The organism is Streptomyces sp. NPDC048521 (assembly GCF_043199855.1).
Taxonomy (GTDB): domain Bacteria; phylum Actinomycetota; class Actinomycetes; order Streptomycetales; family Streptomycetaceae; genus Streptomyces.
On record NZ_JBICWR010000032.1, the window covers coordinates 1 to 57,671 of the forward strand.

38 protein-coding genes and 9 pseudogenes (1 of these 47 running past the window's edge) are annotated in these 57,671 nt (G+C 71.3%); 23 read left to right on the plus strand and 24 right to left on the minus strand.

Annotation, left to right across the window (positions count from 1 at the left end; translation table 11 throughout):
- A partial coding sequence (locus tag ACGFRF_RS39725; RefSeq protein ID WP_393748702.1) for an OmpL47-type beta-barrel domain-containing protein occupies positions 1-680 on the minus strand: 680 nt, incomplete at its 3' end.
- Positions 681-1,415: 735 nt separating this feature from the next.
- On the opposite strand from ACGFRF_RS39725, the gene ACGFRF_RS39730 reads away from it, so the two are divergent.
- The 4 genes and pseudogenes from ACGFRF_RS39730 to ACGFRF_RS39745 form a co-directional block, all read left to right on the plus strand.
- Positions 1,416-2,393: a multicopper oxidase domain-containing protein gene (locus ACGFRF_RS39730; protein WP_393748704.1), complete on the plus strand. Its 978-nt coding sequence runs from the start codon at positions 1,416-1,418 to the stop codon at positions 2,391-2,393.
- Positions 2,394-2,434: 41 nt separating this feature from the next.
- Positions 2,435-3,261, plus strand: a pseudogene (locus ACGFRF_RS39735) (IS5 family transposase).
- A 314-nt stretch (positions 3,262-3,575) separates the two neighbouring features.
- Entirely contained in the window at positions 3,576-7,616 is a 4,041-nt protein-coding gene (locus ACGFRF_RS39740; protein ID WP_393748706.1) for a ThuA domain-containing protein, read from the plus strand.
- 223 nt (positions 7,617-7,839) lie between these two features.
- Positions 7,840-8,091: pseudogene (locus ACGFRF_RS39745) on the plus strand (transposase); the annotation flags it as partial.
- A gap of 83 nt (positions 8,092-8,174) precedes the next feature.
- Here the strand turns inward: ACGFRF_RS39745 and ACGFRF_RS39750 are convergent.
- Positions 8,175-8,468 (minus strand): hypothetical protein, encoded by a 294-nt coding sequence (locus tag ACGFRF_RS39750; protein WP_393748708.1) that lies wholly within the window; start codon positions 8,466-8,468, stop codon positions 8,175-8,177.
- 699 nt (positions 8,469-9,167) lie between these two features.
- On the opposite strand from ACGFRF_RS39750, the gene ACGFRF_RS39755 reads away from it, so the two are divergent.
- The 5 genes from ACGFRF_RS39755 (at position 9,168) to ACGFRF_RS39775 (ending at position 15,557) form a co-directional block, all read left to right on the plus strand.
- On the plus strand, positions 9,168-11,096 hold the full coding sequence (locus ACGFRF_RS39755; protein ID WP_393748710.1) for a maleylacetate reductase and hydroxyquinol 1,2-dioxygenase domain-containing protein: 1,929 nt from the start codon (positions 9,168-9,170) through the stop codon (positions 11,094-11,096).
- Positions 11,097-11,113: 17 nt separating this feature from the next.
- A complete protein-coding gene (locus ACGFRF_RS39760; RefSeq protein ID WP_393748712.1) occupies positions 11,114-12,886 on the plus strand; it encodes an FAD-dependent oxidoreductase in 1,773 nt (590 codons plus the stop codon).
- Between the two features lie 11 nt (positions 12,887-12,897).
- The gene (locus tag ACGFRF_RS39765; protein ID WP_393748714.1) at positions 12,898-13,656 is read left to right on the plus strand and encodes a CoA transferase subunit A; all 759 of its coding nucleotides are present in this window, start codon (positions 12,898-12,900) and stop codon (positions 13,654-13,656) included.
- The gene (locus ACGFRF_RS39770) at positions 13,653-14,294 is read left to right on the plus strand and encodes a CoA transferase subunit B (protein ID WP_393748716.1); all 642 of its coding nucleotides are present in this window, start codon (positions 13,653-13,655) and stop codon (positions 14,292-14,294) included. Before ACGFRF_RS39765 ends, ACGFRF_RS39770 begins: the two co-directional genes overlap by 4 nt.
- A gap of 72 nt (positions 14,295-14,366) precedes the next feature.
- The gene (locus ACGFRF_RS39775; RefSeq protein WP_393748718.1) at positions 14,367-15,557 is read left to right on the plus strand and encodes a thiolase family protein; all 1,191 of its coding nucleotides are present in this window, start codon (positions 14,367-14,369) and stop codon (positions 15,555-15,557) included.
- Positions 15,558-15,569: 12 nt separating this feature from the next.
- Here the strand turns inward: ACGFRF_RS39775 and ACGFRF_RS39780 are convergent, their stop codons facing one another.
- Together ACGFRF_RS39780 and ACGFRF_RS39785 are read right to left on the minus strand one after the other, a co-directional pair.
- Entirely contained in the window at positions 15,570-16,439 is an 870-nt protein-coding gene (locus ACGFRF_RS39780; protein ID WP_393748720.1) for a helix-turn-helix domain-containing protein, read from the minus strand.
- A gap of 865 nt (positions 16,440-17,304) precedes the next feature.
- Positions 17,305-20,313 carry a glycosyl hydrolase gene (locus ACGFRF_RS39785; RefSeq protein ID WP_393748722.1) on the minus strand — a complete coding sequence of 1,003 codons (3,009 nt, stop codon included), beginning with the start codon at positions 20,311-20,313 and terminating at the stop codon, positions 17,305-17,307.
- A 359-nt stretch (positions 20,314-20,672) separates the two neighbouring features.
- On the opposite strand from ACGFRF_RS39785, the gene ACGFRF_RS39790 reads away from it, so the two are divergent.
- Positions 20,673-21,875 (plus strand): cysteine desulfurase-like protein, encoded by a 1,203-nt coding sequence (locus tag ACGFRF_RS39790; protein WP_393748724.1) that lies wholly within the window; start codon positions 20,673-20,675, stop codon positions 21,873-21,875.
- Positions 21,876-22,804: 929 nt separating this feature from the next.
- Here the strand turns inward: ACGFRF_RS39790 and ACGFRF_RS39795 are convergent.
- The 3 genes from ACGFRF_RS39795 to ACGFRF_RS39805 form a co-directional block, all read right to left on the minus strand.
- On the minus strand, positions 22,805-23,824 hold the full coding sequence (locus ACGFRF_RS39795; RefSeq protein WP_393748726.1) for an aldo/keto reductase: 1,020 nt from the start codon (positions 23,822-23,824) through the stop codon (positions 22,805-22,807).
- 31 nt (positions 23,825-23,855) lie between these two features.
- Complete coding sequence (locus tag ACGFRF_RS39800; RefSeq protein ID WP_393748728.1) at positions 23,856-24,770, minus strand: helix-turn-helix transcriptional regulator; 915 nt, start codon at positions 24,768-24,770, stop codon at positions 23,856-23,858.
- Between the two features lie 465 nt (positions 24,771-25,235).
- Positions 25,236-25,484, minus strand: a complete 249-nt coding sequence (locus ACGFRF_RS39805; RefSeq protein ID WP_393748730.1) for a hypothetical protein — start codon at positions 25,482-25,484, stop codon at positions 25,236-25,238.
- Here ACGFRF_RS39805 and ACGFRF_RS39810 point away from each other — a divergent pair.
- Together ACGFRF_RS39810 and ACGFRF_RS39815 are read left to right on the plus strand one after the other, a co-directional pair.
- The gene (locus ACGFRF_RS39810; RefSeq protein ID WP_393748773.1) at positions 25,431-25,835 is read left to right on the plus strand and encodes an aldo/keto reductase; all 405 of its coding nucleotides are present in this window, start codon (positions 25,431-25,433) and stop codon (positions 25,833-25,835) included. The two genes, ACGFRF_RS39805 and ACGFRF_RS39810, sit on opposite strands and share 54 nt — an antisense overlap.
- Before the next feature lie 64 nt (positions 25,836-25,899).
- A pseudogene (locus ACGFRF_RS39815) lies at positions 25,900-26,301 on the plus strand (alcohol dehydrogenase catalytic domain-containing protein); the annotation flags it as partial.
- A 47-nt stretch (positions 26,302-26,348) separates the two neighbouring features.
- Here the strand turns inward: ACGFRF_RS39815 and ACGFRF_RS39820 are convergent.
- The 7 genes and pseudogenes from ACGFRF_RS39820 to ACGFRF_RS39850 form a co-directional block, all read right to left on the minus strand.
- Positions 26,349-26,597, minus strand: a pseudogene (locus tag ACGFRF_RS39820) (SAM-dependent methyltransferase); the annotation flags it as partial.
- Between the two features lie 106 nt (positions 26,598-26,703).
- Positions 26,704-26,988 carry a hypothetical protein gene (locus ACGFRF_RS39825; protein ID WP_393748732.1) on the minus strand — a complete coding sequence of 95 codons (285 nt, stop codon included), beginning with the start codon at positions 26,986-26,988 and terminating at the stop codon, positions 26,704-26,706.
- Positions 26,989-27,036: 48 nt separating this feature from the next.
- Positions 27,037-27,564, minus strand: a complete 528-nt coding sequence (locus tag ACGFRF_RS39830; protein WP_393748734.1) for a hypothetical protein — start codon at positions 27,562-27,564, stop codon at positions 27,037-27,039.
- 14 nt (positions 27,565-27,578) lie between these two features.
- Entirely contained in the window at positions 27,579-29,978 is a 2,400-nt protein-coding gene (locus tag ACGFRF_RS39835; RefSeq protein WP_393748736.1) for a hypothetical protein, read from the minus strand.
- Positions 29,979-30,011: 33 nt separating this feature from the next.
- Positions 30,012-30,740, minus strand: coding sequence for a hypothetical protein (locus tag ACGFRF_RS39840; RefSeq protein WP_393748738.1), 729 nt, complete (start codon positions 30,738-30,740; stop codon positions 30,012-30,014).
- A gap of 1,983 nt (positions 30,741-32,723) precedes the next feature.
- Positions 32,724-32,984, minus strand: a complete 261-nt coding sequence (locus ACGFRF_RS39845; RefSeq protein ID WP_393748775.1) for a lactococcin 972 family bacteriocin — start codon at positions 32,982-32,984, stop codon at positions 32,724-32,726.
- Positions 32,985-33,348: 364 nt separating this feature from the next.
- Positions 33,349-34,177, minus strand: a pseudogene (locus ACGFRF_RS39850) (transposase family protein).
- Between the two features lie 651 nt (positions 34,178-34,828).
- Here ACGFRF_RS39850 and ACGFRF_RS39855 point away from each other — a divergent pair.
- A pseudogene (locus ACGFRF_RS39855) lies at positions 34,829-35,559 on the plus strand (SOS response-associated peptidase).
- Positions 35,560-35,969: 410 nt separating this feature from the next.
- On the opposite strand, the gene ACGFRF_RS39860 reads toward ACGFRF_RS39855, so the two are convergent.
- Positions 35,970-36,938, minus strand: coding sequence for a helix-turn-helix domain-containing protein (locus ACGFRF_RS39860; RefSeq protein ID WP_393748740.1), 969 nt, complete (start codon positions 36,936-36,938; stop codon positions 35,970-35,972).
- Between the two features lie 244 nt (positions 36,939-37,182).
- Between ACGFRF_RS39860 and ACGFRF_RS39865 the strand changes: the two genes are divergently transcribed.
- Positions 37,183-40,923, plus strand: coding sequence for a S8 family serine peptidase (locus tag ACGFRF_RS39865; protein WP_393748742.1), 3,741 nt, complete (start codon positions 37,183-37,185; stop codon positions 40,921-40,923).
- A gap of 181 nt (positions 40,924-41,104) precedes the next feature.
- Here ACGFRF_RS39865 and ACGFRF_RS39870 read toward each other — a convergent pair.
- From ACGFRF_RS39870 to ACGFRF_RS39890, 5 genes and pseudogenes are all read right to left on the minus strand, one after another.
- Positions 41,105-41,242 (minus strand): annotated as a pseudogene (locus ACGFRF_RS39870) (transposase); the annotation flags it as partial.
- Positions 41,243-41,656: 414 nt separating this feature from the next.
- The gene (locus tag ACGFRF_RS39875; protein ID WP_393748744.1) at positions 41,657-41,845 is read right to left on the minus strand and encodes a hypothetical protein; all 189 of its coding nucleotides are present in this window, start codon (positions 41,843-41,845) and stop codon (positions 41,657-41,659) included.
- 50 nt (positions 41,846-41,895) lie between these two features.
- Entirely contained in the window at positions 41,896-42,279 is a 384-nt protein-coding gene (locus ACGFRF_RS39880) for a hypothetical protein (protein ID WP_393748777.1), read from the minus strand.
- 48 nt (positions 42,280-42,327) lie between these two features.
- Positions 42,328-42,661: pseudogene (locus tag ACGFRF_RS39885) on the minus strand (ArsR/SmtB family transcription factor); the annotation flags it as partial.
- A 307-nt stretch (positions 42,662-42,968) separates the two neighbouring features.
- The gene (locus ACGFRF_RS39890; protein ID WP_393748746.1) at positions 42,969-43,718 is read right to left on the minus strand and encodes a lysophospholipid acyltransferase family protein; all 750 of its coding nucleotides are present in this window, start codon (positions 43,716-43,718) and stop codon (positions 42,969-42,971) included.
- 954 nt (positions 43,719-44,672) lie between these two features.
- Between ACGFRF_RS39890 and ACGFRF_RS39895 the strand changes: the two genes are divergently transcribed.
- Positions 44,673-45,935 (plus strand): acetamidase/formamidase family protein, encoded by a 1,263-nt coding sequence (locus ACGFRF_RS39895; RefSeq protein ID WP_393748748.1) that lies wholly within the window; start codon positions 44,673-44,675, stop codon positions 45,933-45,935.
- Between the two features lie 209 nt (positions 45,936-46,144).
- On the opposite strand, the gene ACGFRF_RS39900 is transcribed toward ACGFRF_RS39895, so the two are convergent.
- Positions 46,145-46,798, minus strand: coding sequence for a DsbA family protein (locus ACGFRF_RS39900; protein WP_393748750.1), 654 nt, complete (start codon positions 46,796-46,798; stop codon positions 46,145-46,147).
- Between the two features lie 54 nt (positions 46,799-46,852).
- On the opposite strand from ACGFRF_RS39900, the gene ACGFRF_RS39905 reads away from it, so the two are divergent.
- The 3 genes from ACGFRF_RS39905 (at position 46,853) to ACGFRF_RS39915 (ending at position 48,570) form a co-directional block, all read left to right on the plus strand.
- Positions 46,853-47,161 (plus strand): hypothetical protein, encoded by a 309-nt coding sequence (locus ACGFRF_RS39905; RefSeq protein ID WP_393748752.1) that lies wholly within the window; start codon positions 46,853-46,855, stop codon positions 47,159-47,161.
- Positions 47,162-47,449: 288 nt separating this feature from the next.
- On the plus strand, positions 47,450-47,719 hold the full coding sequence (locus ACGFRF_RS39910) for a hypothetical protein (RefSeq protein ID WP_393748753.1): 270 nt from the start codon (positions 47,450-47,452) through the stop codon (positions 47,717-47,719).
- Between the two features lie 362 nt (positions 47,720-48,081).
- Positions 48,082-48,570 carry an SsgA family sporulation/cell division regulator gene (locus ACGFRF_RS39915; RefSeq protein WP_393748755.1) on the plus strand — a complete coding sequence of 163 codons (489 nt, stop codon included), beginning with the start codon at positions 48,082-48,084 and terminating at the stop codon, positions 48,568-48,570.
- A 1,372-nt stretch (positions 48,571-49,942) separates the two neighbouring features.
- Here ACGFRF_RS39915 and ACGFRF_RS39920 read toward each other — a convergent pair.
- Together ACGFRF_RS39920 and ACGFRF_RS39925 are read right to left on the minus strand one after the other, a co-directional pair.
- Positions 49,943-51,061 (minus strand): NAD(P)/FAD-dependent oxidoreductase, encoded by a 1,119-nt coding sequence (locus ACGFRF_RS39920; RefSeq protein WP_393748757.1) that lies wholly within the window; start codon positions 51,059-51,061, stop codon positions 49,943-49,945.
- Positions 51,062-51,208: 147 nt separating this feature from the next.
- On the minus strand, positions 51,209-52,108 hold the full coding sequence (locus ACGFRF_RS39925; protein WP_393748759.1) for an NAD(P)-dependent oxidoreductase: 900 nt from the start codon (positions 52,106-52,108) through the stop codon (positions 51,209-51,211).
- A gap of 684 nt (positions 52,109-52,792) precedes the next feature.
- Here ACGFRF_RS39925 and ACGFRF_RS39930 point away from each other — a divergent pair.
- Entirely contained in the window at positions 52,793-55,036 is a 2,244-nt protein-coding gene (locus ACGFRF_RS39930) for a SpoIIE family protein phosphatase (RefSeq protein ID WP_393748761.1), read from the plus strand.
- A gap of 350 nt (positions 55,037-55,386) precedes the next feature.
- Positions 55,387-56,100: an SDR family NAD(P)-dependent oxidoreductase gene (locus tag ACGFRF_RS39935; RefSeq protein WP_393748763.1), complete on the plus strand. Its 714-nt coding sequence runs from the start codon at positions 55,387-55,389 to the stop codon at positions 56,098-56,100.
- A gap of 149 nt (positions 56,101-56,249) precedes the next feature.
- Here the strand turns inward: ACGFRF_RS39935 and ACGFRF_RS39940 are convergent, their stop codons facing one another.
- Positions 56,250-56,603, minus strand: coding sequence for a hypothetical protein (locus ACGFRF_RS39940; RefSeq protein WP_393748779.1), 354 nt, complete (start codon positions 56,601-56,603; stop codon positions 56,250-56,252).
- Between ACGFRF_RS39940 and ACGFRF_RS39945 the strand changes: the two are divergent.
- From ACGFRF_RS39945 to ACGFRF_RS39955, 3 genes and pseudogenes are all read left to right on the plus strand, one after another.
- Positions 56,517-56,792, plus strand: a pseudogene (locus ACGFRF_RS39945) (SidA/IucD/PvdA family monooxygenase); the annotation flags it as partial. The gene ACGFRF_RS39940 and the pseudogene ACGFRF_RS39945 sit on opposite strands and share 87 nt — an antisense overlap.
- A 122-nt stretch (positions 56,793-56,914) precedes the next feature.
- Positions 56,915-57,199, plus strand: a complete 285-nt coding sequence (locus tag ACGFRF_RS39950; protein ID WP_393748781.1) for a hypothetical protein — start codon at positions 56,915-56,917, stop codon at positions 57,197-57,199.
- A gap of 15 nt (positions 57,200-57,214) precedes the next feature.
- On the plus strand, positions 57,215-57,671 hold the start of the coding sequence (locus ACGFRF_RS39955) for an N-acetylmuramoyl-L-alanine amidase (RefSeq protein WP_393748765.1). It continues 710 nt past the right edge of the window; the window shows 457 of its 1,167 coding nt (coding positions 1-457); it begins with the start codon at positions 57,215-57,217; its stop codon lies off the right edge, out of view.

Below are 57,671 nucleotides of genomic sequence, written 5' to 3' on the forward strand. Positions count from 1 at the left end.
ACCACGGTGAACTCCACCGACTTCACGGGCGAGGTGTTCCCCGCCTTGTCCGTCGCCCGATACGCCAGCGTGTGCCGACCCACGCTGTTCACCTCGACCGGCTTCGAGTAGGCGACGAACGCACCGTCGTCCAGCGAGTAATCCACATTCGCCACACCCGACCCCGCGTCCGAAGCCGTCACTGCCACGGTCGCGCTGCCGACGTAGTTGCCGGACGCGTCCTTCGCCCCCGACACCGTCGCCGAGGTATCCGGCGCAGTGGTGTCGCCGTCCGGCGCGGGGGTGACCACCAGCTCACCCGACATCATCTGGTGGCCCGGCATCGCGCAGAAATAGTGGTAGACGCCAGGTGTGAGGGTGACTTCGGCCGTGTGCCTGCCTCCGTCGGAGTCGAAGGGGCTCGCCTGGATGTTGAGGCTGACGTCGGTGTTGTAGTCGGGGTTCGAGACGTCGAACGTCAGGGTGTGCGGCATCCCCGTCGTGTTGCCGGTCGCCGCACTGTTCTCGAACACGATGGTCGCCTTGCCGGCCACCGCGGTGGTGGGGGCGGAGGCGTACCTCATGTAATCGTCGCCGGCAGTCCAGGTGAGCACCTGGGTCGCTGTGGTCTCCGTCTCGCGATTCACCGCCGCGTAGGCGGCCGGCACGGCCAACGAGAAAGCCGTGAAGACAACGGCCATCAGCGCCACCAGCGCCGGGTGCGCGCTGAATCGGATACGTCGCGGGGATCTTGAGGGGGGCGGATCCGTCTGGACATGGAGCAGTCTTTTGAACACCGCTGCACCTTTCGGGACTTCGCTTGTGCGGCACCGCGCAGGACCCGCGGTCCCGCCGGGTGGACGACCAGACGCCAGGATGAGCGCGTTCGAGGCGCTAGTACTCCGCTCACCGGACCGGCGCCCTGGACGGAACCCGGCGAGTGCCGTGCTTCGGTCGATCGCCCGCGTGTAACCACGGCGGTGGCCGCCGTCACTCACGAACAGGCTGCATCCGCCCCCGTCGCTGCGAGGCCGGTGGCGTCGCGAACCCGCGGGCGGGGTTCACGCAAGCTTCATCGTTGCGGCAACGATGGGAAGTTAGCCGGTCTTTTGACTATCCGCCAAGACCTATGACCTGAATCCAACCTACTTTGACCTGAGTCTGGAAAAACTGGTGGTGCGCCCGCTACGGTTTGGCAGTCCCCAGGCGAATCCCGTTCGCCGAGCCGATTCGATCCCGCCCGTAGCCGGCAACATCGAGCCAAGCCAGACGGCCTCCGCCGGAGTCCGGCCGACGACCGGCCCGTCTGACTCGCGGGGCTGACCGCCCGGCGCACCACCCGTACCGCCGTGACGGGAAAGCTGCCGTCGGCGGCGGCTCACACCACGATCACGAAGTGCCCTCAGGCACGTGCGCGTTCGAAGGATTGGAGAGCGATGACCGACTCAGGCGTAGGCACGAGACGCCTCTTCTCCCGGCGAGCGTTCGCCACAGGGGCGGCCGCTGCGGCGGTCGTGCCCACGCTGCTCGGCACCACGGGCGCCGCACCGAAGGACAAGCCCGGTGAAAGAAACGGTCAAGGAAACGACAAGGGAGAGGTCCGCCACCTGACGCTGTACATGGAGAAACTGCCGAACGGGGAGATGGGCTACGGCCTGCAGCCCGGTCAGGCGACGATTCCCGGCCCGCTCATCGAGCTGACCGAGGGCGACACGATGCACATCGAGGTAGTCAACAACCTGGACGTCGCCGCGAGTCTGCACGTCCACGGCCTGGACTACGACATCGCCAGCGACGGCACCAAGATGAACGACAGTGTCGTCGAGCCGGGCGGCCGGCGGACCTACGTCTGGCGCACCCACGCCCCGGGACCGCACCACGACGGGACGTGGGAGGCCGGCAGCGCCGGCTACTGGCATTATCACGATCACAACGTGGGGACCGAACACGGCACGGGTGGCATCAAAAAGGGCCTGTACGGCCCCGTGGTCGTACGCCGCAAGGGCGACGTGCTGCCCGACAAGCAGTTCACGGTCGTGTTCAATGACATGACGATCAACAACAAGGTCCACCACGACACCCCCACCTTCACGGCCGTCCGCGGCGAGCGGGTGGAGTTCATCGTGATCACACACGGGGACTTCTTCCACACCTTCCATGTGCACGGCCACCGCTGGGTGGACAACCGCACCGGAATCCTGCAGGGTGCGCAGGACGTGAGCCGGGTCATCGACACCAAGACCGTCGGCCCCGCGGACTCCTTCGGGTTCCAGGTGATCGCAGGTGACCGGGTCGGCGCGGGTGCCTGGATGTACCACTGCCACGTCCAGAGCCACTCGGACATGGGCATGGCCGGAGTCTTCCTCGTGACCGAGGCCGACGGCACGGTCCCCGGCGGCATGCCCCACCACTAGGGTCTGTCGTCAAATGATCTTGACTGGTGGACTATGGTCGGGTGATACATCGCCATGAACTATCCGACGAGGAGTGGGAGTTCGTCCGGCCGCTGCTGCCGGAGCCGTTGTGGGGCCGTAAGCGGCTGGACGACCGGATGGTCCTCAACGGGATCGGGTGGAAGTTCCGAGCCGGGGTGGCCTGGCGGGACGTACCCGAGCGGTACGGGCCGTGGGCGACGCTGCACACCCGTTTCCGCTGGTGGGCCAAGGACGGCACGTTCACCCGGATGCTCCAGGCCGCGCAGGCCCGAGCCGATGCCGCCGGGGACCTCGGCTGGCTGGTGTCGGTCGACTCCACCACCGTGCGTGCCCACCAGCACGCCGCCGGGGCCCGAACAGGGGGCGCCGGGCACTGGGACGGTCACGCGGCGGCCTGACCAGCAAGATGCACCTGGCCTGCGATGCCCTCGGCCGCCCGCTCGCACTCCTGGTCACGGGCGGCAACACCAACGACTCCACCCAGTCCACCACGGTGATGGAAACGATCCGGGTGCCCCGCATCGGCTCGGGCCGACCCCGGACCAGGCCGTCTCACGTCATCGGCGGCAAGGGCTACAGCTCCAAGGCGATCCGCACCTGGCTCCGCCGACGGGGCATCGCTCACACGGTCCCCGAGCGGGCCGACCGGGTCCGCAACCGCCTCCGCCGGGGCAGCCGCGATGGCCGGCCCCCGGCCTTCGACCGGCAGATCTACAGGCGGCGCAACGTGGTGGAACGGTGCTTCGACCGGCTCAAGCAAGGGCGCGGTATCGCCACCCGCTACGACAAGACCGCCGAGTCCTGTCAGGCAGCCGTTACCCTCGCATCCCTGTTGATGTGGCCGTGACATTTGACGAAACTCCTAGCAGACAGCGCGGGGGGTCCTGATGCGGACTCGGCCCTCTCTCCCCCTCCCGAAGCCACGGCCGTCCCGCCTGCCTGACAGCCTGACGGGCGTGTACAACCTGCCGCCGGTCGGTCCTCGCCCGCAAGGACCTGAGGCGAACCTGATCCCCTGCTCCGGCACCCCGTCCTGCCTGGGGCATCGTGGCCGCCCGCCAAATCCGCCTCGCCCGGCGCATGCCGGGCGGGAACCCTGCGGCAGCCCCTCGCCCCATCCCTGACCACTCTTCCCTTGCTGGATCGAGTCAAGGAGCAAACATGGGCAAGACAGACCGGTTCGCCCTGTCAAGACGAAGCGGAGCGCCACCGTCGCGTCCTGCGGCCTCGCCTCACGCGTGGCCCCTGCGCCGCGCGGTCGTTCTGCTGTCCAGCGCCGCACTGACCATGGGCCTGTCCGCGCTGCCTGCCGTGCAGGCACAAGCCCAGCCGCCCGTTGAACGTGGCAGCCAGGCCCAGGGCGCCGCCCCCGAAACCCAGGTGAACGTCCTGGTCTTCCACGGACCGGCCGCCGAGCAGGACGACCCGGTCAAGAAGGCCACGGCGGCGATCGAGAACCTCGGCGAGAAGAACGGGTTCAAGGTCGTCGAGTCCGAGGACGCAAGCGTGTTCAACACCACCGACCTCGCCAAGTACCGCGGGGTGGTGTTCCTGTCGGCCGACGGCGCGACGCTCAACGCCGAGCAGGAAGCCGCGTTCCAGTCGTACATCAACAACGGCGGCGGCTTCGTCGGCGTCCACGACGCCGCCCGGGCCCAGTCCGACTCCTCCTGGTTCACCGGGCTGATCGGCACCCGCCCGGCCCTGGGCCTCCCCGACCCCGAGAAGGTCGTCGAGAGCACGGTCAACGAGGACAACCCGCCGAACGAGACCAAGGACAAGCTGTTCGACGGCAAGAACGACACCAAGTGGCTGGCCCGTACGCCGACCGGCTGGGTCACCATGAAGCTGGACAAGCCCGTCGCGGTGGTCAACTACGCATTGACCTCCGCCAACGACTTCACGGGACGGGACCCGAAGGACTGGAAACTGCAGGGCTCGCAGGACGGTGACACCTGGAAGACCCTGGACACGCGGACCGGCGAGACCTTCCCGTCGCGGTTCCAGACCAGGCAGTTCCAGTTCACCAACAGCACGGCCTACCAGCACTACCGGCTGGAGATCACCGCGAACAGCGGTGAGCCGCTGATCCAGCTGGCCGAGCTGCGGCTCTTCAGCGCCAAGCCGACGCCCCCGCAGGATTCCACGGTCCAGCAGGCCGTCGTCGACGTGACAGACCGTCAGCACCCGGCCAACAAGGGACTTCCGCTCAACTGGACCCGCTCCGACCAGTGGATCAACTGGGACCCCAACCCGATCGGCAAGGTCCACACCATCGCCCAGGTCGAGGAGTGGAAATACAAGCCGGGGCTCAGCGCCAACGGTCCGTTCCACCCGATCTCATGGTGCCGGGACTACGACGGCGGCCGGTCCTTCTACACCGGCATGGGCCGCACCGAGGAGAGCTACACCACCGACACGAAGTTCCAGAGCCACATCCTCGGCGCCATCCAGTGGACCACCGGCATGGTCCGCGGCGACTGTCAGGCCACCATCGCATCCAACTACACGACCGAGCGGCTGACCACCCAGAACCAGGCGGGGCAACTCGACCAGATCGGTGAGCCGCACGGGCTCACCATGGCCCCCGACGGCAAGGCCTTCTACATCGGCAAGGCCGCCTGCCCGTCCGGCCCGATCGCCGACTGGGACAACCCCGAGGTCGGCCTGGGCTGCGGCACCATCCACCAGTGGGACCCCAAGACCAAGAAGGTCAAGCTGCTCACCACACTCGATGTGATGGGCAACCGGGGCAGCGGTGACGAACTGGTCAAGAACGAGGAAGGCCTCGTCGGCATCACCCTCGACCCGAAGTTCGAGAAGAACGGGTGGATCTACATCTACTGGATGCCGCACGAGTCGATCGACCGCGACAAGCGAATCGGCCAGCGGACGGTCTCACGGCTCACCTACGACTTCGCGACCGAGTCCATCGACCAGGGGACCCGCAAGGACCTGCTGCACTGGGACGCCCAGATCCACAGCTGCTGCCACGCTGGTGGCGGCATGTCCTTCGACAAGGACGGCAACCTCTACATCGGCTCCGGTGACAACAACTCCTCCGGCGGCTCCAGCGGCTACTCCGGGAACAACTGGACCCAGGACTACAAGGGTGTCTCCTTCCAGGACGCCCGCCGCACCGCCGGCAACACCAACGACCTCAACGGCAAGATCATCCGCATCCACCCTGAGCCCGACGGCACCTACACCATTCCCAAGGGCAACCTCTTCGCGCCGGGTACGGCGAAGACCCGCCCCGAGATCTACGTGATGGGTGTCCGCAACATCGCACGTCTCTCCATCGACCCGGTGCACAACTGGCTGAACGCCGGCTGGGTCGGGCCGGACGCGGGAGCGCCCAGCCCCGAGCTGGGCCCGGCCAAGTACGAGACGGCCACGGTCATCACCTCCGCGGGCAATCAGGGCTGGCCGTACTGCATGGGCAACCGGCAGCCGTACCGTGACCGCAGCAACACCGACGCCAGTGTCCTCACCGGCTGGTACGACTGCGATCACCTCAAGAACGAGTCGCCGCGCAACACCGGCCTGGTGGACATCCCGCCGGCCCGGGACAACATGATGTGGTACTCGCCCCAGGGCGGCGGTCCGGTCTTCCCCAAGCGCTCCGACGGCAGCGGTGTCCCGTCCTACGTCGGCAGCGAGGCCACCTACACGCAGCCGTACTTCAAGGGCGGCGGCCAGGCCATCATGTCCGGTCCGACCTACCACCGCTCCCAGGTGGACACCAAGAGCGGTGTCGCCTGGCCGGCGTACTGGGAGGACAAGTGGTTCATCGGTGACGAGTCCAACGCCAACAACCGGGTCGCGGTGACCCTCGACCAGGACCACATCGAGGATCAGGGCGCGCCGGCCTTCGGCGAGGACCTGCGCAGCATCATCGCGCCCGGCGGCGGCGGCACCCAGTTGCAGAGCTGGATGGACGCCAAGTTCGGTCCCGACGGTGCGCTGTACATGCTCGACTACGCGGGCGGCTTCTTCAGCCTGCACCCCAACCAGAAGCTCATCCGCATCGCCTATCACGGTGGCCCGGCCACCCCGAACCCGCAGGACGCCGGGGCGCGCGTGGCCACCCAGAGCAAGCCCAGGACGGTGACGTTCTCCAGCGTCAAGGCCGGCGGTGTGGCCTGGGAGTGGGACTTCGGTGACGGCAGCACGCCGTCGCACGAGGCCGCGCCCACGCACACCTACGCCGACTACGGCACCTACCACGCCACGCTGAAGGTCACCTATGCCGACGGCGAGCAGGCCACCGGGAAGATCGATGCCACGGCCGGCTGTCCGGCCCCTGATGCCCGATCGACCGTCAGGCTGCTCGACACCGACACCGGGGTGGCCAACCACCGCGCGGGCGGCGGCTGCACGGTCAACGACCTGATCGACGACGAGGCCTCGTGGTCGAACCACGGCGAGTTCGTCAGTCACGTCAACGCCGTGGTCAACGACCTCCGCAAGGAGGGCGTGCTCGACAACCGTGAGTCGTCGGCGATCGGCAAGGCGGCGGCTCAGAGCAAGATCGGCAAGGTCGAAGGGTACAAGCCCCTCTTCGACGGGACCGCGGCAAGCCTGGCCGACTGGCGGCAGGCCGGCCCCGGGAAGTTCTCACTCCTGCCCGACGGCACCCTGCGCAGCACCGGCGGCCTGGGCATGCTGTGGTACGCCAAGCAGGAGCTCGGAGACTTCTCGGTCAGGCTCCAGTTCCGGGACGTGGCTCCGGGTGCCGGCAACGCCAACAGTGGGGTCTTCATCCGGTTCCCGGACCCGCGGACGCCGCTGGCCGACCGTCCGGCCGGCAGTTGTGGGACGGTCGGCTCGGCTCGCACCGCACCCGAGTGGTTCGCGATCTACTGCGGTCAGGAGATCCAGATCTACGACGGGGCCACGGGCGAGGTCCAGAAGACCGGCTCGGTGTACAACTTCAAGCCGCTGGGCCTGGACAAGGCGGGGGTGACCCCGAAGGGCAAGTGGAACGACTACGAGATCCGCGCGGTCGGGCAGCACTACACGATCATCCGCAATGGCGTGGTGATCAACGAGTTCGACAACACGCCCGGCAAGTCGTCGTCCCGGGCGGGTGACCCGCCCACGGACCTGCGTCAGTTCCTCAGTGGGTACGTGGGGTTGCAGAATCACAGCGACAACGACCTGACGGAGTTCCGCAACATCCGGGTGCGGAACCTGTAGTCGCACAGCGGCCGCTGCCGGGCTCGGGGCAACAGCCCCGAGCCCGGTTCGGCATGCAGGCCGTCGCCGGTCCGGCTCGCTCGTTCGCTCCCGCAGCCCCGCAGCCCCGCGGCCCCTCAGCCCCGCAGGCAGCGTTCCGCCGCTTCGCCTTCCCCACCGCGGCCGACCCGCCGGGGACACCCGCTCACGCGGATACCCCGTGCGGGTCAGCAACGCCGCGATCGCCGACAAGGGCTACGACTACTCCCACCTGCCGCGATGGTTACGCGGGCGCGGTATCAGGCACCGCATCGCCCGCCAGGGCGTCGAGACCTCGCAGCGGCTGGGCCGCCACCGCTGGACCATCGAGCGCACCATGGCCTGGCTCGCCGGCTGCCGCAGCCTCCACCGACGCTACGAGCGCAGAGCCGAGCACTTCCTCGCCTTCACCAGCATCGCTTGCACACTCATCTGCTACCGCAGACCCGCCACATGAGATGACATCTGACTGATCGTTTCCATATGCGCTGGTGGGGCGCTTGGCGTCGGGTTGTGCCGTAGGTGAGTCGCCACGAGTGGTCACCGGCCGCCGGATGACCTTCCTACCGCGGTCTGCGCGTCGGCTGCCGCGAGCACGGTGTCAGCCAGTTCTGCGGCGGACCGTCCGCCACCCGCGTCGATGCGATCCAGGCCCAGCCCGTCGATGGCATCGATCATGAGTGTCTGGTAGCGCTCGGTGCGGGCCAGGAACTTGTCCATCAGGACCTGTTCCTCGTCTGTGGCTGCTTCATAGCAGCCCGCCGCGTGAACGCGGGCGCGTACTACGTCACGCCAGGCCACGCCCTTGCGCAGCACGTAGATGATGCCTGCCAACGCCACCCGGTCAGGCGCGGCAAGGCGGCCGGGTACCGGTGCCGACGTTCCTGTCGCGGCGGCAGCAACGGAGCTATGCGGTCCACAGTTCATCCGGGACAAGATCGGCAGACACCCGCCCGCCAGACCCTGCCTGTGAAGATCGCCAGCAACCAGCCGCCACGCCGATCCCATTCGGAAACGTTCAGTAAATAGGATCAAACGTCCGATAGAGGGTCGGCGTGGGGTGTTCTGAGACACCGATCGGTCCAAGCAGCGGACCACCGTCCCGCCGTACGGCATGCCTGTACAGCGCGCGCCCTCCTCGCGCTGGTCGGCGAAGCCGGTCACGGGCCACGAAGGGGACAGTCCGCCCCGGTCGGACCGGATGCCACGTGTACGCCTGGCTGCGCGTCACGCCGTTCTCCACCACCGCGGAGGAGCCAAGCCTGGCGGCGCAGACACCGGAGGGGACGACCGGCGTTCCACCGCGGAACCGCGCAGGCACCGGACGGCACGACCGGCGCTGCCCGGCGCGGAGCAGGCGCACCAACGCCATCCCCCGACGTGCCGAGCGCGGCGGCGCCCCGCCCCCGGAACACACGCGCGTTTCGTGCAGCGCGGCGCGCGCATCGTGCAGGACGACGCCCCGCCCTGCTCCGCACACTCGGTCATCCAAGCGATCCACGCACACCGGACGACACGCGGAGGCAGAACTCGATGCGGACGTTCATCCACACATCCCGTCCCTCACGGGTCGTCTTCGGACCCGGCACGGTGGGCCGGCTCCGCGAGGAGGTCGAGCGGCTCGGCTGCTCCCGTGTCCTGCTGCTGTCCAGCCGGCCCCTGGCCCGAACCGCCGCGCGGGTCCGCGAGGCGCTCGGAGACCTCGTGGTCGCGGAGTTCGACGGCGCCGCCATGCACACCCCGGTCGAGGTGACCGAGCAGGCGCTCGACGTCCTCACGGACGCCTCGGCCGACGTGATCGTGGCCGTCGGCGGCGGCTCGACGACCGGTCTGTCCAAGGCGCTGGCCCTGCGTACGGACCTGCCGCAGGTGATCCTGCCGACCACCTACGCCGGTTCCGAGGTGACCCCGGTGCTCGGCGAGACCCGGGACGGGCGCAAGGTCACCCAGTCGTCCCCGGCGATCCTGCCCGAGACCGTCCTCTACGACGTCGACTTCACCCTCACGCTGCCGTTGCCCATGACGGTGACGAGCGGCGTCAACGCCCTCGCGCACGCCGTCGAGGCCCTCTACTCGGCCGACGCCAACCCGGTGACGGACCGGCAGGCCCTCGACGCGATCTCGGGCATCGCCCGGGCGCTGCCCCGGCTGGCCGCCGACCCGGCCGACCCGGAGGCCCGGGCCGCCCTGCTGCACGCCGCCTGGCTCGCCGGGACCTGCCTCGCCACGGTCGGCATGGGCCTGCACCACAAGCTGTGCCACACCCTCGGCGGCAGCCTCGGCCTGCCGCACGCCGAGACCCACACCGTCGTGCTGCCGCACGCCATGGCCTACAACGCGCCCGCGGTGCCCGAGGTGATGCGCCGCATCGCCGACGCCCTGGGCGTGCCCGACGCGCCGAGCGGCGTGTACGACCTGATCGCCTCCCTGGGCGGCCCCACCTCGCTGCGCGACCTCGGCATGGCGGAGTCCGACCTGGCCCGCGCGGCCGAGCTGGCCGCCTCGACGTCGTACCCCAACCCGCGCGAACTGACCACCGAGGACATCGGCGAGCTGCTGGCCGGCGCCTGGCAGGGACGCCGCCCCGAGGGCCCGCCCTCGACGGAGGCGAAGCTGGCCCGGCTCACCGAGGAGGTGGTGGCCAGCTTCGCGCACGCCCCCGACCCCCGGGTCCGTACGCTGATGACCGACCTCGTCAGGCACCTGCACGCCTTCGTCGCGACCAACGACGTCACCGACGCCGAATGGCAGTACGCCATCGACTTCCTCACCCGTACCGGACAGATCTGCGGCCCGACCCGCCAGGAGTTCGTGCTGCTGTCCGACACGCTCGGCGTCTCCAGCGCCGTGGACCTGCTCACCAACTCCCGTACACCCGACACCACTCCGTCCGCGGTGCTCGGCCCCTTCTACGTGGAGGGCCCGCCCGAGACCGCGCTCGGTGGCGACATCTCCGGCGGCCTGCACGGCACCCCGCTGTGGGTGGAGGTACGGGTCACGGACAGTGACGGCGAGCCGGTCAAGGACGCGGTGGTGGACGTGTGGCAGTCCAACGAGGACGGCTTCTACGACGTACAACTCCCCGACCTGGAGGGGCCCGTGCTGCGCGGCCGGCTGCGCAGCGACACCCAGGGCCGGATCACCTTCTGGTCCATCCTGCCCTCGCACTACCCGATTCCCGACGACGGACCGGTCGGGCAGATGCTCGACGCGGTCGGACGCCACCCCTACCGGGCGCCCCATCTTCACTTCATGTTCGACGCGCCCGGCCACCGCCGGCTCGTCACACAGCTGTTCGTGGCCGGCGGAGCGTACCTGGACGGCGACACCGTCTTCGGCGTCAAGGACGAACTCGTCGTCGACTTCACACCGCAGTCCGGCCCCACCCCCGACGGCCGCCCGGTCGACGGCGCGTGGTGCCGGCTCGACTACACCTTCCGTCTCGCCCCGCTGGCCGGATGACCGAGGAGCGCCCACCCATGACGACCACCGACCCGCTCGACGCGTACGACACCGACGTCCTCGTCGTCGGCAGCGGTCCCGCCGGCGGCTCGGCCGCCCTGCTGCTGGCCACCTACGGCATCCGTGCCCTGCTGGTGACGAAGTACGGGTGGCTCGCCAACACGCCGCGAGCGCACATCACCAACCAGCGCACCATGGAGGTCCTGCGCGACCTCGGCGTCGAGTCGGAGGCACTGGCCCTCGGCAGCCCCTCCCACCTGATGGGGGACACCGTGCTGTGCACGGCGCTCACGGGCGACGAGATCGGCCGCATCCGCAGCTGGGGCACCGGCCCCGCGACGGCCACCGAGTACTCCGCCAAGAGCCCCTGCGAGATGATCGACCTGCCGCAGACCTATCTGGAGCCGATCCTGGTCGACAACGCGGCGGCCCGCGGCGCCAAGATCCGCTTCGACACCGAGTTCGTCAGCTTCGAACAGGACGCGGACGGGGTCACCGCCCTGCTGCGCGACCGGGTCCGAGGCGACGAGTTCACGGTGCGGGCCCGCTACCTGATCGGCGCCGACGGCGGGCGCAGCGCGGTCGCCGAGCAGCTCGGCCTGCCCTTCGCCGGCCGCATGGCCAAGGCCGGCAGCATGAACATCGTCTTCAAGGCCGACCTGACCCGGTACTGCGCCCACCGTCCGAGCGTCCTGTACTGGGTGCTGCAGCCCGGCGCGGACACCGGGGGCATCGGCATGGGCCTGGTCCGCATGGTCCGCCCGTGGAACGAGTGGCTGCTGGTGTGGGGTTACGACATAGAACAGCCGCCGCCGAGTGTCGACGAGGAGGCCGCCCGCAAGATAGTGCGCGACCTCATCGGCGATCCCGACCTCCCGGTGGAGATCACGTCGACCTCGCTGTGGACCGTCAACCACGCCTACGCGGAGGAGTATTCGACCGGCAGGGTCTTCTGCGCCGGCGACGCCGTGCACCGCCATCCGCCGTCCAACGGACTGGGCTCCAACACCTCCGTTCAGGACGCGTACAACCTCGCCTGGAAGCTCGCGATGGTGATCAGAGGCGAGGCGGGACCCGCGCTGCTCGACAGCTATACGGCCGAACGCGCCCCCGTGGGGCGGCAGATCGTCGAGCGGGCCAACCTCAGCCGCGACCAGTTCGGGCCGATCTTCGAGGTGCTCGGCGTCGGCGGTGGCAGCGATGCCGAAGCCATCGCCCAAGGGATCGCGGCGATACGGGAGCGGACACCCGAGGGCGCCAAGAGGAGACGGCAGCTCGAAGAGGCGATCCAGCTGAAGAACTACGAGTTCAACGCGCACGGCGTGGAGATGAACCAGCGGTACGTCTCCACGGCGGTGCTCCCCGACGACAGCCCGGCTGAAGTATGGGACGACGACCGCGAGTTGGTGCACCAGCCGACGACCCGGCCGGGCGCCAAGCTGCCGCACGCCTGGCTGGTCGACGCACAGGGCGAGCGCGTGTCCACGCTGGACGTCGTCGGCCAGGGTGTCTTCACCGTGCTGACCGGCCTGTCCGGCGGGGTCTGGGAGACCGCCGCGCGCGCCTGCGGCGACGCCCTCGGCGTACCGCTGCGCGTGGTGCGCGTCGGTGACGACAACTGCCGTGACGCCTACGGCGAGTGGAGCCGCGTCAGCGAGATCGCCGAGGACGGCGTGCTGCTGGTGCGCCCGGACGGACACGTCGCCTGGCGCCGGGCCACCGCCGCGGAGACCGACGAGGCGGCGCGGGAGGAACTCCTCGGCGCGCTCCGCCACGTCCTGGCGCGTTAGGGGAGGACACGATGGACAAACGTGTGGCCACGGCCGGTGAGGCCCTGGCAGACGTGACGGACGGACAGTCGTTCGCTGTCGGAGGCTTCGGACTGAGCGGTGTCCCGGAGGTCCTCATCGACGCCCTGTACGCGACCGGGGCGACCGGCCTCGCGGTCGTGTCGAACAACTGCGGGGTCGACGGGCGGGGCCTCGGCGTCCTGCTGGCGGCGGGCCGCATCCGCCGGGTCACGGGCTCGTACATCGGTGACAACAAGGAGTTCGCCCGTCAGTACCTCGCCGGTGAACTGGAGGTCGAACTCACCCCACAGGGCACCCTCGCCGAACGGCTGCGGGCGGGCGGCAGCGGAATCCCCGCCTTCTACACCCCGGCCGGAGTCGGCACGCAGGTCGCCGAGGGCGGGCTGCCGTGGCGCTACGGCCCGGACGGATCGGTCGCCGTGGCCTCGCCGCCCAAGGAGGTCCGCGGCTTCCACGGCGTCGACCACGTCCTGGAGCACGCCATCACCACCGACTACGCGCTGGTCCGGGCCGCCCGCGGGGACCGGCACGGCAACCTCGTGTTCCACCGTGCGGCACGCAACTTCAACCCGCTGGCGGCGATGGCCGGCCGGATCACGGTGGCCGAGGTGGAGGAACTGGTCGAGCCGGGGCGGCTCGACCCCGACGAGGTCCACCTGCCCGGGGTCTTCGTGCAGCGCGTCGTGGCGCTGACGCCGCAGCAGGCGGCCGACAAGGGAATCGAGAAGAGAACGGTGCGCGAACGATGAGCTGGACCAGGGACGAGATGGCGGCCCGCGCCGCCGGCGAGTTGCGGGACGGCGACTACGTCAACCTCGGCATCGGACTGCCCACGCGCGTCGCCGACTTCCTGCCCCCGGACGTCGACGTCGTCCTGCACTCGGAGAACGGCCTGCTCGGCGTCGGACCCTATCCCGCGCCCGACGAGGTCGACGCCGACCTCATCAACGCGGGCAAGGAGACCGTCACCGTGCTCCCTGGCGCGTCGTTCTTCGACTCCTCGCTCTCCTTCGGCATGATCCGCGGCGGCCACATCGACACCGCCGTCCTGGGCGCGCTCCAGGTCTCCGTCCGCGGCGACCTGGCCAACTGGGCGGTACCGGGAAAGATGATCAAGGGTATGGGCGGTGCGATGGACCTCGTCCACGGGGTCCGCCGGATCGTCGTACTCATGGAGCACACGGCGAAGGACGGCACGTCCAAGATCGTGGAGGAGTGCACCCTGCCGCTCACGGGCCGCGGCTGCGTGGACCGGATCATCACTGACCTGTGCGTGCTCGACGTGACCCCGCACGGACTGGCCCTCGTGGAAACCGCACCGGGCGTGACGGCCGACGAGGTCGCCGCCCTGACCCCTCTGACCGTGCCCCCACTCAAGGCGCCCTGACACCCCTGACCGCCCCCACCCCAGCCGCCCCGACGTCTCTGACCACCCCCCTTGCCCAGCCGGGAGCCCTCCATGATCGAGCGACCGCGTGACGTGTACGTCGTCGACGCCGTCCGGATCCCCTTCGGCCGCTACGGCGGTGCGCTGTCGGGCGTACGCCCCGACGACCTGGCCGCCGGTGTGCTGCGCGCCCTTCTCGACCGCAGCCCCGATCTCGACCCGGCGCGCATCGACGACGTACTGCTCGGCAACGCCAACGGCGCGGGCGAGGAGAACCGCGACGTGGCCCGCATGGCCGTGCTGCTCGCCGGGCTCCCCGTCAGCGTGCCCGGCGCCACCGTCAACCGGCTGTGCGGATCGGGCATGGAAGCCGTCATCCAGGCGGCCCGCGCCGTCGCACTCGGTGACGCCTCCGTCGTGGTGGCGGGCGGCGTCGAGTCCATGAGCCGTGCACCCTGGGTGCTGCCCAAGCCGGACCGGGCCTTTCCCGCCAAGGACCAGCAGCTGTCCTCGACGACGCTCGGCTGGCGCCTGGTCAACCCACGGATGTCGAAGGAGTGGACCATCCCTCTGGGCGAGAGCGCCGAGCTGGTCGGTGCCAAGTACGCCGTCACCCGCGAGGCGCAGGACGCGTTCGCGCTCGCCAGCCACCGCAACGCCGCGCGCGCCTGGCGCGAGGGCCTGTACGACGGGGAGGTCGTCCCGGTCGAGGACGTCAGCCTGCCACGCGACGAGAACATCCGCGACGACACCTCCCTGGAGGCCCTCGCCAAGCTGAAGCCGGCCTTCCGCGGGGACGGCACCATCACCGCCGGCAACGCCTCGCCGCTCAACGACGGCGCGGCCGCACTGCTGCTCGCCGACCGGGAGGGGCTCGCGGCGATCGGACGCGAGCCGCTGGCGCGAGTGCGGGCGGCGGCGGTGACGGGCATCGAGCCGCAGTACTTCGGGCTCGGCCCGGTCGACGCGATCCGCAAGGTGCTCGCCAAGGCGGACCTCGCCCCCGCCGACCTGCGCACCGTCGAGCTCAACGAGGCCTACGCGGCCCAGGCACTGGCCTGCCTTGCCGCCCTGCCCGAGCTCGACCCGGCCGTCGTCAACCCGCGCGGCGGCGCCATCGCCATCGGCCATCCGCTGGGCGCGTCGGGAGCGCGCATCGCGGGAGCGGTCGCGCACCAGCTGGCCGCGGCGGGCACGGGCACGGGGCTGGCGGCGCTGTGCATCGGGGTGGGCCAGGCACTGGCGCTGGTGCTGGAACGCTGAGGGCTGCTGCCCTCAGCCCGACCGGCGCAGGGCGGCCGGGGTGGTGCCGAGCCGGGCGCGCATCACCCGGGTGAGGTGCTCCTGGTGGGAGAACCCGCAGGCGACGGCCACCTCGGCGATCGGGTCGGTACCAGTACGCAGCATCCGGCACGCCCGCTCCAGACGCAACGCGAGCAGGAACTGATGCGGCGACTGTCCCGTGCTGGCCCGGAACTGCCGGGTGAACTGGCTGGGGCTCAGTGAGGCCGCCTCGGCGAGGTCCGCGATCGGCAGCGGTTCGGCCAGCCGCTCCTCCATGAGCTCGCGGACGGCGGCGAGCCGGCGTGCGGACAGTTCGGACCGGCTCTCCGTCGGCACGGCGTCGCGGACGCCGTGCCGGCGGACCAGCTGCGCGGCGAGCATCCCGGTCAGGTGGTCGGTGTAGGTACGGACGGACGGCTCCCACGAGCGCACCGCGCCCACCAGCGCGAGCAGGAGCTGCTCGGCCAGGGGATCGGTGGTGCCGAGTTCCTCGGACAGCTCCACGGGCCGTCCGTCGTTCGCCTCGCACAGCGCGTCGTCGGTGAGGTAGGCGTGGACCGTGTCGAGCGTGCCGCCGAGTTCGACGGCGAGGGTACGGCCGGCCGGCTGCAGGAAGAGCCCACCGGCCGGGATCGTCCGCGACCGCGTGCCCGCCCCGCGCCCCCGCCGCACGGTGACGGGTCCGCTCAGGTGCAGGATCAGCAGATGCGTGGGCGCCGGATCGAAGGCGGCACGATAGGGCTGCTCCTCCTGGGTGGACAGGTACAGCCGCTCCCACCCGAGGCCGGCGCTGTTGTGCCGCGTCCGCACACCTGGTTGCCGCAGGATGCCGACCGTGTCGGCCAGACCCAGCTCCGCCATGGTGTGACCTCCTCGTGACACCGCATGTAGTTGAATAATAAATCATAGCGGCGGGAACGGAAGGCGGCACACACCCCTGATTTTGCCGACCGTGTCCCGCCGCGAGAGGCTGCGTGACACGTCCTGCGTGACACGTCCGCCACTGTCGGTGTCGGCCGGCAGGGAGCGCTGACGGAGACCGGGCCGGTGGGCCACGCGGACCACATGAACGGCAAGCCACGGTCGGCGACGTCGTACAGGAGCCAGAACGCCGTCTGTACGAGGCGCCGACATCGGGGCAGCCGATGGTGCCGGCCATGGGCGCTGCGGGTCTGGCCGCGTCAGTGCCGGAGCCGCCCTCGGTCGCCGAAGCGTAGAGGTTCACCCCGCCCAGCCTGCCTCGGCCCAGGATCAGCGCGAACGCCGCGAAGGTCGTGCGGCGTGGGCCTTCCGGGCGTCTGCGCGTGCTGCGTCCACGAGAATTCTCCTACGGATCACGGCGGTCGGGCATGGGCATCCCTCGCCCAGCCTGCGGGCCGAGGTGCCGCGCTGACGGGCGCGCGGACTTCTCCGAGAATTCCTGCGGTGCTGTCGGGACGATGCTGGAGGAACGAGGCGAGCATCGTCACCGTGCTGGTGGGGAGCCACGTGAGATGTCCGGACCTGCGCTCTACTTCGCTGTGTCCAGCGAAATGAGCGGTTACGGCAGCGACAAGGACCTCACGCAGAGCGGTGTGAGGAACCAGTCCGTAGTCGGAGCCGTACATGAGGGTGGTCGCAGCCGTCCCTGCGAGGTCGTCGGCAGCTTGCCGGGCGTCGTCTCCCTTCATGCCGCCCGCGCGCCCGCGGCGGGGCGCACCGGCCGGAGCCGGTGCGCCCCGTGGCGTCAGGACACCACCGCCTGCGCGTACGGAACGAGCCGGACGGGACCGACCAGGCCGTAGTCCTGGCGGGCGGCCGTGCCGAACACGGACGGCTGGGCGACCCGGAGCCGGTTGATGAGCGGGGTCGCCACTTCGATCTCGATGTTGTTGTCGCCGCCGCGCAGGTAGGGGCCGACGTCGACGACGGGGTGCAGGCGGTCGACCGCGGGCACGCAGGTGCCGTTGACGGTGACACGGACGGTGTCGGAGACCTGCCCGAGTTCGAGGAGGGCCCCATGGGACGCGGTCCAGTCGTCCGGCAGGGTGACCTCGGTGCGGTAGCGGCCCACGCCCGCGGAGTCGGCCAGTTCGGGGATCTTCGACCAGGGCGCGAGCGCGTCCAGGGTCAGGGTGCGCCGGACGTGCTCGGTACGGGTCGCGTCGGAGCCGGGGTACCAGTCCTCGACCTCCAGTTCCCACGCCGCCGGGACGATCGGGTCGGGCACGGACGGCAGGGTCGTGGTGACCGTGCGGCCGTCGGACAGGCGGGTGGTGCGGGTGCCCGCCGCGCCGGCCCGCACGGTCAGTCCGCGGCCGGTGAACAGCACGTCGTCGGCGTCCGAGGCGACGGCGTGCGGGCGGTCGCCGTAACGGTCGCCGAACAGTCCGGGCCGCCCCAGCGCGACGATCACCGTCTCCCCCGGCTGGAGCGTGACGCGCAGGGTGACGTCGTCGCCGTCCCGGGTGTAGCGGGCGAGCCGCACCGCCCGGCCCGTCCAGGCGTCGAGGAGATACGGCACCGTCGCCCCGCGGCCCCGCGTGCTGCGCAGCGTGACGTCGTGGTCGATCGGGGCCACCGCGGGCTTGACGCTCTCGGCGTGCTTGCCGTTGCACAGGTAGTAGAAGTCCGCGTCGTCGGTGGCCCGGTGGGCGTTGAGGAGCGTGGAGGAGGTGGCGTAGCGGACGTCGGGGGTGACGCCGAGCTTGGCGAGCGCGTCGCCGACGGCGGCCTTGTCGGTGACGTGGACGACACCTGGCAGAGCGAGCAGCCGGGCCATCAGCGCGCGCAGTTGCTCGGTCTCCCCCTCGCCGGGCACACCGGGGGTCAGTGCCTGGTCGAAGGCGCCGAACAGGACCATGGGCAGGCCCGCCTCGGCCAGCTTCAGCAGCTTGCGCGCGTCGGTGAGGGCGAGCGTCGGGGTGGAGCCGTAGAAGAAGTCGCCCTCGACGAACAGCGCCTTGTAGGCGGGCCCGTCGGGCGCCAGCCGGCCGCCGGAGACGGTGGCGCTCGGCAGGTCCAGCAGCGCGCCGCTGAGGAACTGGTGGGTCCAGCCGAGGGGGATGCCGGTGGCGGTGAACCAGGACGCGCCGATGCCGGTGGCCGTGTAGCCGGTCTGTCGGAAGACGGCGACGTCAGCGCGGGCGGTGCCGGCCTGCAGCACACGGTGCACGCGGCCCAGGTAGCCGGAGATGCCGTCGACGTGGCCCCAGGTGGGCTGCCGGGGTCCCCACGACTCGCCGTAGCCGGGGGCGCCGTTGTACGGGCTGAAGGCGGCGAACCCGGGCCAGCTCACCTGCGGAGCGGTGGCGTAGGAGAATCCGTGCACGACGGTCTGATTGACTCCCGCCGCGTACGCGCCGCCCATCGTCCGCAGGAAGCGGTCCCACGTGGTGCTGTACGCCGTCCCGTTGTACGCGCCGGCCTCGCACGACAACACCGTGCGCCCGGCCATGTCGCGGCCGCCGGCCAGGCAGCGGTAGTCGTCGAGGTTCTTGAAGCCGAGGGACTCTCCCTCGGGGATGTCCAGGATCGCCGCCGAGGCGATGGCGTCGGTCTGCAGTCCGTAGGGCTGCGAGCGCAGGGCCATGTCCAGGGAGTGCGCCCAGGTCCTGAGGGCGTGCAGGTGGTGACGGTTGAACAGGTCGGAGACGGTCTCCCAGAAGTCGTGCCGGATCTGCCGGGTGACCTGGGCCTCGAAGGCGAAGACCTGGTTGCTCTTGTCGAGAACGACGGCGGGCAGGTACGGCAGCAGGGGGCGTCCCGTGCGCTTCTCGAACGCGTCGGGCAACTGCGCGGTCCAGGTGAGGCCTTCGGTCTCCAGTTCCACCGAGTCCTCGAAGAACGCGCCGCCGGCGGCCTTCAGCAGGACCTTCAGCGACGGCCTCAGCAGGGAGTCCCAGTAGTCGGTGACGGCGGCAGTGCCCGCGGGGCTGAAGTGGTCGACGGCGTAGGCGGCGGGCGAGGAGTGCGGGCCGGACTCGGGCTGCTGTCCGGAGCCTCGCTGCCAGTAGGAGATCAGGACCCAGTCGCCGTCCGCGGGCGCGGTCCAGGTGAGGGCGCCGCCGGTGACGGTGGCGGTCAGGTCGCGGACGCTGGCCAGGTCGAGGCCGGTCTCCTTGCGCGTGGAGTTCGCGGTGTTGACGCGGGCAGCCTGGACGGTGAGGAGCTGCCGGCGGGTCACGCCGGCGGCGGCCGCGCGCACGGGCTCCGGGACCGGACCCTGGTAGGTGGTTCCGCCGGGGACCGAGGCGCGGCCGTAGGCGAGTTCCTGGGCGGCGGCCGCTTCGTCGGGGGTGATGCCGGGTACGGCCACGGGCCAGCTCGGGCCGAGGGTGAGGTCGACGGTGAGGCCGCGTCTCGCGGCGCGGCGCAGGGCGGCCTCGACGCCGTCGAGCCACGGTCTGCTGCCCCAGCCATGGCGGGCGGTGTCCAGCACCGACTTGTCCTTGATGCTGTGGTGGACGGCCGCGATCTCGACGCCGCCGAAGCCGGCGTCCGCGATCTGGTCGATCTCGCGGGCGATCTCGTCGGGGTCGACGAGACCGTCCGGCCACCACCAGCGGAACTTGGGGCGCACCGAGCGCGGGGGGTCGGCGAACCAGTCGGCGGCGGGAGCTGATCCGGCGCCTGCGGGGAGGGCGGTCGCGGCGGGCGCCGCGGCGCCGAGGGCGGCTACGGCGCCCGCGGCCAGCGAGGCGGCCAGGACCGCGCGTCGCGACATCCCGCCGCTCTGCGAGACGAGTTCATGCATGTGCGCCCCAAAGGGTGAGTCGAGCAAAGGGATTGAATCGTTTCAATCCTTGGTAAACGCCGGAACGCTAAGCCCCGCGCCGAGGCGGGGTCAAGAGGTCGGCACCGGTCGATGGCGGGGCGCGGGACGGGCGCGCGACCGTAAGGACCGGCGGAATGGGAGCGCGCTTCCACCTTGTAGGTGCTTCGACGGGCGGGTCGGCAACAGAAACTTCGAGAAATTCGCCGCTCATCTCACGGTGGCGGGGACGACCGCGGCCGGCCGGGCACCGCCGCGACGGCCCCGGCCGGCGTTCCGGCAAGGCCACGCGGCATGCGAGGCTGTCACCGGGCAGACACCCGACACCTCCAGGAGCACCTATGGCCCTCGACGTCGCCGCGATGCGTGCACAGGTACCCGCGCTGAAATCCGGTACGGCTCGCTTCGACGCGCCCGGCGGTACGCAGACACCGCAGCCGGTCATCGACGCGATCGTGGACGCGCTGTCCCGTCCGCTGGCCAACCGGGGGCACGTCACGGAGGGCGAGTGCAACGCGGAGGCCATCGTCGCGGCGTCCCGCGCCGCCCTCGCCGACCTGCTCGGCGCACAGCCGAACGGCATCGTCTTCGGCCGCAGTTCCACGCAGCTCACCTATGACGTCTCCCGCACGCTCGCCAAGGATTGGGGACCCGGCGACGAGGTGGTCGTCACCCGCCTCGACCACGACTCCAACATCCGGCCGTGGGTCCAGGCGGCCCAGGCGGTCGGCGCCACCGTCCGCTGGGCGGACTTCGACCCGGCCACCGGCGAACTCCGCCCCGAGCACATCGAGACCGTGCTGTCGCCGCGCACCCGGCTGGTCGCCGTGACCGCGGCCTCCAACCTCATCGGCACCCGCCCCGAGGTCCCCGCCCTCGCTGCCCTCGCGCACGGCGTCGGCGCGCTGCTGCACGTGGACGCCGTGCACTACGCGGCCCACGCGCCGGTCGACCTGACCGCGCTCGGCGCGGACACCCTGGTCTGCTCGCCGTACAAGTTCCTCGGCCCGCACCTCGGTGTCCTGGCGGCCCGGCCGGAACTGCTCGAGACGCTGCGCCCGGACAAGCTGCTGCCCTCCTCCGACGCCGTGCCCGAGCGTTTCGAACTGGGCACGCTGCCATACGAGTTGCTGGCCGGGACCCGTGCGGCGGTGGACTTCCTCGCCGATCTGGCGCCGCAGCCGTCCGGCACCCGCCGCGAACGCCTGCTGGCCGCGTTCGCGGAACTGGAGCAGCACGAGGACGCCCTGCGCGAGCGGATCGTGCGGGGACTGACGGAACTCCCCGGCGTCACCGTGTACTCGCGCGCCACGCGACGCACCCCGACACTGCTGTTCTCGCTGGACGGCCACGAGTCCGCGCAGGTCGCGGCGCACCTCGCGGCGCAGGGCGTCGACGCCCCGGCCGGCTCGTTCTACGCCCTGGAGGCCTCCCGCCGGCTCGGCCTGGGCGACACGGGCGCCGTACGGGTCGGGCTCGCCCCCTACACCAACGAGGAGGACGTCGACCGGCTGCTGGCGGCGCTGGCGAGCCTCGGGGCGTGAAGGCGTCCAGGGCCCCGAACGGGGTCCGCGCACCGGGAGTTGCGGGAGATCGCCACGGCCCGTACAGGCGTTCGCTCCCGAGGACGACCCGGTGCCGAATGACACCCCCACCCGGGCGGGCGTCGACGAGGACGCCCGCCCGGCGGCCGGGTCAGGCTTCGCGTCCCGGTCCGGCCGGCTGCGCCGGTTCGGTCACGTGGCACGTGAGCGGACCGGCACCCGTGAGCTGTTGGTCCCGCCCTTCCCCGAACCGGCGACCCGCGCCCTCGTCCGGCTCGTCGAGGACAGCCAACTCCTGCTCGGTCAGGCGCAGGCTTCCGGCGGCGATGTGTGCCCGTCAGCCTCATCGCACCGTAGCCGATGCGATTCACCTCTAGGTCACCGAGCTGCCAGGTCCCTGCTGCCGCCGCTGCGCTCACCGTGCTCCTTCCCCGTTGGTTCGTCAGGTCCTGGAGGCATGGGGCTGCCATGATGGGCTGCGACAGGTCAAAGGGCTGGGCGAAGCGTCACATCTCGATCGGGAACTCGCTTGCGTTGCACGGCCGTTGGATCTGTCGAGAGAAGGTCGGTTCAGTCTGTCCTGCGCTCATCAGCGGTTGACTTCGAGGTTCGTCAGGACGAGCAGGGCGCACTGGGGGCGCGGGCGGGGTCGGCGCGGACTTTGGTGACGCTCCACCAGTTCTTGAGGTGGGCGAAGCTTTTTCGACGGGGGGTCCCGCATCCCGCTGGGTCGTTTATGCGGTGGCGGCCGTATGGCACTGCAGGGCGTGCCACGTCGGCGCATCACGCGGCATCGTCTGGCGTCTGGGAGAGAGGACGGTCAGCGGCTGACGCGGTCGTGCTGGGCGGGGCCGTGCCGGCGAGAGCAGCGCTCCTCGCCCTCCTCGTCGTGGCACCGAACAGCTGACGAGTTCGGGCTGTGGCCTATGTCAGCGTCGGCGCCGGTCCGCGCGCAGTTCGAAGTCGCCGTAGCTGTTGTCGGCGGGGTTGACGGTCACACCGGGGGCCACGATCTCGTCGATGCGGTCGAGGACATCAGCCGACAGCGTGATATCGGCGGCAGGCAGGAACGCTTCCAGTTGCTCCATGGTGCGCGGTCCGATGATCGCGGAGGTGACGCCCGGATGGTTGACGACGAAGGCGACGGCCAGTTCGATCAGGGTGAGGCCGGTCTTCTCCGCCAGGACCGCGAGCTGTTCGACCGCGTCGAGTTTGCGCTGATTGGCGGGGCTGGTCATGTCGAAGCGGGCTGCGGGACGTGCCGCGGAGGCTGGGCCGGAGGTGTTGTCCTTGCGATAGCGGCCCGAGAGCCAGCCGCCGGCGAGCGGGCTGTAGGTGAGCGTGCCCATGCCGTGGCGGCGCACGGTGGGCAGAACGTCCTCCTCGATACCGCGCACCAGGATCGAGTACGGCGGCTGCTCGGTCACGAACCGCTCCAGACGCCGCTCCCGGGAAGCCCACTGGGCCTCGACGATCTGGGAGCCGGAGTAGGAGGAGGAGCCGATGTAGCGGACCTTGCCCTGGTGGACGAGGTCGGAGAGAGCGCCGAGGGTCTCTTCGATGTCGGTGTCCGGGCTGGGGCGGTGGACCTGGTAGAGGTCGATGTGATCGGTGTCCAGGCGCCGCAGGGAGTCCTCGACCGCGCGCATGATCCAGCGCCGGGACCCTCCGCGCTGGTTGGGGTCGTCCTGGTTCATGGGCATGAAGAACTTGGTGGCGAGAAAGACGTTCTCGCGGTGCTTCTTGAGCGCCTTGCCTACGATTTCCTCAGAAACGCCGGCGGAGTACACGTCGGCGGTGTCGATGAAGTTGATGCCCGCATCGAGGGCTCGGTGGATGATCCGGATCGAGTCGGCCTCGTCTTCGTTGCCCCAGGGGCCGAACATCATCGCGCCCAGACAGAGAGGGCTGACCTGCACACCGGTGCGGCCGAGCGGTCGGTACTGCATGAAGCTGTTCTCCTCGTTCGTGTCCGTTTGCTCAGTCGTCGTTCCCTGGCCGCTCGTTGCCGGAGGAAACGGCTGTTGCCGCGCTCGCCCAACTGGCGAGGAGACCGAGTGCCTCCCGCTCTCGCGAGTCCGGCTCAGGGGTGTAGAAGTTGAGGCGGAGGCCGGGGTCGGACGGCAGCTCCATTGCCTCGTAGGGCAGGGCGAGATCGCCGACCAGCGGATGGTGCAAATTTTTGACGCCGGAGCGGTGGAACTTCACGTCGTGACGGACCCACCGGCGGGCGAAGTCGCTGCTCCTCGTGGTCAGCTCTCCGATCAGATCGGTCAGAGCCTTGTCGTCGGGCGCCCTGCCCGTCTCGTTCCGCAGGAAGGCCACTGCGTCGTCGGCACCCTTGTCCCAGTCGACCCAGAAGTCTTTGCTCGCGGGGTCCAGGACCATGAAACGAGCACTGTTGACCGGACCGCGCCGGGCGAACAGTGGCGAGTCGAAGAGGGGTGCGTACAGGGCGCGGCCCAGCGCGTTGGTGGCCAGGATGTCGAACCGTGCGTTGCGGACGTACGCCGGTACGTCGGTCATGGAGTCGAGCAGCCGCAGGATCGTGGGCCGCACCCGGGAAGCCGTCGCCGTGGGCCGCTGGCCTGAGGGCGTGGCCGCGCGGGCCAGGTCGTAGAGGTGGGTGCGCTCGGCCTCGTTGAGCTGCAGAGCGTGTGCGAGGGCTTCGAGGACAGAGTCGGAGGCTCCGGTGAGGTTTCCGCGCTCCAGCCGGATGTAGTAGTCCACGCTCATGCCCGCGAGCAGAGCGACCTCTTCACGACGCAGGCCCGCGACGCGGCGTTTCCCGCCGTAGACGGGCAGCCCGGCCTGCTCCGGAGTGATCCGAGCGCGCCGGGTGCTCAGGAACTCGCGGACCTCCGCGGTCACGCTCTTCTTGTCACTCTCCGTCATGGTCGCGCCTCGGGAGTTTGATGCGCATTGCGGCGGCGGGCGTGCCCTCGGGCCGGCCGGCGTCGGCCGTGGGGTGGGTGAAGACTTCGGTGCCGGCGGCCCGGGACACGGAGACCTCCTGTTGCTCGGGCGGTGGGGATCTGTCCTGCACTCTCACGGTAGGTGCGTCGGTGAGCGTCTGCGAGGTACTGCCATTACCTGGAAAAGGAGTGACTCCCACCTGCGCGTGGAAAAGGCCGAGGACGGTGAGTCCTCAAGGAGCCGATGAACCGACCCGAAGGAAAACCGTGCGCGCAGCACTCATGGACACAGCCGGCGACGTCCGCGTCGGACACGGCGCCGCTACGTCCCTCAAGGAACTGCGAGGCCCTCAAAATGCTGGTGCGGCTGTGAGCAGCCAGCCTGTGATCAGCACGGTGGACGCCTCCGTCCGCCGCGGTGGCACACCGTCCGCCATGTGGGCGATCACAAAAACCGGCTGCAGGACGACGCTGACGACGGGGCTGGTGACACGATGACCACCACCACGCAGCGCGCGTCCGCACCTGCGGCGACGCGCCCCCACGGGACTCCGGTCCACCCGACGCTGATCCTTTCGATCATCTGCGTCCCCTGACCACGCTGCTCGAGGCAGCCGACGTCGTCCCGGCCGTCAACCAGCTGGAAGTTCACCCCTACTTCCAGCAGCGCGCCGTCCTCGACTTCGACGACCAACACCACATCGTCAACCAGGCGTGGTCCCCGATCGGAGGGATCACCTTCTACCCGGGCTACGGAGAGGACCGCAAGAGCGTCCTTCAGGACCCGGCCGTCACCCGCATCGCCGAGACGCACGGCAAGAGCCCTGTCCAGGTCCTGCTGCGCTGGGGCCTGCAGCGGGGCCGCTCGGTCATCCCCAAGTCCACAAAACGCTCACGCATCGCCGAGAACATCGACGTCTTCGACTTCCAGCTCACCGCCGACGAGCTGAGCGCCCTGGACGCACTGGAGACCGGCCGGCGCGGCGGCCCCGAACCCAGGGCCGTCACCCTCGCCGACTTCGGCCGCACCATCCCCGAAGCCTGACCCAACCCCCTCAGCAGAAGGACTCCCTGTGCCCCCCACCGTCAAGGCGTTCGGCGCCCACGATGTGCGTCAGCCGCTCGTACCCCTCACCATCGAGCGCCGCGATGTCGGCCCGCACGACGTCAAGCTCGACATACTGTTCTGCGGCATCTGCCACTCCGACATGAACTTCGTCGGCAGCGACTTCGGTCCGCTGCCGGCCAGCCCGCTCGTGCCCGGCCACGAGATCGTCGGCCGGGTCACTGAGATCGGGCCGGAGGTCACCCGTCATCAGGTCGGCGACCTCGTCGGCACCGGCTGCATGGTCAACTCCTGCCGCGAGTGCGACAACTGCCGGGCCGGGCAGGAACACTACTGCCTCAACGGCCACACCCTGGTCCTCGGCAGCCCCGACCCCGCCCAGCCCGGCGCCCACACCCAGGGCGGCTACTCCGAGGCGATCGTCGCACCCGAGGACTTCGTCGTCCGCGTTCCCGACAGCCTCGACCCGGCCGCCGCTGCACCACTGCTGTGCGCCGAAGAAGTCAGCTTCTGGGCCCGGGCTGTGATCACCGGATCGGAATCGACGGCCTGCACAGTGTCGGCTCGTCCGGCCAAGAGCCTTGCAAGATCACCGCTGCCGGAACCGACGTCCAGGGCGAGGTCGAAGCGCCTCGGCAACTGCCGCAGGATCCAGCGATGGTAGTGGGCATTGTGATCCCAGGGATAAGCGGCGTTGAACCGTTCAAGAGCCCGCAGGACACGAGGCGACAAGATCTTCATCGCCCCAGTCCATCAAGTCCCTGCGGCATGCACACCCTGTTCCGGAACAAAGATCACTCGCTCCCGGACTGCCGGACGCAGTCCAAGGAAGCGAGTTGAAAAACACCTACTGATCGGGGCAGTGCCGCTTCCACACCGCGCCCGCGAACTTCTCCACCCCGTTCGTCAGGCTCATACCCTCCGCGCCGGCGACCTGGGTCGCCACGGCCACCGGGCGCGCGCCGTCCGCGGTGAACAGCTGCAGCCGGAACGTCCCCGGCAAACCCGGGGCGGTGAACATGGGGTCGTCCACGCTGAGTTCGCGGGGTGTGGCCAGGGCGCTCAGCTTGTCCGGGCCGTGAAGACGCGGCGTCGGCTCGGGGGCCGGGTCGGCGTGCAGGTCGTCGGTCATCCCCCGATCATTCCCGACCCCGGCCTGGTGGCGCCCGGGCCCGGCCGGTCAGTCGGGCGCCGCCGTCTGGGCGAGGTCCACCTCGCCGGCTTCGATCAGGGCCCGGCGCCGTTGTTCCGTCTCGGCGGGACGCTCGGCATCGGGCAGCGCTACGGCGGCTTTCAGCAGGGTGCGGGCGTGTCGGCGGACATCGGCGTCGTACTGGGGGACGGCGGGGCGGGTGAGCAGGTGGGCGGCCAGGAGCAGGGCATCGGGGCTGCGCGGATGGGCGGCCGCGCGTTCGGCGACTTTGTCGGCATTGTCCTGGGCGGGCGTGTGCTCGGTGCTGCGCCGGGCCAGGGGCAGCCATACCTCGTCGGTGAGGGCGGCGCGGGTGAAGTAGCCGGCGGCGGCGAGCGCGCCGGGCGGCAGGCGGGCCTCCAGCGCCGCCGTCCACCATGCGCGTGCGACGTCCTGGGGGGCACGGGCGGCCGGGTTCTGTGCGGCCTCGCTCGTACGAGGGCGTCCTTGCAGGGGGAGGGCCAGCGGCATAAGCAGGCGGGAGACGGCTGTGGCGCCGTCCGGGCCGACGGCCAACTCGCGCCAGACCTTTACGGGGTCGCCGAGCAGGTCGGCGGTTCCTGGAGCAGGAGCGCGAACGCGACGCGTCTGGCCGCGCCGTACGCGTTCGCGCGCACCGCGGCCAGGAGCTGGCCGCGGTCCAGGGCGGCGAGCAGCAGCGGATCGGGTCCGCCCCTCTCCAGCCAGGCGGCGGCCGGTGAGGGGCGTTGCGGGTGGAGGGCGTACAGCTCGGGGTGGGCGGCGGTGAAGGCGGTGGCGCGGCGGTGAAGGAGTGGCAGGTGTGCGCCGATCACGGTGGCGATCGCCTCGTCGCCGCCGCGGGCGGCCAGGACGTCGGCGAGCAGGCGGAGGACGTCGCCGGGCATCGTGCCGTCCGCGGTGGCCTGGCCGGTGGCGTAGTCGAGGAGGCAGTCCAGCGCGCGCACCGCCGGGTGGGTCTCCAGCAGGCCCGCGGGCAGTCCCTCGTCTTCCCCGGCCGGACCGGCGGCGCGGAGAGCGGGCGTTGCCGGGGCGTGTGCGGTCGGCGGCGGGGCGGGTGAGGGGCTCGGCGAGGGTGTGCAGACGGGCGAGGACGGCCGGCAGGTCACCGGCGAGGCCGCCACCGGTGCGCCACACGAAGCGCAGCAGAGCTGGCCACGCCCGGCCGGCGAACTCCGCCGCGTCGGGAACGTGGGGGTTGGACGGAGTGGGCAGGGCGCGGCTGAGGGTGAGCGCGGCGTGGACGGCCTCGGCCGGACCGGCGGGGAAGGCGCCGGGGTGACGCGCGGCACGCGCGGCGGCGGCGAGGTAGAACGCGGCGAGCTCCGGCCGGGCCAGGGCGTCGAGGACCTGGGGGACGTCGGCGGTCCAGGCGGCAGGGGCGGCCGCCACAAGGCGCTGCAGCACGATCGCGTAGCCGGCGGCGCCCGCGTCCGGGGCGCCGGCCAGGGCGGCGGCGGCCGTGAGCGGGCCGGCTGCGGCGGCCAGCTCCAGCAGGTCCTCCACAGCGACGGCGGTGTGATGGCGCGACCGCGGGCGGACGGCGGTCCGCGGGCGGGCGGGCCGGCCGGCTCGAGCCGGCGCAGCCCGGCCAGCAGCGGGGCGAAGTCGGCCAGCAGGCACGCGGGCAGGACTGGCGACCAGGCCCAGATGCGCAGCCAGGAGGCGAGCGGCTCGTCCCGGCGGCCGACCTCGTCCACGCCGGCGGCGGGCAGGACCCGGTCGAGCTCCTCGGCGGCAGGGGCCGGGCCGAGTGCCGCGAGGGCCCGCTGGTGCAGGCCGGCGGCCCGCTCGGGCGGGCAGGCCTCCAGCACAAGGGCGGCCAGACGGGCACCTTCCGGGGTTGGGCGGCCGGCCAGCAGCCGCACCGTGGCCTCGACCGCCCGGTCCCACCACTCCCCCGCGTCCGCGACGTCGGTGTCAGCGGCGGGCGGGTGGGCGGCGAGGTGAGCGGCGAGCACCCGGTTATGCAAGTGCTCGTCCGCGGCGGCGATCCGCGGCCAGGCCCGCGTCCGCTCGGCGAGCGGAAGGCCGGCCCCCGCGTCCGCCGCGGCGAGGTCGAGGACCGCGCGGGCCAGGAGCGGGCCCATCTCGAGGACCGGGCCCAGGAAGACCCTCTCGTCCAGGACGCGGACCTCGTCCAGGTCGACGGAGGCGTGCCAGGACTGCCTGACGGACGCCTCGATGTCGCGGCGCAGCAGGCCCGCCAACGCATTTCGGACCGGACGGGCCCAGCGGAACGGGCCGCCGGCGTGGACGGTCAGCACCAGCTCCCGCAGCAGGCCAATGACGTCGTGGTCGGGCAGGCGGGCGGCCCACTCCCGCCGCAGGACCTCGGTCAGCTCGGGGAGCGGCTCGTGGCCGGCGTGCGCGCGCCGGCGCGCGGCGTGGTAGGCCAGGTAGCCGGCGTGCCCGAGGTCGACGGTGTCCTTCAGCAGTGCCTCCACGACGAGGAGCCAGTCCCCGTCGCGCGCGGGCATCGGGAGGTTGCCCGCCCAGCTGGCCATGAGCCGGCGCTCCAGGCTCGCCTCCTCGGCCGGCATCTCGGCGGGGGGCCGGATGGTGACGTGCGGGAGCAGCCGCTGGATATCGGCGGGGGTGAGGGCGCCGGCGTCGGCCAGGCGCAGCAGTGCGCCCAGCACCAACGGGCCGGCGGCGGCCAACTGGACGGCGTGGTCGGCCAGCCACGGCCGGGCGGTGGCGGGGGATGCGGTGGCGAGGCGCTCGAGGAACGGGGCGGCCGGCCAGGCGCCGACTGTCTCGTCGGCCGCGAGCAGGTGCGGGGCGTGCTCGCGAAGGAGCGGGAGCCAGGTGGCGGCCGGGCCGGAGCGGAAGAAGAACGCGGTGGCGCGCGGGTCCGCCCAGCCGGCCAGTTCCCGCGCCTCCGCCTCGCCCGGCTCCTTCAGGGCAGCCATCTCGAGGACCCGCGCGGCGCGGCCGGGCAGCGGCACCAGCAACTCCCGGGCGGCGGCCAGGAGCTTGCGCTAGAGGGCCGCAGCGCGGGCCGGGTCGGCGACGCCGCCGTGCAGGGTGCCCGACGTCTTGCCGTACACCTCGCCCCACACGCCCAGGGCCTCCTCCTGGGCAGCGCCGAGTGGGACGCCCATCAGGCGCTGGGCGATCCCCGCGGCCCGGGCCCGGTGGTAGCCGCCCGGCCGCTTCAGCTGCCCACGCAGGACCTCGGCCGCCCGACGCAGGCGGAGTTGTTCCTCGGCGACGTCGCCGTTCATGCCCGCGCCGCCGGCGGAGGTGGCCGCGGGCGGGGCGGCGGCCTGCCGCGGTACGGGAGCGGGTTGCGGGGGCCCGGCGGCCGGGATGCGGCCGGCAACACCGGTCTGCTCCGCCGGTGCCGGGCGGTCCGGGGCGGCGACCGGCTCGTCGCCCGGTGCCGCGGACGGACCCCCGGACAGGCCGGAGCCGGGGCTGGGGCGGGCGTCGATCGCGTCGAGCAGGGCGGCGGCCGCGTCCTTCAGGCCCACCGCTTCCGGGGCGCCGGGCAGGCTCAGCAGCGCATCGGCGGCGCCGCGCAGACACGACTCCGCGACCTCCGCCGACCGCCGGAGAAGACCGCCGACCAGGATCCGGCGCGCATCCTGCAGAAGGTCCAGCGCCCGCAACCCCGCCTCGCCCTGCGCGGCCAGCGCCGCGGCCAGGACCTCGTCGACCACCGGCAGTTCGTCCCCGCCGGCCGATCGCATCGTCTCGTCGCTCACCGGTGCACCGTAAAGCCCGCGTACCCGCCCACGGGCCCGAACCGAGCAGCCCGGCCCGGCAGATGTCGGCGGGCCCCACCCGGGACCGGTGGCCGGCGAGTTCGAAGGGGCGGTGCTCGCACTGGACCGCCGGCCGGAGCGGGCGCGAGGATCGGGGCCGCCCGGGCCAGCCCCGCAGCAGGTTGAACGTCTCGGGCGCGGGGTGTCCCGCTGTCACGCCCGGCACCGGGAGGCCAAGGGCAGCACGCGCGGCACCAGGCCGCGGGCGAGACCCAGCTCGACGGAGACAGCCCGGCGGCCGGGACAGCGGCGGCGCGTGCGCGGCCGGGCGGCCGAACGGTCCGGCGACACGGCCTCGGGCACGTCGCGGCCAGGCGGGCGGGGCGAAGCAGCACGACCTCCGCCGGACGGCGGCGCGGCCGGCGTGCGAGCGGGAGGCCGACGCGGCGTCCACAGGCGGGCGCACGGACGGCCGGCGCCGCGCGGGCGGGGCCGGCCCGGGGGACGGCGGCGCGGCCGGCGTGCGAGCGGGAGGCCGACGCGGCGTCCACAGGCGGGCGCACGGACGGCCGACGGCGTGGGCGCGGCCGGGAGCGGGACAGCGGACGCAGGCCCACCCGGCAGGACGGAGCGCGGGCTCGCCGGGGGCGGCGCACGGCCGGGACGGCGGACCGCCGACGGGAAGCCTGGGGCAGCGAGCGGCACAAGCACGGCGCTGCCGGGCGCGGCGAGACGGACGGGCACCACAGGCGGACGGCGGCCGCAGCAGCGGCAGCGCGGGCGCGTGGACAACGGCACGGCGAAGGCGCAGCGGGCGCGGAAGCGGCCGGACGGCAGGGGCCCGCGGCCCTCGCCCGAGGGTGGGCGGCCCGCGGGGCGCAGGCCGACCGACGACGGGGACGGGCGGGAGGGCGGCGGACGGGCGGCGCCGGGGGGCGGGGGCGTGCGCGGGCGACGTGGCGGCCGGGGGGGGACGGGCCGAGGCGGCCGGATGACGCGAGGCGCGGCAGCACGGCGGCGGGCGGTGACTTCGGGCACCAGACGCCGGACGCGCGGATGGCGACGCGGCCACCGACCGACACCCGCCCCGACGAGAACCGAAGAGGAGAGGACCGCACCACCCCGGGAGACACGGGCGATCCGCCGGGCCGATCAACGACCGGCCCCAGCTGACGGATCGAGGCTGGACTTCAGAAGGTCACAAGGGCGAAATGTCCCTTCTGGCGCGGTGCTCATCCGACTCCGCGGAACGAGTACGCCGAGAGTGCCACCAACTCCGGATGGTGTGAATTACTAGAGCCAAAGCAACAGCGCCCGCGATGAACCGAATCACATTCCAAGTAATTCCAACGACCGCACGTTGCCCATCCGCCCCTGCAGCCAGCTGCATGGAGGTCTCGAAAAGCGCTACGAGCGGAACAATCAGTCGGAATGGGAGACCGCCAACACTTGGAATTCGCGCCAGGTTGCCCAAGAGCCCGACGGGTGCCCCAAGGACGAAAGCTGCTATTCCCCATGCAAGCATACTAGAGTAATTTACCTCGCCGGTGGCGCCAGATTCCAGTCCGGCCGGGATGGTGGGGCTCAGGTCCTTGAATAGATAATATGTGACCACGCCGATAGCCAACCCCAAAGAGGACAGCAAGGCTGCCTCAATTTTGGATCGGCCGAAATAGCCCACCAAGAATGCATAACAGACCCACGACCATCCATCGGAAAAAACAACATTTAGAGGGACGCAAACGGGATTGCCCCATTTTTCGGTAAGGGGACCCGCTAGTCCAAGTAGAAAACCGACCCCGAGGGGCACTGCGAGCGGCGCAACACGAGTGCGCGGAAAGTGTGCGATTTCTTCTTCCCTGTTCCGTGATCAACTCAAAGTAGGAGGTGGCGCCACTCGGAGACTGCGCGGGCGACGGAACAGACCCGAGTGGCGCACCAACCTACCCCACCTACCGAAAGGGTCACCGCGTGATGCGGGGATCAGGACCTACTCATCAACGCTGTACCAGGTTTCGCAGGTGTAGGCAGTGCCCGCCGTCCGGTTGGCGTAGGAGGTTTCGTCAGCGAACGCGTAAGCGCTATTCGAGCCCCGGAAATCTTGACCGTGGAATGGTGCATCTTAGTGGGGTGGTAGTAGTTCGAGTAACAGTACTTACCGTTGGCGGTCAGATTGTAGCCGTAGCACCAATTTCCGCCACTGGCATTGATGCAGGCCTGCGGCGTAACGGTAGAATCGTCCATCTTGATCACCACCACACCCCATTCTGAGGGGTTACCCAGCTCTGCGGGCGGCTTCGTCCCGTCACCACGCTTGTGGAGGGTGACCTGGCCGACCTTGGAACCATCCGCGGCGACGACAGTGCCGTTCGCCGTAACGGTGGCAGCCTGAGAGGCGTCTGCGGCGGCCGGCGTAGCGAAGCTAAATACTGCGAGTGCCACGCTCACAAAGCCGAGAACGATCGATCTACCGGATATCCTCACGGCATTCCTTCCCTAACTCCCCCAGTGGGAGTTTGCGTAATGATCTTGGGCCGGGGGATGGGTGGCAGTCAATAGCCTCTATAAGGACTGTCCGTTAAAGGACTGCAGTGAGGCTCTTCCAACCTCAGCTTGACGTTGCCAGGTGAAGGGCGAGTACGGCCTTGACCAGGTCAGTGACGCGGGTTGTGCTGCAGCGGAGCTTGCGCAGCAGCCGCCAGGACTTCAGGGTGGCCATCGCCTGCTCGCCGACCGCGCGGATCCTAGCGTGGGTGACGTTGACGGTTTTTTGGCCTGCGGAGAGCTTCTCCCAACGGCCGCGGTAGGGGGACACGCACGGTGCCGCCGGCGCCCTGGTACCCCTTGTCCACCGAGCACCGGACGTCGGCCTCGGCCAGGGCGTCGATGATGCCGTGGGTACGGGCGGCTTTGATGTCGTGGACCGCGCCGGGCAAGGCGGGTGAGGCCCACAACAGGCGCCCGAACGGGTCGGTGATGACCTGCACGTTCATGCCGTGCTTCTTGTGCTTCCCGGAGAAGTACGGGCGGTCGGCGGCGATGCGGTCGATGGACAGCAGAGTGCCGTCGAGGATGACGAACGCCTTGCGTGCGGCGGTGCGGGCGGCCGTGGCAAGGTCGGGGGCGACGGCGGCCAGGACCTCCACCGCCTCGGTGACGTAGCGGTAGACGGTGGCGATCCCGACACCGAACCCGGCCGCGAGCTGGGCGTAGGTGTGCCCGCACCGCAGATGGGCCAGGACCAGCAGGGCCTGCCGGTCCGCGGGGAGCCGGCGCCACCGCGTGCCCCGCTCCCGGCGTCGGGTGGCCAGCAGGCGGGAGAGGTACCGCAGGGTCGAGGTGGACAGATCGATCCCCACCATTGATCGGCTGAATCGGCAGATCGATGAGGCATCGGTTGCCGGGCCCTTGGAACTACCGGCCTTGAAGCGACGCATCGCCGGGCTGCCCCCCCCACCGTGACGAGCGCACTCACGCGAAAGTGAGTAACAGCCCGGCCGGCCAAGTGGGCCGCCCGACCGGTCGTTGGACGCGGCGGCGGCTCGTTCTGAAGGAGCGGCTGCGACCGTTGCGGGCCGTCCATCGCCCTGGCGCTCCACACCGTGACTTTCCCGCCTGCACTCCGGCCTCTGGGTGGACCCCGGCACGGTGACCCGGCACTGCGATGGCAGGACGGTCCGCGGCTACGTCGTCTACCCGCGCGCCAAACCCTGCCGGCGCTGGCCCGCACCCGGACATCCGAAGGCGCCCACGCGGACGTACCGCAGCAGCGTGCCTGCTGCCAAAGGCATGCGCCGGCCCCTTCAGCGACCTTGGCTCTGGCGTCAGGAGCGGGTGCGCTGCCGGGCGCGGCGGGAGCGTCGTACGGGCCTGGGCCCGTGCTCGGTGTCGGCGGGGCCGGCGGCGGGTGAGAAGAAGCCGCCCGGAACGACCTGCCGGGCGACGGCACGGGCGCACGGCAAGAAGGTGCCGTCCTCGCCCCCCAACCCCGCGGTCCTGGCACCCGCCCGTTGGGCTGTTGGACCCAACGGGACTCGGCCGCCCGGCGCCTCGCCGAGCGGCCGGCGGGGCGGTGAGAGAGTGGTCGCATGTGCGGTCGATACGTTGCCACCCGGAGCCCGCAGGACCTTGCGCAGCTGTTCCATGCCGCCCAGTGGCCCACCGCGGAGGCGCTGGCACCGAGCTGGAACGTCGCGCCGACCGACGAGGTGTGGGCCGTGCTGGAGCGTGCTCCGCGCGACGAGGGCGGTGGTGCGGCGCCGGTGAGGGAGCTGCGGCCGCTGCGCCGGGGCCTGGTGCCGTCCTGGGCGAAGGAGCCGAAGATCGGCGCGCGGATGAACAACGCGCGGGTGGAGACCGTGCACGAGAAGCCTGCGTTCCGCCGTGCGTTCCTGAAGTGGCGCTGTCTGCTCCCGGCGGACGGCTTCTACGAGTGGCAGCCGGGTAAGGACCCGGTCACCGGCAAGGTGCGCAAGCAGCCGTTCTTCATCCACCCGGAGGACGGCCAGGTGATGACGCTGGCCGGGCTGTACGAGTACTGGCGCGATCCGGCCATCGCCTCAGACGATGACCCGGCCGCCTGGCTGACGACATGCACCATCATCACCACCGAGGCCACCGACGCAGTCGGCGCGTACACCCGCGCATGCCCCTCGCCCTCACCGAGGACCACTACGAGGGCTGGCTCGACCCCGCGCATCAGGACTCGGACGAACTGCGGGCTCTCCTCGGCCAGCCCGCCGACGGGCACCTGGAGGCCCGCCCGGTCACCACGGCCGTCAACAACGGCCCCCAACTCCTCAACCCGGTCAGCCTGTAGCCGCGCCGGCGGTGAGGGCGAGGCGCCTCACCTGTCGTTCATGCACACAGCCAGCTGTCAGTTGGCCGCCCGGGGTGTTGCAGAGCCGCCTGGTCTTCCACTCCAGGGGGACGCGCGCAAGGACGAGTCCACTGACGTCGGCGGCGCCGGAGCCCGGAGTCGGAGCGGTCGGCTCACCGGTTCCAGCCTGCTGTGCCCGGGTGGCCATGCGAGACAGAGCGTGGGCGGCCCCCCCCAGGGAGCCAAGAGCGCGGTGCGGACACCGCGGCCGCGCGCGAGGCGGCTCGGGCAGCGATGTCTGCGGCTGATCCACCCGCTGCCCCGTGCACGTCTTCACCCACACCCGTTCGGCCTTCAACGCCCCACCCATACAATGGAGATGACCAGTTCACGGCCTTCTGCAACACCCTTTAGATCCAGCCTCTCTTCGCGGCCTCGGCCCCCACCTGAAAGCGGGTGTCGAGGCCGAGCCCGGAGGCGATCGCCGCGATCCGTCGGGTCACGGTGCGCGCGCTCGTCCCCAGCTGCCGGGCGATCGCCTGGTCCTTGTACCCCGCCTGCATCATCTTCAGCAGCAGGAGGTCCTGAGCGCTCGGCCCGTCGGCCGTCGCCGGGTCGGTGGCGACGACGGACTGCGCACGCTGCCAGTATGAGTCGAACAACTCCAGGAGCGCGTCGAGCAGCCCGGACCTGTGGACCACGGCGATCATGTCGTAACGGCCCGGGACCAGCGCGACCAGCGCGACGCGTCGGTCCATGATGCGCAGTCTGAACGGCAGGGCCGGCAGGATGCGGGCCTGCTCGCCGATCCGGGCGAGGTGGGTGATCAGCTCGAAACGGCCAGGCTGCGCCAGCGCCTCCGGGGTGTAAACGGACCGGATGTCGACGCCGCGGCCCAGCAGGTCCATCGTCAGGGCCTCCTCCAACTCGGTGCTGTAATGGCCGAGATAGGGAGGACGATCGAGCACCCAGAAGTGAGTGCGAACCGACTGCATCAGTTCGGCGACGCGCACCGTGATCTCCGCCTCGCCCGTGATCACCTCCACCAGTCCGGTCGGATCCTCGCGGAGCCGGCGGGCGCGGTACTCGTCCGCCAGGTCCTCGACGGCGCCCCACACCGCGGTGAACGCCGCCTCGCTCTCGGCCCGGCGTCTGGCGAGCAGCGCGCTCAACGCGGTGTGCGGGCTGACCGGACGGTACTGGCCGTGCCCTTCCTTCCGCAGCATGCCCAGCTCCACCAACCGGGAGATCGTGCGCCGGATCCGGCTGGGCGTGGTGCCCAGGCTCTCGGCGATCTCGGTGGCCGTCCGGCCCGACCTGGTCAGACAGACCCGGTAGACCCTTTCGTCGAACTCGCTGATCCCCAGCGTGCTCAGCACCGGCCGCCCTCCCGTGATCACCGCCCGACGGCCCGTCGGGATGCGCGTGACGCGAATCGCCAACTGGCGATCTACGACACGAGTCTGATCTAGACATCTCTCCTTCACAAGCCTTCACTCTGAATGTTCACGCCGCCTGTGGAAGGGATCCGAGGCCCTCGATGCCGACGACCCGTCAGGTGACGCAACGTGGACGGCAGAGGACGACCGTGCTCTGCCCGACCGCAGAGCCGGGAGAGACCTTGTGAAAGCACACCACCGCAGACGCTGGAGCGTGCCGGTTGCGGCCGGTGCTCTGGTACTCGCGCTGGCGGGCCCCTACGACGCGACTGCCTCGGCGCCCTCAGCAGGCCGTTTCAACGCCGCGTCCACCGCATCCACGTCCGACCGGGTGCCCGCGGGCGACCACTCCGTCACACTGATCACCGGTGACGTGGTCACCACCCGGCGGAGCCCCGGCACCGACGGCAAGGCCGGAGGCACCGTCAGCGTCCGCGGTGCCGGCGGACGCCCCGTACAGACCCGCATCCTGACATCGGGCGACGACCTCTACGTGTTCCCCGAGTCCGTACTGCCCTTCATCGCCGAGGGCACCCTGGACCGGCAGCTGTTCAACATCACGGACATGATCGCCGACGGGTACGACGACGCGCACCGCGACCAGCTGCCGCTCATCGTCTCCTACACGCACTCCGCCGGCACACGCCCCAAGGCCGCTGCTCTGCCCGCCGGGGCGACCCGGGTCCGCACCTTCGACGGCATACGCGGCGCCGCCGTCACCGCGGACCGCTCACGCGCCGCGGACTTCTGGAAGTCGGTGGCCGGGACGGCGACGACCGACCGAGCCCACAAGCAGGCCGCCGCACCCGCCTTCGCCGACGGGATCGCGCACATCTGGCTGGACGGCCTCGTCCACGCCGACCTCGCCGACAGCACCAAGCAGATCGGCGCGCCTCAGGTCTGGGCGGAGGGCAACACCGGACAAGGCGTGAACGTGGCGGTCCTCGACACCGGCATCGACGCGGGACACCCCGACCTCGTGGACCGCGTCGCGAGCCGGCAGAGTTTCGTACCGGGCGAGAACACCGACGACCGCTTCGGCCACGGCACGCATGTCGCGTCCATCATCGCCGGCACCGGCGCGGCCTCCGACGGCAGGGAGAAGGGCGTCGCCCCCGGCGCCCGCCTCGACATCGCCAAGGTGCTGGACGACACCGGCTCCGGACAGACCTCCTGGATCCTGGCCGGCATGGAATGGGCCGCGGTCGACCAGCACGCCAAGGTCATCAACATGAGTCTCGGCGACGCGCAGGCGTCCGACGGAACCGACCCCCTCAGCCAGGCCGTCGACAAGCTCAGCGCCGAGACGGGCGCGCTGTTCGTCGTCGCCGCCGGCAACGCGGGCGCACCCGGCACGATCGGCGCACCGGGCGCGGCGAGCACCGCGCTGACCGTGGGCGCCGTCGACTCCGGCGACTCCGTGGCCGACTTCTCCAGCCAGGGCCCCCGCGTGGACGGCGCCCTGAAGCCGGAGATCACCGCGCCCGGCGTCGGCATCCTGGCGGCCAACTCCCGGTTCGACGGCAACGACGCGGGCGCCTACCAGACCATGAGCGGCACCTCCATGGCCACGCCCCACGTGACGGGCGCCGCCGCGCTGATGGCCGCCGCTCATCCGGACCTCACCGGAAGCCAGCTGAAGGACCTGCTGACCAGCAGCTCCCGGCAGACCCCGCAGTACGACGCCTTCCAGGCGGGCAGCGGCCGTCTCGACCTCGCCGCGGCCGCGCACGCCGGTGTCTTCGCCGCGGCGACCGCGTACGCCGCGCAGGTCCCGCAGAATCCCGCCGGCGGCGTGCGGCGCCCGGTGACCTACACCAACACCACCGACACGCCGGTCACCCTCGCGCTGACCGTCGAAGCCGCACATGCCCCGGCCGGCGTGTTCCGCCTCTCCGCCCCCCAGGTGGTCGTGCCCGCGCACGGCAGCGCCGGTGTCACCGTGACCATCGACGGCTCGGTCGCCCCCGCCGATGGCCGGTACACCGGCCAGGTCGTCGCGAGAACCGCGGCCGGTAAGGTCGCGGCGCACACCGCCGTCTCCCTCGGGGACGTCGAACACAAACTGACCATGACGTTCAAGGACGCCCACGGCCGGCCCATGTCCGGCGTGGTCGAACTGCTCAGGTCCGGTGACGACTCCCCCGCGTTCGTCGAGATCGACGCCTCCGGCACAGGGCAGATGTACCTACCCAAGGACGTGTACTCGGTGCTCTCCTTCAAGACGGTGCAGGGCGTCCACGGCCCCCACTCGTGGGGCATGGCCCTGCTGGGTGACCCCGACGTCAACCTGGACCGCGACATCACCGTCACCCTTGACGCGTCCGGGATCGACCGCATCGACATGACGGCCCCTCAGCGGACCGAGACGACCTACCAGCGACTGGACTACACCCGCATGATGGGCGGCCAGGTCTGGCGTGACTACATGGAGACCCAGACCAACTACGACAGCCTGTGGGCCCAGCCGACCACCCACAAGGTCACTCACGGCGACTTCTACCTGGCGGCCCGCTGGCGCAAGGAGAAGCCCGCGCTGGCCGTCTCCACCCGCACCACCGACTTCACCGATGTGCTGCGCCAGGACGGCGTCACCCCACTGCCCAAGGGCAGTGCCAAGCTCCCCCTGGTCTTCGCCGGCCAGGGCGCGAGCAGCGACTACGCGCACCTCGACGCGCACGGCAAGGCCGTGGTGGTACGCCGCAACGACGACGTCACCGACATCGACCAGGCGGCCGCCGCAACAGCCGCGGGCGCCGAACTCATGCTGGTCGTGAACAACGTGGACGGCCGCGGCTTCCGCCGCTACAACGCGCCGTTCGGCTCGACACCCGTACCGCTCGACGTGGGCCTGCTCAGCACCGACGAGGGCGAGAAGCTCGTCCAGCAGGCCCGGGCCCGCGACGCCTCCGTCACGGTCGACTCCGCGCCCGTGAGCCCGTACGTCTACGACCTCAGCCGGACCTGGCACAACGAGATCCCCGACCGCATGGTGGTGCCGGGCAGTTCCAGGAACCTCGCCCGGGTCGACGAGACCTTCGACAGCCCGGCTCCGGGGAAGACCGGCGGCGAGTTCCGCTTCGACTGGCCTGCCTACAACAACTGGGCCATCGGCGAGCTGATGCCGGAGTCGGTGCGCGGCAAGCGCACCGACTGGGTCTCCACCGGGGGGTTCAACAGCTGGAGCCAGAGCGCTTACGCGGACGGCATGGTCTTCGAAGCCGGGGCCAAGACCGCCTACCGGGCGGGCAGCAGGCAGTCCGAGGAATGGTTCAAACCGATCGAACGGCCCTACCTGAACGACGTCTACAGTCTTCCCACGCGCAAGGGCGACCACCTGTACATCGACATCCCAGCCTGGGGCAGCCGCGACCACGTCGGCATGAACCAGATCGACAGCGGAGCGGAGCAGCGCCAGACCCTCTACCAGGGCACCAAGGAACTCGGCACCGGAACCTTCACGAACGTCTCGGGCGACGCGCCCAGCGCCGGGAAGCTGCCGTACCGGCTGGTCGTCACGGGCAAGCGCGACGTTCCGTTCACCCCGTACTCCTCCGGCACCCGCACCGAGTGGGACTTCACCTCGAAGGCGGCGTCGGACGGCTCCGACACGGTCCTGCCGCTGGTGCAGATCGACTACACGGTGGCCACCGATCCGGCCGGGCGGGCCGGGAGGCACGACACCCTGTCCGCCACCGCCGCGCAGCTGCCGGGTGCCGTCGGCGCCGGCCGGGTCGGCGCGGTCACCCTGGAGCTGTCCTACGACGGCGGCACGAAATGGCACAGGGCCACCGGTGACCCTGACGGACGGTACCGCCTGGACGCGCCGAAGAACGCGTCCTACGTGTCGCTCAGAGCGAGCGCCGAGGACTCGGCGGGCAACGCGGTGCACCAGACCGTGATCCGGGCGTTCGGCCTGCGCTGACGCCACCCCGCGGTTCGCACGCGGGTAAAGGCCGGTCCGTCCGTGGTAGCACGACCACGGACGGACCGTTCGCCGTCGGGCGGCCCCGGACGGCGCGGTCCGTCCGGCGGGGGTGCTCAGGCCGTGTCCTACGTGGTGAGGCGGACGAGTCGCTTGTAGCGGCAGATGGCTGCCGCGAGGCTGAGAAGGCGAGGTAGTTGCGGGGATGGCGCTCGTAGCGGTGGTTGAGCCGGCGGTAGCCGGTCAGCCAGGACAGGGTGCGTTCGATGACCCATCTACGGCGTCCCAATCGCTCGCTGGACTCGACACCATTGCGGGCGAAGCTGCCGTTGGAACCCGTCGCCGCGGGACGCGGTTGACGGCCGTGGAGACTGGGCGCGCCTCGAGGTGCCCGCCGGCAGGCTCGCTGAGGAGATCGCGCAGTTCGTCGGGGTCTTGGTGCGTCGAGGAAGGCGGTGACAGCGTCCCGCGCCGTGCCGCCGTCCCCGGGACGAGTGGCGCAGAAGTCGGCGTGTGCCGACAGGAGCATGAGGTCACCTGCACCGCCAGCGACGAGGAGGTCACTCGCACCGTCGGCGACAAGAAGGTCGCCCGCCGGTGTGGTGGCCAGCGCGGTCACCCGGGAGCCGACGGGCAGAAGGGCTTGCGGCCGTGTTCACCCGGATGTGGGCCGCTCTTACCCGGCTGTCGCGGGCAGTCTTGCTGCCCCGATGATGTCGAAGTGTGGCCAGGGCTACTTGATGTCGACGTAGTCCGCCGCGGAGGTGACCGCCGGGGTGGTGGACGTGCCTGCGAAGGAGTACCGGAAGTAGCCGTCCGCCGTGGCCTTCGTCGTCGCTTTCAAGTTGCCCTTGCTGTCCGTCGTGGTGGTCTTGAGGGTCTTGAAGGTGCTGGTGCCCTTCTTCTTGAACTGGAGCTCCACCGGCTGCTTGGCGTAACCCCCGTACTTGTAGGTCTCCCAGTCAGCGCGGGTCAGGGTGCCTGTGATCGTCTTGTTCTTCTCACCGGTTCCGGCGAGGCGTTGGCCGTCAGCTTTGAGTTGCGCAGGACCTTCGCCTTGGCAGCGGAATCCTTGGTGTAGTAGTCACCGTCGTTGGCCAGGGCGTAGGCGCTCACGGTCCAGGTCCCGGCCGTGGTGTTGTCCTGGGGGTCGATGCGCGGGCGCATGTTCAGTGTCCAGGTGCAGGTGGTCGTGGTGAAGCTCTGGCGCACGCACTTGCCCTCGATGTCGTCCGGGATCACGAGACCGTAATAGTCGCCGTTCGCCAGGGGCCTGTTCCACATGACGGGGAAGGTCTTCCCGACCTCAATGCCCGAGTCGTCCGTGGCGGTCACCACGATGGTGAACGCCTTCACGGCCGTGGTCCCCAGGACGATGTCCTTGCCCCCGTTGACGACCGTCTCGTCGGCGCGGAGGGCGAGGTCGAGGAGCCGGGGAAACGGGCGTCCAACTCTTCGCGGCGCAGTCGGTTGAGTCGTTTGGGGCCCTGGTCACGCTGTTCGAGCAGGCCTGCGCTGCGCAGGATCGCGAAGTGGTGGCTCTTTGCGGCCCGGCCGACCGGTACGTCGAAGTTGCTGCAGCTGAGCGCCCAGTCGGGGTGTTTGGCCAGCTCGCGGATCAGCTGGGACGAGCCGGCCTACGGTCCGGGGGGCGCCGTCGACCAGCTGCGGGCGAGTGGCCCGCGGACGCCGGCCGACGGGGTGTTCCGGCCGGACGGGGCACGAGGACGCCGGGCAGGATCGTGGTCGACGCGGGCGGTTCTCGTTCTCCAGCGGCCGACCGGCGGGGTCCGCGAGCGCGCCCGGCCCGGGCCGGGCAGACATGGGGTGACGAATGCCGTACGGGTGTTCGTCCGTCGGGGGCGAACCACCCGCCCGGCTCCGGCCGGCGGCCGACGCCACGGTGTGCGCACGGTCGGGGGTGTCTTCGGGAACCCGCACACGTGTCGTCATCCGCACCACGCGAGGTGTGCTCCCCGGTGCGAGCGGTGTTCCCGCACGGTCCGGCGCCGGGACGTCCGGCGGCCGCTCACACCTCCCGGCCCTCACCCGGCGCCTTCGCGTGCCTGCCGGCGGCGCGTGTGACGTTCGGCGGGCGGCTGTTCGCCACGTATCTCCGCCAGGAGCGCGGTGATGGCGGCCATGATGTCCTCGGTGGCCGCCGCCAGTACATCGGAGGTGAGGGGCATGCCACGGTACCGGCTGAGGTCGACGGGCGGCCCGGCCGTCACGTAGACCCGCTGGCGGGGGACCAGCCGCACCCTGCGGTTGCCGCGACCGCCGCGCGCGTACGGCGGCACGATGCGGTGGGCCCCCCACTGGGCGACCGGGATGACGGGCGCTCCGGTCGTCAGCGCGATCCGCGCCGCGCCGGTCTTGCCGGTCATCGGCCACAGCCCGGGGTCGCGGGTGACGGTGCCTTCGGGGTAGACCGCGACGCACTCCCCCCTGTTGACGGCGTCCACCGCGTCCCGCAGCGCGAACGCGGCGTCCGCGGTCCCGCGGTGGACCGGGATCTGGCCCGTCCTGCGCAGCACCGTGCCGACGAAGGGGATGGTGAAGAGCGACGCTTTGGCGAGCAGGCGGGGCGGCCGGCCGCTGTCGTACTGGAAATGCCCGTAGGTGAGCGGGTCGAAGTAGGAGATGTGGTTGACGGCGGTGAGGAAGCCGCCCTCGGCGGGTATGTGCTCCGTCCCGCGCCACTGGTGTCTGACGAGAAGGAACAGCACCGGTTTCGCGATGGCCGCGGCCAGTCGGTACCAGAAGCCGTAGGGGCTGTGTCTCCTGCGGGGCACCCGGGATCCTCTTTCCTCGTGCGGCACGGTCCGGCCGCCTCTCGCTCGCGCGTCTGTTTCCCCGCCGCGGCCGGTCACGGTACGAGGGACTCCGGTGGCGGGAAGGACGGATCCTCGAGGTCGAGGAGGCCGGTCCCCGCAGTGCCACGAGGGTTCCCGGCGCACACGCGCCGCCGAGCGGGAGCGCGCAGAGGCACGGACCGCCGTGCACCGACCCATTTGCTTGACCGTGCAAATATTCTACGGCTGGTGTGTGCCGCGATCAACACCGCCGCCGGTGACAGGCGGGACTCGTCGTCGACGCGGGCCGCAGTCGGCATGCCCGCGTGGGTCCGGATTCGACGCCGGCCGTGCCGACACGCCGTGCCGGAGCCCGCGTCACCGCGTCAGCCGCTCGTGCTCTCGCGTACGAGGAGCCCGTGCGCCGCGGTCACCTCCCGTGGACCGGGGCGGGTGGCACCGCGCGGCGGAACCGCGGATCTGCTGTTGCGGCATCTCCACCGCGACCCGGGCGAACTGCGACCGTCAACGAGCTGGCCTGGGTGGACAGCCTGCCCGCGGTGATCGTGGGACAGCGGATCGCGGGGTCGGGTGGTCGGTACCGGGCCCCGGCGGGGGCCGGTACGGCGAGGTCGGCCCCGGACAGCCGGAGGTCCGCGCCACCCACGTCGTCGCCGAGGTACTGCGGCATCTTGCTTCCCGGGACGCGCGGAACCGTCGGCCCTCACGCCCCGTTTGCCGACGCGCTCGAAGTGAGTGAACCTGCTGGGAGAGCCCGCGGGCACAAGGCGCCCGCCCACGGCCGTACGCGGAGCGTCCAGACCCCATCAGACGGCACCAGGTGGTGACAGGGCTCGACTCCCGCGGGCCGGCGGCTCGTCACCCGCCGGCGGATCCGTTCCCGGGGGCCTGCACACCGGGTACGGGCGGCGCGGCATCGCGGGAGGTATCACCATGTGCTTCGTCCATTCCGGAACCATGCCGGACGGCAGCCTGCGGCAACAAGCGTCCGCCGGGCCGGGCGGGGACGCGCTGTCCCGCCTGGCCGCCGGCGAGGAGGGCATCGGCGGCATGGACGTCGCCGGCTCCGGCACTCCCGACGTGACGGCCGGGCCGGGCGGGCAGGCGGTCGTGGACGGGTACGGCAGGGTGCTGCACAACCGCTGGAACAGGGACCTGCCGCCGGTGGCCACCGTACGGCCCGGCGAAGTGGTCCAGTTGTTGTGCCGGGACGCGCTGGACATCGGTGAGGCGGCACGGACGATGACGCCTGACGGGACCCTCACCATCGACCTGGGTCTGGTGCATCCGCTGACGGGGCCGGTGGAGATCGTGGGCGCCGAGCCCGGCGACATCCTCGAGGTGGAGATCCTGGACGTCGGTCCCCTGGTGGACTTCGGCTACGTCGCCATCAGCCCCGCCCTCGGCCTGTTCGGTTCCCTTCGTCCGGAGGCGCTGGCCCCGTTCGCCTCCTGGAGCGAGGCTTCGCAGGTGAGCGACCCCACCCCGGGGCCTGCAGCCGGGGCCATACCCGAGGACCAGGCCTACAACAGCGGGGCCCCCTTCCTGCAGACCTTCGCGTTCGAGCGGGGCCAGAGCGATGGCCTCGCCTCGTTCACCGGCGTCGACACGGGCAAGAAGGCGCACGTCCCCGTCGCCCCGTTCATGGGCATCCTCGGGGTCGCCCCGCTGCACAGGGGCATGTACCGCACCTTCCCGCCGGACGTCAGCGGGGCGATGGGCGGGAACACCGACATCCGACAGCTCGTCAGAGGTGCCCGGGTCCAACTCCCCGTGTACGTGCCGGGAGCCATGTTCTCCGCCGGGGACGGGCACATGGCGCAGGGCGACGGGGAGGTGACGGGGACGGCCGTCGAGACGCTCATGGCCGTCACGGTGCGCTTCGGCCTGGTGAAGAACACCGTGATCGCCTCCTCCCGCGCCATCGTTCCCGCAGCGGACCCCACGCAACTGACCATGCCCGCGGAGATGCTGCAGCAGGGGTACTACCAGACCGTGGGCACAGGACCGGATCTGATGGAGAATGCCAAGACAGCCGTCCGGGAGATGATCGACTGGCTGGTGAACGACCATCAGGTGAGCCTGCACGAGGCGTACGCCCTGTGCAGTGTGGCCGGTGACCTGAAGATCAACGAGACGGTCGACCTGCCCAAGTGGCTCGTGTCGATGACCCTGCCCCGCGGCATCTTCGGCTGACCGCCGCTCCGGCCGGCCTGACTGCGGGAGGACGGCGGGAGCGGCGGCCCCGTCCCGTCCTCCGCCGGACCACGGATGACCGTTTGCACGAGCCGGGTCTGCCTGGCCCGGGCCGCGGCCTTGGCGCGGTCGGGGCGGAACGCCGGCACGGACCCGCGGACCGGGTGTGGCCGGCCAGGCCGCACCCGGCCCGGCTGTGGGCGGTCCGCTCAGCCGAAGTCCGGCGGGCTGGTGCGTGTGCGCTTGATCTCGTAGAAGCCCGGCGTGGAGGCGACGGCGAGCACTCCGTCCCACAGCCTGGCCGCTTCCTCGCCCTTCGGTGCCGGGTTCACCACGGGGCCGAAGAAGGCGACGGGGTCGCCGCCCGCCTCCTGACCGGGCACGGCGATGACCGGGCTTCCGACGTCCTGGCCGACCAGGACCATCCCCCTGTGGTGGGAGGCCCGCAGCTCCTGGTCGAAACGGTCGGTGTCGCCGGCGTCGGCGAGGTCCACGGGCAGGCCGGCCTCCCGCAGGGCGTCTTCCAGCGTGGCCCGGTTCTTGGGCTGCTGGCGCAGGTGGTAGCGCTCCCCGAGGGCCGTGTACAGCGGCTCCAGGGTCTCGGGGCCGTGCAGTTGGGCGGCGGCGGTCAGAACCCGCACCGGCGCCCACGCCTCGCCCATCAGCACCCGGATGCGCTCGGGCAGTTCGTCCAGCCTGTTCTCGTTGAGCACCGCGAGGCTCATGACGTGCCAGGACACCGCTACGGGCCGGCTCCTGGCGACCTCCAGCATCCAGCGGGAGGTGAGCCATGTCCACGGGCAGACAGGGTCGAACCAGAAGTCGACAGGCGTCGTGGACTCATGAGAGGTCGGTGTGGGCACGGGGGGACTCCTTGAAATAGACCGGTCGCCTAGTATGCCTCACAGTCGGACGCCGTGAGCGGCGGCGTGGTCGCCGTCGGGCTGGCCGCGGCCTGGCAGGCGCTGGGCTTCCCGGGTAACCCGCTGGCGCGCGGCGAGTCCTCGCCGAGGAGGACGGAGCCGTTCGCCGGTGAACTGGTGGCGGAAGGGCTCCGCGGGGCCGGCGTCGACGTACGACCGGATACCGAGGTCGCCCCCGTACGCCGCGAGAACGGCGGGGACGGCCCGGTGCGCGGGTCGCCCTGGCCGACGGGGCGCAGCCGGCCGCGGACGAGATTCTGTTCGCCACCGGCCGCGCGCCGCGTACGACGGACGTCGGCCTGAGAGCGTCGGCCTGACGCCCGGCGGCCGACTGACCGGCGACGGCACCTGCCGGGTGACCGCCGTGGCCGACGGCCGGCTCTACGCCGTCGGTGACGTCAACGGGCGCGCACCGATGACCCACCAGGGCAAGCACCAGGCCCGGAGCGCCAGCGCGGCCATCGGCGCCCGCGCAGGGAAGGAGCCCGTCGACGACGCTCGCTGGGGGCGCACGCCGCGACCGCCGACCACGTCGACGTCCCGCACCGCACCGCACACGGAGCTCGGCGCATCGGCCGCCGGTTCGAGGTGGTGGACCACGACCTCGGCCGTCCGGCGGGCGCCCAGCAGTACGCCGAGGACCACCGGGGGGCCCGCATGCCGGTCGACGCGACGCACGGCACCGCGGCGGGCGTCACCTCCGTCGGGCCCGGAGTCGGGGAACTCCTTCACCCGGCCACGATCGCCGTCATGCGTGAGGACCTGACCGAGCGGCTCCGGCACGCCGTCCCCGCCTTCCTGACGATCAGTGGGGTGTGGCTGCGAGTGCTGGAGACGTACCGGGACGCCGGCGGGCGGTAGCGGACGCGGCGCAGGCGGGGCCGACTCGCACGGCGGTCGGCCGGCTACGGGGGTGCCGCGTACGGCGGCCCCGTCGCCCGCCCCGGCGAGCAGCCGCGCGATCGCCGGGCCCGTGCAGCGGTCGCCGCCGGCACGTCGCCCCGGACGTGGGTCCGGGCCGCGGGCCGGTGGCCGACGTGGGCCCGGCTGGGTGCCGCCACACGCCGCCGAGTGTCGGGAACCTCTCCCCGACCGGGCCCGCCGGAATTCAGACGACCGGTCATCTGTTGACCGCCACGTCCTCACGGGCACCTCGCCCCTTCGGCGAGTCGGCCGGCCTGCGGGCGCCGTTGCGGCGCAGCGCCTGAGCGAATGAGCAAGATATGAGCCATCACTCCCCCCACCGCCCCGGCCCGGCGCCCTCACCCCGGCCGGGCACCAGCTGCCGTTGCGAAGGCACCGTCCTGCTCGGCGGTTCGGTCACCCTCCCGGTCACCCTGTCCTTCCACTACGCGACCGACGAGCCGTACGCCGTGCGGATGGTGGTGGACTCGGGTGTGACACCACCTGTGGAATGGGTGTTCGCGCGTGATCTCCTCGCGGACGGACTGTCGGGGCCCGCCGGTCTCGGAGACGTGCAGACCTGGCCCGCGCCGCGTCGCCCGCACCAGCTGGGGGCGGGACGGGGCGCGCTGTGCATCCGGATCAGCTCACCGAACGGCACCACGATCGTGTCCGCGCCAGCCACCGTGCTGCGGCGCTTCCTCGACCGCGCCTACGGCAGCGTGGCGGCCGGCACTGAGAGCGGCATGCTGCGGCTGGACGAGTCGCTCGCCGGACTGATGCGCGGGACCGGTCGCAGGACGGAATGACCTGGATCCCCTGCCGGCCCTCGGCGGCGGCACGGTGGAGGATGCGGCCGCGCTGCGAACCGTCCGGGCGGGTTCGGCTCCGGTGTCCGGGTCCAGGGTGTTCACCGACTCCGGCCGAGCCGACTGGGTCCGGCGAGCCGGCTCGGTCCGTCCGGGTCCGCTGAGTGCGGCCGGGGTTCTCGGGGCGCTGGGCGTCGGCTCACAGGCCGTTCAGCGTCAGATCGCGGGCATGGAGTCACTCCGGCCCGAGGACATCGCCGATGCCGTGCCGTACATCGTCACCCGGAACCGCACGGACCGCTGGTCGACGCGGGCACGTGGCTCTCCGCACCGTGGCGGCTCGCGGAGGTCTCCGGGTGAGCGGCACCCCTGCGCCCGGGCGGCTCGTGCCGGTAGGTCGCCTCGATCAGCAGTTGCTCGAAGGGGAACCGGCGGTAGAGCGTGCCGACCCCTACGCCGGCCGCGCGGGCGATGTCCGGGTACGGCTGCTGCGCGACGCGGCGCCCGAACTCGAGCCGGCCGGGTGCGTGTCGCCGTGCGCCGTGCAGGCGGCGGCGTGGTCGTCAGGGCCGGGGCGCGCGGACACGGTCCAGGGAGGGGGCATCCGCACGCCACGGCTGGTGCGTAGGCCGCGACCGGGTCTCCTCGATGCTCGCGGCGTACCGCGACCATTCAGACGAAGCGGCCGACGCCCATGCCGGCCGCCGGCGCGGCGGCGGCCTGGACGACGTGTCCCCACAGCGAGCTCCGCGGCATGATCACGCAAGTGCAGCACCTCCTCCGACGAGGCCGCCGTCACCGGTCGCGAGTCCTGCCCTCGGACCTCAACCTGTCGCGCTGCCCAGCCTTCGTCATCGGCCTCGAAATACAGCCACAGATCTTCGTCCTCGTAGTAGGTGCGGAACCAGGTCGTCATGCCGCCATCCTGACCGACGACCTTGACCAAAGAGATAGGGCCCCCCGCGGCTGCGGGCAGGGCCGCCTGCCGCTCCTGCTCCAACGATTCCGGGACGACGACGGCGGGTATTCCGCAGGCCACGGCGACGAACGTGATGTCCGGGCCACCGTGGTGAAGTACGGCGGAAGCGTCTCCCGCGGCTCGGCGGCGGGGCGGCCGGAGCTCGGCCGTGTCCCGTCCGGTTCCCCGGCGAGGCCGTCGGCCGCATCCTTGCGGGCGGGCGGCCACCCGAGGTCGACATCGAGTGTGCTACGTGTGCTCGACGAACGGTCAGCGGCCCGAGTTCGAGAAACGTCCGGACTTCCGCGCCGCACCCGGCCGGCACCCTCCGGGTGCGCTTCGGCTCTCATGGGGACGCGTCCGCGGAGTCCTCGACAGGGACCGTCGGGACACGTGGTGCTGCGTGGACACCCGTCAGCCGTCGGTGTGGCCCAGCAGCTTGCGGATCGCCGGAACGGCCAGGTGCCTGCTCTTGAGCGCCGACGTCGCCCTGTTGCCGAGAACGAGGACGTCGTGGCCGAGCGCCGGGAGGAGGGTGGTGCCTCCTTCGGATCCGAAGGGCACCGAGAAGATCCTCACCGGCGCTGGCTTGTACGGGCGTGACCGGCCCCCGTGCCTGCCGTGGCCGAGGTACGTGCGGATGTTGTGCGCCGCGGCCTCCCCCTGCGCCACCGCAGAGGGGCTGAGCTTGGCCTCGGACACGTCGTTGACGTCACCGACCGCGAAGACGTCCCTCTGTCCCAGCACCCTCAGGTGTGTGTCCACCTTGACGTGACCGCTCGCGTCGAGCCAGGTGCCGAGTCCCGCCAGGCGAAGCCACAGGGTGTTCGGAGTGGTGCCGGTCGTCCAGAAAACGACGTCGGCGGAGAGGGGGCCGCCCGCCTGGTCGCGCAGCCGGGCGCCGACGCCGCCGGCGGAAGTGACAAAGGTGTCGAGCAGGACCCGCACGTCGTGCCGCTCCAGCCAGGCCCTCGCCTGACGGCCCATTCGGCCGGTGCCGTGGTGGTTGAGCAGGCGGGGGCCGCGGTGTGCGAGGGTCACCGTGGCCGACGGGTTGGCCCGCCGCAGTTCCGCCGCCAGTTCCACGCCGGAGGGGCCGCCCCCGATGACCAGGATGCTACGAGCACCGGCGACGCGTCGCTGGTGGCTCCGGAAGGAATCCGCCGCCTCCTCGACGGTGCTGCCGGTGAAGCGCGCCGGTTCCTGGTAGTCGGCGCCTGTCGCGATCACCAGGGCGTCGTACGGCACCCGGTGGCCAGTGGCGAGGACCACCTCACGTTCCGCGGTCGCTATGCCGACGGCCTTGTTGCGCACGACACGGCCACGGGCGAGAAGCGAGTCGTACGGGATGAAGGGGGCGTACGTCCATTCCTCGTCGGCGCTGGCCCGTAGCGAGGCGACGCGGTGGAAGAACGCCTCCTTGAGGTCGATCAGCGTGACGTCGGCGTCCGCGTCGAGTTCGCGCGCCAAGCGCACTCCTGCGTACCCCCCGCCGATGATGACGACCCGTCGCTGGGTCGTGACTATGGCCATGATGAGCTCACTTCTTCGCACTTTCTGCCGAGTCTCCTAGACAGACAACCGATGCCGCCCGGGCAGGGGCCGCCTGTGCACCCGGACGCCGCGGCGGGCAGCGGGCCGGCCGCGCAGCGGTGCGCGGCCCCGCCCGTGGCGGCGACGTCAGTCGGTGGCCGGGTTCGGGTGGCGCAGCAGCATACCGGCCCTCTCCTCGAGCAGTGCCACCGCCAGCAGCTCGCCGTCGACGGGCCCGTACCGTTCGAGCGCCTCTTCGTGCAGGCGCCGGACCGTGTCCGCGACGGCGTGCGGAGTGCCGCACTGTTCCGCCAGAGCGGTGATCGCCGCCAACTGGTCGTGGATGCGGTCCAGGCCGTACGCGGGGAGGTAGTCACCGGCGAGGAGCGCGGGCAGGTCCCGGCGGACGAAGGCCGACGAGGCGGGGCCCGTGGCAAGGACGTCCATGAGGACGCCCAGGTCGATGCCGGCGCGACGGCCCAGCAGCAGCGCCTCCGCGGTGGCGACCGCCTGACCGAACCACAGGAGGTTCACCAGCAGCTTGGCGGCGTAGCCGGTACCGGGTCCGCCGACGTGGCTGATGCGGTCGGCGACCGCTGACAGCAGGGGACGGTGACGCTCAAGGAGGGCGGCGTCGCCTCCCACGAAAAGCCGCAACCGCGCCGCGGCGGCGTCCACGGGCGAGCCGCCGATGGGCGACTCCAGGAATCCGACACCGTGCGCCGCCGCCCGCTCCCGGCAGGGGTCCGCGGCCGTAGGCGTGCTGCTGCTCATGTCGATCCACGTGGCGTTCGCGGCCAGCGCCTGGAGGACGCCGTCCCGCACGGCCCCCGTGACCTCGGCCGGACCGGGCAGCACCGTGAGGAGCACCTCCGCCCCCGATGCCGCGGCCACCGCCGAGTCCGACCACCGGGCCCCGCACGACCGGACCGCCGCCCGGCGCTCGGGCCTGATGTCGTAGGCCCGCACCTCGTGCCCGGCGAGGACGAGACGGCGGCACACCGGTTCGCCCATCCGTCCCACACCTATCAGGCAGATCGTCGACATGGGCGGATGCTACCCCGTCCCCCACTGCGGACCCGGGGACGAACCACGTGTGCCGCCCGGTCCGCAACGTGTGTGAGGCGACACACCGGGACCTCTCGACAGCCGACGGGCCGAGGAGCCGCCGAGGGCGCGCACGGGTGACGCGGTCGGCGCTCTCGGCTCCGCCGCGCACCGGAAGCCGGCAGGAACACGACGGCGACTCCCCGCGGGTGACAGTTTCCGCGCCGGGCGTGGAGCCGGCCCAGCGCGCCGAGGCATGAGGCTACTGGCGCATCTGGTGCACGGAGCACCACAACATGACCATCGCCGGCGTGAACCTCGTCGCGGCGGACACGGCGGAGAAGGCCCGGGAGCACTTCCTGGCCGCGAAGCGCCGCCGGGTGATCCGCGCTCCTGGCGGGCTGGGGAACAACGACCGAGCCGGTACGGCCGTCACGCGAAGCCCCGCCGCGTCCCCCGGCGCTCACCCACCCCACCTACTTGACACGTCAATCACTCTGCCAGTGTCGCACACGCGTACCGGACCGCGGGCGCCTGGACTCGGGAACCGCGCACGGCGGGTCACGGCTCGCGCGGAACCTCCCGACCGCCGAATAATTGTTATCGCCGGAACACGGCGGAGCACCTTTCGACGACCGGTCGGCGGCAGCCGACGACCAGCATCTCGCTCGAGGGAGCCGTCTCGTGACGAGCAGCGGCGCAGCACCGGATCGGCGGCGGAACGGGTCCGGAGGGACACGCGGAACGGACCTCGGCCACACCCTCCACCGCGCCGCCAGCGCGGCCAGGCACCGGTTGAACGCCGTGTCGGCCGGTGTCTACCTGCTGGACGAGCGCCGCGGCGGACTCCGCCTCGCGCTGGCCGACGGAAGTCCGCCGTCCCTGTTCACGCTGCCGGGGCGGATGGAACTGGACGTGCCCGCCGCCACGGTCCGCGCCGTCCTGACGGGGGAGACGGCCGTACTGCTGGACCGGGACCCCGCCGACCCGGGCCGCGAACGCCATCTGCGGTATCCCTACATCGCGGCGGCAGCCCCAGTCGTCGCGGACGGTCGGCGCTTCGGCGCCCTGACCGTGCTGCGGCTGGAGACCGACGGCACCTTCACGGCCGCCGAGCGCACGGAACTGCGGGATGTCGCGGACCGGCTGGCCCTGGCCCTGGCCGGGCTGGCCGACGACGGCGTGACCGTGGCGGCCGGTCCGATGCCGATCATGGTGCCACCGGCCCGGGACGACCCTCGTGCACCTGTGTGCGTACCGGGCTGGGGGCTGGGCGACATCCCGGGCTCCGCGGGCACGAGCATGATGTTCCCGCTGCGCCGCCTGGCAGAGCTGGCCAACCGGGCCACGACCATCGAAGAGGTGATGCAGGCCGCCCGGTACTGCGTCATGGACTCGTTGAGCGCCCGGGCACTGACACTGGTGTCGGCCGTCGAGGGCCGGCTGTGGGTCCTCGGGCACAGCGGTGCCTCCTCCGGCGTGGCCCGCGCTCTGCACGGTGCCAGGATGGACGACCGGACACCGGCGGCGGAGGCATTCCGTGGACGCCCGGTGTTCCTGACCGGGCACTCCCCCACGGGTTCCTTCTCGGCCGACGAGTCGCGCGCCGAGCTGTACCTGCCGCTCACCGGCGACCGCCAGTTCCTCGACCTTGCGTTCGCCGGCGGCGGGCGGGTGGTCGCGGTGTGCTGCCTGGAGTTCTCCGGGCCGCGCGGCTTCCCGCCCGAGGAGAGGGCCCTTCTCGGCATGATGGCCGGGCTGCTGGGAGCCGCGGTGCACCGGGTCGAGCTGAGCGCGCAGCAGCGGGCGATGAACGAATGCCTCCAGCGTTTCCTTCTGCCCTCCCGGCTCCCGGACCTGCCGCGGCTGGCCACCGCGGCGCGCTATCGGCCCGCCGGCGTCACCACCAGGGTGGGGGGTGACTGGTACGACGTGATCACCCTGCCCGGGGACAGGGCCGTGCTGGTCGTCGGCGATGTCGAGGGACACTCCGTGGAGAGCACCGCCGTCATGGGGCAGATGCGCACCGCGGTGACCTCCTACGCCGTCGAGGGCCACCGTCCCGCCGCGGTGATCGACCGGACCGGCAGGCTCCTGGCCGCCCTGGGCACCGACCTCACCGCGACCTGCTGCGTCGTCTCGCTGGACACACTGGACGGCACCGCCGAGGTGGCCCTCGCCGGGCATCCCCCGCCCCTGGTGCGGCGGCCGGACGGGAGCATCGGCGTCCTGGCCGCCCCGGCCAACCTGCCGCTGGGCGTTCCCACGGCGGACGCCTGTCAGGCACGCGAGCACCGCGTCGCGTGCGGGTCGGTCCTGATGCTGTACACGGACGGCCTCGTCGGCTGGGACGCGCCCGATCCGCAGGTGCGCCTGCACGCGCTGCTCGGCGCCGGTGGCGGGACCCCCGCGCCCGATCTCGAACAGCTCGCCGACCTGGTCGTCGAGGACGGCTCCACGCCACAGCAGCGCCGCGACGACGCCGTCGTGCTGCTGGCGCTGTACGGCGGGGCGGTGGGGCAGGAGGAACCGCGTGTGGGAAGCCTGCACATCCAGCGCCGTGATCTGCTCGGGGTCGGGGCGGCCCGCGCATTCGTCCACGACCAGCTGGTTTCCTGGGGGCTGGAAGGGATGTCGCAGCCCCTGGAACTGGTCGTCTCCGAGATCGTCACCAACGCGCTCATCCACGCCGGCAGTGACGTGGACGTGCGGCTGCGGGCCTTCGACGACCACCTCCGGCTCGAGGTACGGGACTCCGACAGCAACCCGCCGATACCCTCCTCGCTGTCGCTCGGTGAGGAGGAGAACGCGGAAGCGGAACACGGCCGGGGCCTGCTGATCGTGGAAGCGCTGGCCGACACGTGGAACAGCTCGCCGAACGGACAGGGCAAGACGGTGTCCCTGACACTGCCCATCACCGGGCGGTGAGCGACGGCGGTGCGCGGGCGGGCGCCGGGTCCTGGTCCGGTGGCCGCCGGTGTACGGTCGTCCGTCCTGGCGCCGGCGGTCCGGCTCGGGGAGTTCCGGCCGGGCCGGCTCGTCGTCCACCGCGGTGGCTTCAGCAGGGAGAGGTGCGCTGGGCCGCCCGGCAGACCGACGTCCACCTCGTCGACGGCCGCCGGCTGCGCGTCTGGGCGCCCGGCACGCCGCTGGACAGCCTGGCACCCCGGCGCTGAGCGCCGACGCGTCTGGTCTCCTCCGGTCGGAAGGTCGACCGATTGACTACTAGCCGACCGGTCGACTAACTTAGTCGAAGGAAGCCTCACCCACCCAGAGAGATGATCATGAGCACTCAGAAGGTCGCCATCGTCACCGGTGCCTCGCAGGGCCTCGGCGCGAGCATCGTCGACGCCTACCGCAAGCACGGTTACGCCGTAGTCGCCACGTCCCGCACCATCGGCCCGTCCGGTGACCCCGACCTGCTCACCGTGCGAGGCGACATCGCCGACCCCGCCACCGCCGAGCGCGTCATCGCCCAGGGCCTGGAGCGCTTCGGCCGCATCGACAGCCTCGTCAACAACGCGGGCATCTTCGTCGCCAAGCCCTTCACCGAGTACACCCTGGACGACTACGCCGCCGTGACCGGGGTGAACCTCAACGGCTTCTTCCGCATCACCCAGCTGGCCATCGAACAGATGCTCGGCCAGGGCGGCGGTCACGTCGTCACCATCACCACCAGCCTGGTCGACAGCCCGGACATGCGCCTGCCCTCCGCCATGGCCTCGCTGACCAAGGGCGGGCTCCAGTCCGTCACCAAGTCCCTGGCCATCGAGTACGCCACCCGCGGCATCCGCGTGAACGCCGTCTCGCCCGGGACCATCAAGACCCCGATGCACCCCGAGGAGACACACGCGACCCTCGGCGACCTTCACCCGATGGGACGGATGGGCGAGCAGAGCGACATCGCGGACGCGGTGCTGTACCTGGAGAACGCCCCGTTCGTCACCGGCGAGATCCTGCACGTCGACGGCGGCATGAGCGCGGGCCACTGAGCACGCGCGCCGGCATGCCGCCGGTGTGCGCAACAGGCCGTGGCCGGTTCAGCGAACTGGACCGGCCACGGCCCGTTCCGCATTGCGCGGCGGGGTCAGTGCCGCAGTGACCTGAACGACGTACGCAGTTCCTCTGCCAGCAGGCGTCACTACCCCCAGGCGGCGAAGTGGCCTCCCCTGCCGAACTCGTTCCAGTGGATGGGGAGGTCGGGGATGTGGAACGCGTCGAACGGTCCGCCGCCGGCCTGGTAGCCCTCCCAGTACAGCCAGGAGGAAGACGCCCAGGTGTTGGTCAGCCGGTACAGCGAGATGGCGTCGAGCATCTCGTCATGGGTGAGGACCTTCTCGGGCTCGCCGCCGGAGTCGGTCGGGACTACCTGCGGGACGTGGCCCGCCGACGCGGCCTCGTCGAGCACGTGCGGTTCGGCCAGGAGGTACGAGGCGCCCGGTGGGCCGAGGAGGATGCCTGCTGGGAGGTGGTGACGTCGGCGGGCGAGTGCCATCGCGCCCGGTTCCTCATCTGCGCCGTCGGACCGCTGCACCATCCCGCCTACCCCGACCTGCCCGGTGTCGAGTCCTTCGGCGGTGCGGTGTTCCACTCGGCGGCCTGGCGGCACGACGTGGACCTGGCCGGCAAACGGGTCGCGGTCATCGGCACCGGCGCCAGTGCCATCCAGTTCGTCCCGGCGATCGTCGACCAGGTCTCGGCCCTCACCGTCTTCCAGCGCACACCGCCCTGGATCCTGCCGAAGGCCGACCGGCTCTTCGACGAACGTCACCGTCGTCTGGCCCGCTGGTGTCCGCCCTACCGCTGGTGGGCACGCGAACGCCGGCGGACCCGGCCCTGTGGTTCGGAGCCGTGGCCCGCTACAGCCAGTCGACGGACCGTCAGGGGGCGGTGGCCTTCGCCGACCGTGTCTTCGGCACCATCCGCAGGGGCGCCTCCGCCGAGACGCACGACGGCCAGCGCGTCCGCCTCACCGCGGTCCCCTCGGTCCGCCCCGCGAAGGCGCAGGTCGACCGGCTGCACCTGGCGGCATCGGCCACCGCGGACACCGAGTGCCCGCCGGCCGTGGCGTGCACGTTCGTCCCCGGCTAGGCCGCGGGTGTGCAGGTGTCCAAACGGCCCGCGAACGGTATCCGGATCGACACCATCGTCATCCACGACCTGGAGACCACCTACGACACCGGCGTGAAGGGCCTGTCCTCCCAGACCAACAGCGCCGCGACCCACTACGTGATGCGGTCGTCCGACGGCGCGGTGACGCAGATGGTCCCCACCAAGGACATCGCCTTCCACACCGGCAACTACTCCATGAACCTGCACTCCATCGGCATCGAGCACGAGGGGTACGCCGCGCAGGGCGCCACGTGGTACACGGAGGCGCAGTACGAGGCCACGGCCGACCTGGTCACGTACCTCGCGGCACGGTTCGACATACCTCTGGACCGTCAGCACGTCATCGGTCATGACAACGTCGACAGCCCGGACGACGCTCACGCCGCCGGGATGCACTGGGACCCGGGCAACGGCTGGGACTGGGACCACTTCATGACGCTCCTCGGCCGCC

Excerpts from the sequence above, each read along its gene's own strand:
- ACGFRF_RS39755 (WP_393748710.1), top strand. The coding sequence starts at position 9,168 with ATGCGGACGTTCATCCACACATCCCGTCCCTCACGGGTCGTCTTCGGA.
- ACGFRF_RS39785 (WP_393748722.1), bottom strand. The coding sequence starts at position 20,313 with ATGCATGAACTCGTCTCGCAGAGCGGCGGGATGTCGCGACGCGCGGTC.
- ACGFRF_RS39760 (WP_393748712.1), top strand. The coding sequence starts at position 11,114 with ATGACGACCACCGACCCGCTCGACGCGTACGACACCGACGTCCTCGTC.
- ACGFRF_RS39925 (WP_393748759.1), bottom strand. The coding sequence starts at position 52,108 with ATGTCGACGATCTGCCTGATAGGTGTGGGACGGATGGGCGAACCGGTG.
- ACGFRF_RS39895 (WP_393748748.1), top strand. The coding sequence starts at position 44,673 with ATGTGCTTCGTCCATTCCGGAACCATGCCGGACGGCAGCCTGCGGCAA.
- ACGFRF_RS39790 (WP_393748724.1), top strand. The coding sequence starts at position 20,673 with ATGGCCCTCGACGTCGCCGCGATGCGTGCACAGGTACCCGCGCTGAAA.
- ACGFRF_RS39845 (WP_393748775.1), bottom strand. The coding sequence starts at position 32,984 with ATGGACGATTCTACCGTTACGCCGCAGGCCTGCATCAATGCCAGTGGC.
- ACGFRF_RS39940 (WP_393748779.1), bottom strand. The coding sequence starts at position 56,603 with ATGGCACTCGCCCGCCGACGTCACCACCTCCCAGCAGGCATCCTCCTC.
- ACGFRF_RS39775 (WP_393748718.1), top strand. The coding sequence starts at position 14,367 with ATGATCGAGCGACCGCGTGACGTGTACGTCGTCGACGCCGTCCGGATC.
- ACGFRF_RS39800 (WP_393748728.1), bottom strand. The coding sequence starts at position 24,770 with ATGACGGAGAGTGACAAGAAGAGCGTGACCGCGGAGGTCCGCGAGTTC.
- ACGFRF_RS39730 (WP_393748704.1), top strand. The coding sequence starts at position 1,416 with ATGACCGACTCAGGCGTAGGCACGAGACGCCTCTTCTCCCGGCGAGCG.
- ACGFRF_RS39825 (WP_393748732.1), bottom strand. The coding sequence starts at position 26,988 with ATGACCGACGACCTGCACGCCGACCCGGCCCCCGAGCCGACGCCGCGT.
- ACGFRF_RS39770 (WP_393748716.1), top strand. The coding sequence starts at position 13,653 with ATGAGCTGGACCAGGGACGAGATGGCGGCCCGCGCCGCCGGCGAGTTG.
- ACGFRF_RS39915 (WP_393748755.1), top strand. The coding sequence starts at position 48,082 with ATGAGCCATCACTCCCCCCACCGCCCCGGCCCGGCGCCCTCACCCCGG.
- ACGFRF_RS39935 (WP_393748763.1), top strand. The coding sequence starts at position 55,387 with ATGATCATGAGCACTCAGAAGGTCGCCATCGTCACCGGTGCCTCGCAG.
- ACGFRF_RS39795 (WP_393748726.1), bottom strand. The coding sequence starts at position 23,824 with ATGCAGTACCGACCGCTCGGCCGCACCGGTGTGCAGGTCAGCCCTCTC.
- ACGFRF_RS39920 (WP_393748757.1), bottom strand. The coding sequence starts at position 51,061 with ATGGCCATAGTCACGACCCAGCGACGGGTCGTCATCATCGGCGGGGGG.
- ACGFRF_RS39780 (WP_393748720.1), bottom strand. The coding sequence starts at position 16,439 with ATGGCGGAGCTGGGTCTGGCCGACACGGTCGGCATCCTGCGGCAACCA.
- ACGFRF_RS39740 (WP_393748706.1), top strand. The coding sequence starts at position 3,576 with ATGGGCAAGACAGACCGGTTCGCCCTGTCAAGACGAAGCGGAGCGCCA.
- ACGFRF_RS39765 (WP_393748714.1), top strand. The coding sequence starts at position 12,898 with ATGGACAAACGTGTGGCCACGGCCGGTGAGGCCCTGGCAGACGTGACG.